Raw genomic sequence first — 40,959 nt, 5'->3', positions numbered from 1 at the left:
CACTTGTAAGTGATTTCTTCTTTGACATAAAATAACCCCCTTTAGAGTTACACCATTTTATTATTTCATGTGTCTACTCTAAGGGGATTATATCACACGAGTACCGCCAGTTATCCTATTCTTCTTCCTTTTTGATCTTGAAAATAAGCCTCATTAAACCCGATATGACCTTTGGACTTTTTACAACTACAACTTTCATAAGTATTACCTCCCGAATAGTTATAGTTTATATTATTCAAAAATCAAAAATCGGTTACCATTTTTGACTGTACTGACAGCAGATAGCCGCTTTTGAATGATATCTCAGCGTATTTTCTATCCTGCCCATCAAAGCCTTTAACCACGTTTGATATGCCAAGTGGGAAAGCATTGGTCAGCAGACAGTCCTCTACTTCATATTTCGCACCCTTTATGGTCAGACCCTCTACCTTATCGGTATATGCCACCAGCGAGAACGAAAAGCCCTCACGGTCATATATCCTGTAACTTCCTGCACGATAAAGCCGAATTATCTCCCTATCTGCGGCTATCATTCCCTCACCGCCACAAGATAAAATATATCCCAGAGATTGGATATTTCCAAGTAAGTGGTCTACTCGTCCGCCTGTTGCACCGAATATGAGAAAATCATCACAACCCGACTCAAAGCCCTCCTTTATGGCAAGCATAAGGTCGGTATCGTCCTTTTCTGAGGGGAAGATCTCGATATTATCAAAAACAGGTTTTTCAGCAGAATCAAAATCGCCCATAATAATGTCCGACTTTACGCCAACTGCCTGTGCAAGCTTATAGCCCTTGTCAGCGGATATCACAAGAGAATCGTCAATAAAATCTTTGTATTCTGCCACACATTGAGCCGACACCGCTTCACCGCCTGAAAAGATAGTGCATTTCTTAGTCATTTTTGTATTCCCACTCCTTAAGCTGCTTTGCCTGCTCGTACATTTCCACATAACTTTCATGCCTTGACTTTGCGATCTCGCCATTTTTTACCGCCTCTATGACCGCACAACCCTTTTCCTTTGTGTGGCTGCAATCAGGAAATCTGCACTTGCCCTCGTATTTCTGAAATTCAGGAAAACAACCTGCAAGCTTGTCCTTGAAAATAATATCATATCTGTTGGTATCAAATGACGAAAAGCCAGGGGTATCGGCAATATAACCACCGCCCTCCAGCTTGTAAAGCTCTACATGGCGTGTTGTGTGCTTTCCTCTGCCAAGCTTTTTGCTTATCTCGTTGGTGGCAAGCCCCAATGCAGGGAACATATTATTGAGCAGTGACGATTTGCCAACGCCCGTGTTTCCTGTAAATGCCGACAGCTTGCCCTCCAGAACTGCCTTAACAGCTTCACTGCCCTCGCCGGTGGTATTGTCTACCTGAAAGGTCTTTATCCCTGCGCCCTTGTATATGTCCACAAGCTCGTCACAGCTTTCCTTGTCTATCTTTGTAAAGACTACCACAGGCTCTATTTTTTTGAAAACAGCTATTGCAATAAACTTATCAAGTAACAGCAGATTAGGTCTTGGTTCGCAGGTAGACGAAACGAACACAAGCATATCAAGATTTGCAAGAGGCGGTCTTATAAGCAATGAGCGTCTTTCCTCTATCTTCTCGATAACTCCGCTTCCGTCGTCCTCCAATGAAAATTCAACTCTGTCGCCGCCTACAGGAGAAATGTTCTTTCTTCTGAATACTCCTCTTGCCTTACATTCATAAATGCCGTCGGAGGCTTCTACATAGTAGATGCCTCCGATAGCTTTAACGATTATTCCATTCATGAACTACTGACCCTGCTCGTCTGGCTCCTGAGGCTCCGGTGCAGGTGCTTCAGTAGTGGTAGTTGTAGTAGTTGTTGTGGTCGTAGTTGTAGTAGTTGTGGTCGTTGTCGGAGTAATGTCGATCAGACCGCTTTCATTCAGGCTTCCGCTAAGAGTAGCTGTCTGCTTATCATAATCTATGTCATATACTGCATAACGGCACTTCTGCTGATTTTCGTCATTTGTGATGAAGATAGTCAGAGTTTCTGTCTTCTTGCCCTTTACAGTTACATTTACAGAACCGCCTGCAACAGATTCTCCACTGCCGATCTTCTGTGTATAAGCAACGTTGCCGTTATTGTAGATGTCTATAGAATATGAGCCGTGGATACCACTTGGGAGTGGCAGTGAGAATGTTACCTCAACAGGTGAAGTTTCTCCGGTCGAAACGTAAATAGTAACAGTTGTGTCACGCTCAACATATGTGCCTTCATCTGTATCCTGCTCGATGACCTTGCCCTTATCGCCCTCATGCTCGATCTCCTTGACCTCAGCCTTGAGCTTGTTCTCCTTGAGCATTGCAACTGCCTTTTCTTCTGTAAGACCTACAACGCTTGGTACTTTGACTCTTGTTTCAACAGGACCCTTACTTACAAACAAAGCAACAGTCGCACCTACGGCATACTGCTCGCCTGCTGCCGGCTGTGTTTTCACAACAAGACCTGAAGCTATATCCTCAGACCATATATCTCTCTTAACGACCATAAATCCTGCAGCCTTAAGCTCGCTTTCAGCCACAGTGCCGTCTTTCTTCACCATGTCAGGGATAGTTGCCATTTTTTTGCCCTTACTTACAGTAAGTGTGACCGTGAAGCCTTCCTTAACAGACTTTCCTGCTGCCTGACCCTGGAATGTGATTATTCCCTCGTCATACTGGTCATTATACTCTTCGGTGATATCAAATTTAAGCTTATCCTTATAATCCTGCTCAACCTGAACGATATTCTTGCCCACAAAGTTTGGCAGTGTAACTGTACCTGTGTGCATACCGTTTGAACCGCTGAATGACTTGAACACAACTCCTACGATAACGAACGCTGCAATGATAACTACTGCAACTGTAACAGCAAGGAGTATCGGAACAACGTAAGAACGCTTCTTTTCTTCCTCGTCATCGTTTTCTTCGTCATCGTCCTCATATTCTTCATCGTCGTCATAGTTCTCACTATGCTCATCGTCAAAATATTTGTTATTGTTATCAGCCACAGGGATAGGAACAGGGCTGTTCTTATATCCGAAAACAACAGATGGATTAAGCTTGAATGTGTCTATATCCTTTATCATCTCTGCCGCTGACTGATAACGTCTTGCAGGATCTCTCTCCATAGCGTGCATAACTATTTCTTCAAGAGCCTCTGGGATAGAAGGCATGATCTCTCTTGGCGGAACCGGATCCTCCTGCATATGCTTGAGAGCGATAGCCACAGGATTTTCACCGTCAAAAGGCTTTCTGCCTGTGAGCATCTCATAGAGCATAACGCCTACAGAGTATATGTCAGATCTTTCATCTGTCATATCGCCCCTTGCCTGCTCAGGTGAGATATAGTGAACAGAACCGATAGTCTTGTCAGAAAGTGTCTTTCCGTCGATCCTTGAAAATCTTGCGATACCAAAATCCATGACCTTGATAGTTCCGTCAGGGAAAAGCATTATGTTCTGCGGTTTGATATCTCTGTGAACGATACCCTTATCATGAGCGTGCTGCAAAGCACGGAGTATCTGAGTTACAAAGTGCAAAGCGTCTTTCCATCTAAGCACGCCCTGCTGCTCGATAAACTCTTTAAGGGTGATGCCGTCGATATACTCCATAACGATAAACTGTATCTCGTCAGAAAATCCCACGTCATATATCTTTACGATATTAGGGTGAGAAAGTACAGCGATAGCCTTGCTCTCGTTTCTGAAGCGTCTGAGAAATTCCTCGTTCTGTGAAAACTCAGGCTTAAGTATCTTTACCGCAACAGTACGGTTTTCCATAACGTCAACTGCCTTATAAACGTCAGCCATTCCGCCTACGCCGATAAGCTCGGTTATCTCATATCTGCCGTCTAGCTTTTTGCCGATATTAGAATCCATGTAATTCAACTCCTATATTATTCATGTTTTATTGTCATTCCATTAATTTGCTATTACCGCAGCAGTAATATTATCTTTACCGCCGCATTCGTTTGCGAAAGCAATAAGCTGTTTTATAGCCTCGTCAAGATTATTGCCAAACACAGTTTCATATATCATATTGTCTGTGCAATAATTGGTCAGACCGTCAGAGCAAAGCAGCACCGCAAAATTATCATTTTCTTCAAGTTCGAAATAATCGACCTCAACATCTGATTCAACGCCCACAGCCTTTGTGATAACGTTTCTCATATGATGATTTTTCGCTTCTTCTTTGGTTATCTGACCCGACCTATAAAGCATTTCCACATAAGTATGGTCAGTGGTTATCTGAGCTATACCGTCCTTGGTAAGAAGATATCCACGGCTGTCGCCCACGCTCACCATATAGACGGTCTTATCCACCACCAATGCCGCAACGCAGGTAGTACCCATGCCGTTTTTGTCAATATCCTCCTTGCTCTTGCCATACACGATCGTATTCGCATAATGCACTGAAGTGAGCATAAGATTTCTTATGGAATTTGGTTTCATATCTTTTCGGAAATTTTCCTTGATACGTTTTACTACTGCGTCAATGGCAAGCTGACTGGCAACTCCGCCTGATGACGCTCCGCCCATACCGTCACAGACCACCGCAACGGCAACATTGTCAGCAAGAAATTCAGCATGCACTCTGTCCTGATTTTCACTGCGTTTTTTTCCGATGTCTGTATCAGACGCTATAAACAAGCGATTCACCACCTTTTATCAGATCTCATATTCTCGTCTTAGCTGACCGCAGGCAGCGTCTATATCCGCACCCAAGGTCCGCCTCACAGTAGCGTTTATCCCAAGCTTCTCCAGATATCCTCTGAATCTGTTGGCTGACTTTCTGTCAGAATGATAATTACGCTCCTTTATCTTATTAACAGGGATTATATTCACATGACAGACAAATCCGCCCAGAAGCTCCGCAAGCTCCCTTGCGTCCTCCATAGAATCGTTATGCCCGTCTATCAAAGCATATTCAAAAGAAATTCTCCTGCCCGTTACCTTAAAATAGTATCGGCAGGCGGCAAGAAGCTCGTTGATATCATACCTGTCATTAACAGGCATTATCTCGCTCCTGCTCTTATTATTGGAAGCGTGCAAAGAGATAGACAATGTTATGCCCAGCTTTTTCTCTGCAAGCTCATATATCCTCGGCACAATGCCGCAGGTAGACACCGAAACGTGCCTTAGCGACATATTAAAGCCCTTTGGACAGGACAGCACTTCAAGGAAATTCACAACATTATCAAAGTTATCCATGGGCTCGCCTATTCCCATAAGCACCACGCCTGATATCTTTCTTCCGCTGTCACGCTCAGAAGCGTATATCTGTCCCAGAATCTCCGAGGAAGTCAGATCACGCTTGAAGCCTGCAATAGTTGACGCACAAAAGCGACAGCCCATTTTGCAGCCCACCTGAGTTGACACGCAAATGGTGTTTCCGTAGTTGTATTCCATTATTACGGATTCCACATGATTTCCGTCCTCAAGCTCATATAGATATTTTACAGTATTATCGGTATGAGATTCAAGCTTTTTTGACACAAATAGTGATTTTAAACAAAATTTTTCATTGAGCAGATTCCTTAATTGTACAGATAGATTAGTCATTTCATCAAAACTTGACACTCGTTTTACATGAAGCCAATCAAATATCTGCCCTGCACGGAACTTCTTTTCTCCAAGCTTTAGTATCTCAGCTTCCAGCTCGTCAGGCAGAAGCCCCAATATATCTATTTTTCCATTATCATCAAATGCTACCAAAAGATCACCTCAGCCTGATAAACTTAGCAATAAAAAATCCGTCTGAATTATATTTTGCAGGTGTGATAGACATTCTGCAAAGACCGCTGTCGCTACCGAAAGCCTCGCCTAGCGATGCAGGCTCAAAATCAGGGTGTTCAGCCAAAAATCTGTCTGCCACCTCATCATTTTCCGCCCTTGACAGCGTGCAGGTGGAATACACCAGCGTTCCGCCGACTTTTACATACTCCGCTGACGTTTTCAGTATATCATACTGTATTTCAGGAAGTCTGTCGAAATCTGAGGGTTCTTTATACTTTATCTCAGGTTTTCTTCTTATTACGCCAAGTCCGGAACAAGGTGCGTCGCAAAGCACTTTGTCAGCCTTTGGCATTTTCTCGTCATAGACCTTTGCGTTGTTGACACCTGCCCTTATGCAGTCAAGTCCAAGCCTTTTGGCACCGCTTTCAATAAGCCCTGCACGATTTCTATGCAGATCAAAAGCAAGCACTCTGCCCTTGTTGTTCATACGCTCGGCAATTGTAAAGGTCTTTCCACCAGGTGCGGCACAAAGATCAAGAACTGTATCGTTCTCCTTAGGATCAAGAGCCGCACAGCAAAGCTGGCTCGAAAGATCCTGAACGTGTATCCTGCCCTCTTTGTAAGCCTTAGTATGCTCCACCGCTCCTGCACCGCATATCCTTATGCAATCAGGCAGGACGGACAGCCTTTCAAAGGTAATGCCCTCCTCAGCGAGCATATCCAGTGTGCTTTCAAGAGAATGAAATACCGTGTTCACTCTTGCGGTGACAGGTGCCTGTCCCACAGAGGTTTTCAGCATTTCAAGGCAGATGTCCTTACCATATTCCCTTGTCCACTTCTCCGTCAGCCATACAGGTGCGGAGTATTCTATAGAAAGCTCCTCCGTAGCATTTCTGCCCTTTGGAAGCTTTTTGTCGTTTCTTATAAACTCCCTTAGCATTGCGTTCACAAAGCCGCTTGCCGCAGGATTTCTGTTTTTCTTTGCAAGCTTCACAGACTCGTCCACAGCCGCATTGTCAGGAACGGAGTCCATATATAAAAGCTGATAAAGACCCATTCTCAGTATAACTCTGACCTCAGTACCAAGCTTATTCTTAGGGTTGCGTGAATATTCCCGAATAATGTTATCAAGAGTTATCTGTCTTTCCAAAACGCCGTAGAAAAGAGCTGCGGCGAATTTCTTGTCCTGAGGTGAAAGGTCTGACCTTTCAAGGCCCTCGTCAAGAAGTATATTTGAATATGAGCCGCTGTTTTCAAGCCTTGTAAGCAGCCTTAAAACCGTTTTTCTGGCGTTTCCCATAGTTCCTCCGAATTATCCCAGCACAGTGCCGTTCTCGATATGTCTGCCTCTGAGAAAATCAGCGGTATCCATTCTCTTTGAGCCCTCAGCCTGCACCTGAGTAAATCTTATGACTCCGTCTGAGCAGGCAACAGAAAAGTCGCTGTTATCCACCACAGTGCCCGCAGGCTTTCCGCAAGGCTTTGTGGAAGCTATCTCAGACTTATATACTTTCAGCCTTTTGCCCTCAAGCACTGTAGTAGCGCATGGCCAATCAGACAGACCGCATATCTGTTTGTGTATCGTTCTCACAGGCTTTGTGAAATCTATAGGGCAAAGCTCCTTTGAGAGCATTGGTGCATAAGTCGCAAGGCTCTCGTCCTGCTTAACAGGAGTTATCTCACCCTTATCGAGCTTTTCAAGGGTATCAACAAGCACCTCTGCACCCATTTCAGCAAGTCTGTCAAAAAGCTCAGCGGCTGTTTCGTTCTCGCCGATAGGAGTAGCCTTTTCCACAAGGATATCTCCTGTATCCATGCCCTCTCCCATAAGCATCGTTGTAATTCCAGTTTCAGCTTCGTCATTAAGCACAGCCCACTGTATCGGACCTGCTCCACGATATTTAGGAAGCAGCGAGCCATGGACGTTCACACAGCCAAGCCTTGGTATATCAAGCACCGACTTAGGGAGCATTTTGCCATAAGCCGCCACCACGATACAATCAGGGGCAAGGTCATTGATAATTTTAACATACTCCTCGCCGTCTTTTTTAAGGCTTTGCGGCTGATAAACAGTTGTGTCATGCTCCTGCGCAAGCACCTTTACAGGGGGCGGAGTAAGCTTATAGCCTCTGCCCTTTGGCTTATCAGGCTGAGTGAAAACAGCCTGCACCTCATATCCGCTGTCATAAAGCTTTTTCAGCGTTGGTACGGCAAAATCAGGCGTACCCATGAAGATTATTTTCATTAGTCCTCGACCTCTACAAATTCTTCAACTATCTCAGTAAACAGATGACCCTCAAGGTGTGCAAGCTCATGGCAAACGCACTGTGCAAACAGCTCTGATACTTCCATTTCGTACCACTTGCCGTGTCTGTCCTGCGCCTTGAACTTAACTCTCATAGGCCTTGTAACATAGCCCCACTCATTCGGGCATGAAAGACAGCCCTCCAGAACTCTCTGCTTTTCCTCGCTCTGCCATGTTATCTCAGGGTTGATAAGCTCGTAAACCTTATCGTCGATTATTATAACGACCACTCTTCTAAGCTTTGCCACCTGTGGACCTGCAAGACCAACGCCGTTGGCGTTTTTCAGGGTTTCTGTCATATCGTCAAGAAGCTGACCAAGCTTGTCGTCAAATTCTGTAACAGGCTTGCAGACCTTGTGAAGAATCTCGTCGCTCTTATTAAGTATTTTTCTGAGTGCCATTTATTTAACTATCCTTTCTTAAAGCCCGATATCTCCGTTTATGTCGGCATAGATACGAACTGTCTGATAATCTTTATTTTTATAGAACTCGCCCAGAACGTGCTTTATCATCTCACGAAAATCCGCAGTATTGCGTGTTTTCAGGATAAGTCTGTATCTGTAGCGATTATTTATCATTTCAAATGTGCATGGTGCAGGGCCTAGCGCTCTGAGGGGAAAATTCACCTTGTGCTGTGAGATATACTCTTTTATAAGCTGAGTCACCCAGCGTGAAGCGCCTATTACCTTGCTTTCAAGGGGTGCTGAAAAACCTATGACGCATATATCGCAAAAAGGCGGATATGTCAGCGACTTTCTCAGTGCTATCTCCTCTTTATAAAACTCATCATAATTTTGCTCTGCCGCAAGGTTCAACACATAATGGTCAGGCACAAAGGTCTGAATGTATGCGACCCCTGGTTTATCTCCTCTGCCGCTTCTTCCTGCCACCTGAGTGAGCAGTGAGAATGTTCTCTCATAGCTACGAAAATCCCCTGTGAACAGTGCCTTGTCAAGGGATATGACACCCACCATTGTGACGTTCGGGAAATTAAGTCCCTTTGCTATCATTTGAGTGCCGAGCATTATATCATACTCGCCTTTCTCAAACGCCTTGAAATTCTCCTCATAGGAATATCTCGAAGAAGTGGTGTCAGCGTCCATTCGCAGAAGCCTTGCCTGCGGAAAAAGCCTTTCCAACTCGTCCTCCACACGCTGAGTTCCCACGCCGCTTGATTTGAGCCGCTGTGAGCCGCACTGTGGACAGTGCTCTATATTATCCATGGTATATCCGCAGTAGTGGCACATATACCGATCGTTTTTCTTGTGATAGGTCAGGGGTATATTGCAATTAGGGCAAGCCACAGGCTGACGGCAGTCCATGCAAGTGATATACGTTGTATAGCCACGCCTGTTTAAAAGCAGGATAGCCTGCTCTTTTTTCGCAAGCACTTCTGTGAGCTTATCACACATAACACGGCTGAGCAAGCTGTCATTGCCCTCTGCCGCTTCCTCCTGCATATCGACTATCTCGACTGCCGGCAGGGGCGACTTTGAATATCTGTTTTTAAGCTCAAACAAGTGATATCTGCCTTTTTGAGCGTAATAAAAGCTCTCCAAAGACGGAGTTGCAGAAGCCATCAACAGCACGCAGTTATTATATCCGCACCGCTGTATGGCAACATCTCGTGCATGGTATCTAGGCGTTGAGTCCGACTTATATGACGGCTCGCCCTCCTCGTCCATGATGATTATTCCCACGTTGGTGACAGGAGCAAATATTGCACTTCTTGTGCCGATAACTATTCTTGCTTCTCCACGCATTACACGTTTGAACTCGTCTGTACGCTGTCCCAACGACAATGACGAGTGCATAACGGCTATCTTATCACCGAAAAGTGACTTGAATTTGCCGAGCATCTGCGGTGTAAGGGATATTTCAGGCACGAGCATGACCGCTGTTTTACCCATATCCATAACGCTTTTTATAAGCTTTATGAACACAGACGTCTTGCCGCTTCCCGTAACACCGTAAAGCAACGCACCTGCGGGCTTTTCAGCTTTTATAAGCCCCATTATGCCCTCATATGCCGCTGATTGTTCATCATTTAATATGATATCGTCAGGGTCTTGCCTTTCGCCAAGCTCACCTATGGCGTCACGCATGACCTCATATTTATACTGCACGATGACTTTTTTGTCAGCAAGCCTTTTTAGTATGCTTGAAGTGCAGTTGGTCATATAGCAGACCTCTTTCACAGAGGCACAGCCACCCTCCTCAAGAAGCTTCACCACAAGGGTCTGCTTCGGGGTAAGAGTGGTCTGTATCTCCCCTGACACATACTCGTCAGAAAGCCTTACCATGCTGACGTTCTCATCACCGACTTTTCTTTTCAAAGCATCGCTGATCTCAACATAGCCCTTATCCACAAGAGAGTCGACAGTTTTCTTCTTTCGTGCGTCATTATGCACGTCAAGAAAGCTGTCTATCTCCCTCTGACTTTTTGCACATTGGAGAAAGTCCACCACATTTTTCTCATCTTCATTTAAAGTATCCTCGTCAATGTAGGTATTGACAAGGCTGTAATGCTGTGAAAAAGTGTAGGAAAAGCCTGTAGGCACAACGGATTTATAAGCGTCATAATAGGTGCAGAAAGTGTTTTCTTTCAGCCACATTATTATCCTCATCATTTCCTCGGTGACAAGGCTTTCCACGTCCACCACGGAAATAACAGGCTTCAGCTTATCGTTATACTCGGCTTCCGTATACGTTCTCGCAACAAATCCTACGGCTTTGCGGTTTCCTCTGCCAAAAGGCACAAGCACACGCACTCCGCTTTTCACTTTCTGAGCCAGCTCCTCCGGCACACTATAGCTATACAGTGCGTCAAAGCTGTATGATGCACGGCTTATTGCAACCTTTGCCACGATAAAAACTCCACGCACAGCCGTACACCTCCCCATAAAAAGCCTCGATTATTTTCTGAGGCTTGGATCCTCGATTATCTTGTATTCGCCATTATAAAGCTCGTCAACTGCTGTCTTTACTGGCTTTTCATCAAGCACCAGCTTGTTGTCAAAAGCGTCGCTTGTGATCTCTCTTGCTCTCTTTGCAACTGCAATAACTAGAGAATAATAGCTTTCATTGTTCTTCAAAATCTGGCTTACGGCCGGTCTAAGCATCATAATTAAGCACCTCGTCAATTAATTTCTTTGTATCATCATTTTCTGATCTGAATTTATCCGCCTTGCCGTCCTCGGCTTTCACGGAGTTCATAACTGCAACAAAATCTTCCACAGCGTCCTCTAGTCCGTCGTTCATTATCACATAATCATAACCGCCGGCTTTGCCGATCTCACCGGCAGCCTGACTTACACGGTCAGCAATAACATCGTCAGACTCAGTTCCACGCTTTCTAAGCCGTCTGTCTATCTCCTTAACAGACGGAGGAAGTATAAACATCAGCACAGCTTCAGGAAAGGCTTTCTTCACCTGAAAAGCACCGTTAGTTTCTATTTCAAGTATAACATCTCTGCCCTGCTCAAGATTAGCGAGAACAGGCTTCTTTGGCGTTCCGTAATAATGACCAACATAGCCTGCGTGTTCAAGAAATTCACCGCTGTCTATCATTTTCTTAAAGCTGTCATCGCTTATAAAATGATAATGAACGCCGTCCTTTTCGCCCTCTCTGGGCTTTCTTGTAGTGCAGGATATAGAATAGAACACATCTCTGTTTTTAAAGACCTCTGCAAGTATAGTTCCCTTGCCACAGCCTGAGGGAGCTGATATAACAAACAGCTTTGCATTGTTCTTATACATTGTCATCGTCCTCCTCGTCAACAGCAGCACGTCCGCCTACAGTTTCAGGTGCAACTGCCGACAGCACCACATGGTCGCTGTCCATAATAAGCACTGCTCTTGTTCTTCTGCCGTAGGTGGCGTCTATAAGAGTACCCTTATCCTTAGCTTCCTGAATGATACGCTTTATAGGCGCAGACTCAGGGGAAACTATGGCAATGACTCTTGCGGAGGACACCATATTTCCAAAACCGATATTAATAAGCTGCATATCTCACACCGCCGTTATTCGATATTCTGTATCTGCTCTCTGATCTTTTCGATCTCAGCCTTAAGATCCACCACCATTTTTGTGATAGTGAGATCGTTAGCCTTTGAGCCGATAGTATTCACCTCACGGTTAAGCTCCTGCACAAGGAAGTCAAGCTTTCTTCCCACAGGCTCGTCCGACTTGATAAGCCCTCTGAACTGTGAGATATGGCTTCTGAGCCTTACTGTTTCCTCGTCTATTGCCACCTTATCGGCGAAAATAGCCACTTCTGTAAGTATCCTCTGCTCGTCTATGTCCTTATCGCCGAGAGTTTCCTTTATCTTTGCATAAAGTCTTTCTCTGTAGCTTTCAGTAACGCTAGGTGACTGATCTTCTATCTTGCCCACAGTTTCCTCGATGTAATCAAGTCTGCCGCTGATATCGTCATACATCTTAACGCCCTCAGTTTCACGCATCTGAACAAATCTGTCTAACGCCACCTGAGCCACGTCCTTGACCTCGTTCCAAATAACTTCCTCGTCATCTGTTTTCTTCACAACTGTGAACACATCAGGAAGTTTCATGATATGTGACAGTGTGATATCGTCATCAAGGTCAAGCTCGTCAGCCGCACCTCTCAGTGCGTCAAGATAGCCCTTTGCAACAGCCTTGTTAAGCTCTATCTCAGCGTCAGTACCCTCCTGATTATAGATAGAAACAGACGCCTCTACCTTACCACGGGAGATACCGCTTTTAAGAAAGCCTTTCAGCTTTTCATCAAGATAGCCGTAGGCTCTCGGAGTTCTCGAAGTAAATTCATAATATCTGTGGTTTACAGAGCGTATCTCAACGATTATCTCTCTGCCGTTTGCCACGATATGCTCTCTGCCGAAACCGGTCATGCTTTTTATCATAGCATACCCGTCCTTTCATATATTAATATTTATGTTATCCGCTTGGTACTTAACATAGTACATCAAATTATATTATAACATCAAGCTCCGTAAATAGCAATAGTTTTTCACATTTATTTAAAATTATATTTACTTAAAATTTATATATTCTGAAATATGTCCAACAGTGACGAGCCGATATAGATATGAGGGTATTTTTCAAAATCCTCTTTAGTGGTAGAGCCAGTTGTTACTCCTGCAAAATCCACACCTGAATTGAGTGCAGTTTCAGCGTCGATGTAGCTGTCGCCTATATAAAGCACGTCCGATTTATCCGCACCGAAACGCTCTATTATCAGGTCAAGTCCCTGCGGGTCAGGCTTTGCCCTTGTAACGTCCTCACCGCCAACTATGATATCTACAGGCAAAGAGCCTGCCTGCTCATTGAAAGTATTGACTATCCTATAGCGATATTTCGTAGAAACTATGCCGACTTTTACCCCTGCGTTCTGCAAGGTCTGCAAAATTGCGATAGTATCGTCATAAAAATATGTTTTCTTCACCATTACCTCGTCTGCCTTTTTTACATACGCCTTGCGCATATCCTCACGCTGAGGATTGTCAGGCATATCTGTCAGCAGGTCGAAAGCGTCAACAAGGGTCATGCCTATGGTGTTGTAGATAGTCCTGTCGTCCTTTGGAGGATAGCCGAACTCTTTTAGGACGTGCTTGAAACACTCCAGAATACCCTCGGAAGAATCTGCAAGAGTAAGGTCAAAATCGAAAACAAAATATCTGTATTTGCTCATAATAAACTCCTTTTCAAACAGCAAGGGCAACCCTTTGCGGATTGCCCTGTATTTTATTCAACTGTAACTGATTTTGCAAGATTTCTCGGCTTATCAACATCATTGCCTCTGAGAACTGAGGTATAGTAAGCGATAAGCTGCAAAGGAACCACTGTCAGCATAGGCATGAGCAGATCGTCTATTGTCGGCAGACCGATCTTATAATCTGCCACCTCATCGTCAACGTTGATATATCCGTGAGTAACAAGGACAACGTACGCTCCTCTTGCCTTGACCTCCTTGACGTTGCTTATGGTCTTGTCAAGAAGCTCTCTTTGTGTTGCGACTGCGATAACAGGCATATTGTTTGTTACCAGTGAGATAGTGCCATGCTTAAGCTCGCCTGCGGCATATGACTCAGAGTGGATATATGATATCTCCTTAAGCTTCAGTGAGCCTTCCATAGAAAGTGCATAGTCAAGACCTCTGCCGATATAAAGAAGATTTTCCTTGTTTACAAGCTGTGAAGCAACATACTGACAATTATCAGGTGTTTTAAGAACAACTTCAAGCATATTAGGAACGTTCTGAAGCTCTGCTGTAAGTCTCATACACTCCTCTTTTGAGATAGCTCCGTGAGCGTATGCTATAGCAAAGCTCAGCAGATAGAATACAGAAAGCTGAACGATATATGCCTTTGTGGAAGCTACAGATATCTCAGGGCCTGCATGGGTGTAAAGCACCATATCAGACTCTCTTGCGATAGACGAGCCTTTTACGTTTACGATAGAAAGTGTTTCAGCGCCCCTCTCCTTAGCCATTCTAAGGGCTGCGAGAGTATCGGCTGTTTCTCCTGACTGTGAAACAAGAATAACAAGATCTCCCTTTGCAATGATAGGATCTCTGTATCTAAACTCAGAAGCCATATCCACTGTAACAGGTATTCTTCCGATCTTTTCAAGCACATACTTGCCCACAAGACCTGCGTGCATAGCAGTACCGCAGGCAACAACGAAGATGTTGTTATAGCCCTTGAGTCTGTCATATGTAAGACCACACTCTTCAAGATTTGGCATACCGTCAACTATTCTTGGTGTGATAGTTGTTTTTATAGCTGTTGGCTGTTCGTGAATCTCTTTGAGCATAAAGTGAGCATATCCGCCCTTCTCAGCGGCTTCCATATCAAAGTCAGCAACGAGCATCTCTTTCTCAACTGGCATTCCGTGAACGTCAAAGAACTCCACCTTGCCATCGTCAAGGACAGCTATCTCGTTCTCGTCAAGAAGATAATAATTCTTCGTATATTTCAGTATTGCAGGCACATCAGAAGCTATAAAAGCTTCGTCCTCGCCAACTGCAACGATAAGAGGAGAATCCTTTCTTACTGCATATATTCTTCTTGGAAAATCCTTGAATATGATACCGAGAGCATATGAACCCTCTATCTCAGCAAGAACCTTCTGTATTGTCGCCATAGGGTCGCCCTCATAATAATAATCAAGAAGCTTTGCAACTGTTTCTGTATCTGTCTGAGATTCAAAGACATATCCCTTTTTCAGCAGAAAATCCTTGATAGTTCTGTAGTTTTCAATGATACCATTATGAACGATAGAAATATTCGCATTTCCGTGAGGGTGTGAATTTATATCAGACGGCTCGCCGTGTGTAGCCCAGCGTGTGTGGCCTATACCGCAAGTACCGTTGAGCCAGCCCTCTCTTTTAAGCTTTTCTTCAAGGTCAGCAAGTCTGCCCTTTGTCTTTTTTGTCTTGATAGCATCGTTCTCAAAAACAGCTATTCCTGCTGAGTCATAACCTCTGTATTCAAGCTTTGACAGTGAGTCAAGCAGCACCTTTGTACAATCCTTTTTTCCCACATAGCCTACTATTCCGCACATGTATAAGCAACTCCTTTCATTCTCATTTGTTAAAAATCATTAAATTTCTTATATTTTTCCAAACCATATCCACATAAATATAATATATCATAGCATATTTTGCATGAAAAAGCAATAGCAAATGCAAAAATTAGCGAAAAGTACTGTTAATCTTACAAAAAATATGTTATAATTAGTTTGGTAAAACTAAAACGCTAAAGCTTATCATAATATAATATTTTTACAGGAGGTCAACTATGTCAAAGGTAACAGAACTTAAAGACAAATTCGTTGAAATCTACACGGAAAACATAAAGCGCCCGGGTTCGGAAAAGCTGCTCAATTATCTGCTTTCAGAAAACAGCGACTTCTTTGTTGCACCTGCTTCTACAAGATACCACGGAGCATACGAGGGTGGCTTGTGCGAACACAGCATACACGTTTATGAGTGCCTGAAAAGCTATCTGGAGCGTGAGCGTGTAAAGGAAGATTACAACATGGAATACTCTGACGAGAGCATTGCTATCGTTTCACTGCTTCATGACATCTGCAAGGTAAATCTTTACAGAGTAAGCTACCGCAATGCCAAGAACGAACAGGGCGTGTGGGAGAAAGTCCCATACTATGAATTTCACGAAACACTGCCATATGGCCACGGTGAAAAGTCGGTCTACATAGTAAGCAGCTATATGCGACTGACCCGTGAGGAAGCCATGGCTATACGCTGGCACATGGGCTTTTCAGGAGAAGAAAACAAGAACAGTATCGGTCTTGCCCTTGAAATGTATCCCCTCGCACTGGCGACCCACATTGCAGATATGGAATCTACATTTTATATAGAAGGCGGCAAGGCGTGAGGATACTTATAGACGCTGACGGCTGTCCTGTTACAAATATCGCAGTTTCTATAAGCAAAAGCCATGGGCTTGAATGTATCATAGTTTGCGACAGCTCGCATATTTTCAGCTCTGACTATGCACAGGTGATAACTGTCGACAAGGGTGCAGACAGTGCAGACATGAAGCTTGTGAACATCGCTCTAAAGGGCGATATTGCCGTGACGCAGGATTATGGGCTTGCGGCAATGTGTCTTGCAAGAAACGTTCTTGCTTTGGACCAGAACGGCAGGATATATGACAGCTCCAACATTGATGCACTGCTTCTGTCAAGACATACTGCAAAGAAGATACGCAGAAGCGGTGGCAGGCTCAAAGGTCCGCCAAAGCGCACCAAACATCAGGACGAGGATTTCAGAGTGGCTCTTACCAAATTAATCGAAGATAATATTAACTTTATGTAAAATATGCACAAAATATATAGAATTTCATAGAAAATTGTGTTACAATCAAACTATAGTTTTATAGAAAAGAGGTTTTCACAATGAACATAGACAAGATTTTGAAGGAACTCACACTTGAAGAAAAAGCTTCATTGTGCTCAGGCTCTGACTTCTGGCACACTGAGGAAATAAAAAGGCTGGATATACCAAGCATAATGGTGTCTGACGGCCCTCACGGACTTAGAAAAATGCGTGATGATACAGACAATCCTAACGAAGCTATCAAGGCAGTATGCTTCCCATGTGCCTGCGCACTTGCCTGCTCTTTTGACAGAAAGCTGCTTACAACTCTCGGCAAGGCTCTTGGCGAGGAGTGTCAGGCTGAGGACGTTTCCGTTATACTTGGCCCTGGCTGTAACATAAAGCGTTCACCACTTTGCGGCAGAAACTTTGAATACTTCTCAGAAGACCCTTATCTTGCTTCACAGCTTGCCACAGCACACATAAAGGGCGTTCAGAGCAAGGGCGTAGGAACTTCCCTTAAACACTTTGCCATGAACAATCAGGAAACAAGACGTATGAGCTATTCTGCTAACGTTGATGAGAGAACGTTCCATGAGATATATTTAAGTGCCTTTGAAACACCAGTCAAGGAAGCAAAGCCTTGGACAGTGATGTGTTCATACAACCGCATAAACGGCGAATATTCCTCGCAGAACAAGCTCCTGCTCACTGATATACTCAGAAACGAATGGGGCTATGAAGGACTTGTAGTTAGCGATTGGGGCGCAGTTGATGACAGACCTCTTGGCGTTGCCGCAGGTCTTGACCTTGAGATGCCTACCAGCAACGGCAAGAATGACGAGCTTATCATAGAAGCCGTAAACAACGGCTCACTTTCAATGAAAGACCTTGACAAGGCTGTGAGAAACGTGCTTACGCTTATTCAGAAAGCCGAGGACGGCTATGCCCCTGCAACAAAGTGGGATAAAGAAAAACAGCATGAGCTTGCAGGCAAGATAGAGTCTGAATGTGCGGTACTGCTCAAAAATGATGATAAGATACTGCCGCTTGACAAGTCTGCAAAGATAGCTTTCATTGGCGAATTTGCCGACAAGCCACGTTATCAGGGCGGTGGAAGCTCTCACATAAATTCATTTAAGGTGACATCTGCTCTTGAAGCTGTCAAGGGCATGGATAATATCACATACGCACAGGGCTTCGTCACCGACCGTGACGAAACTGTTGACGAGCTTCTCGATGAAGCTGTGGAGCTTGCCAAGAACAGTGATGTTGCCGTTATCTTCGCAGGTCTGCCCGAAAGCTTTGAGTCTGAGGGCTTTGACAGAAAGCATATGAGAATGCCTGATTGTCAGCTCAAGCTTATTGATGAAGTTGCTAAGGTAAATGAAAACGTTGTTATCGTTCTCCACAACGGCTCGGCTGTTGAAATGCCGTTTGCAGATAAGGTGAAGGGCATACTTGAAATGTATCTTGGCGGACAGAACATCGGCACTGCAGAAAAGGCCCTGCTTTTTGGCGAAGCTAACCCTAGCGGAAAGCTTGCGGAAACTTTCCCTGAAAAGCTTTCACATAATCCGTCTTATCTTAATTTCCCGGGAAATATGGACGATGTTGACTATACCGAGGGAATTTTCGTGGGCTACAGATATTATGATGAAAAGGGCATAAAGCCACTGTTCCCATTTGGTCACGGACTTTCATACACAACCTTTGAATACAGCAATCTTACTGTTTCAGAAAACGAGATAAAAGACGACAAGACCCTGACGGTCATGGTGGACGTAACAAACACAGGCGACAGAGATGGTATGGAGATCGTTCAGCTTTACGTTTCCAACAAGGAAAGCTCAGTGCGCAGACCTGTCCGTGAGCTTAAGGGCTTTGAAAAGCTTTTCCTTAAAGCTGGCGAGACCAAAAAGGCTGTGTTCCACCTTGATAAGCGTTCATTTGCATACTACGAGCCTGATATACACGATTGGTTCGTTGAATATGGTGAGTTTATTATCGAGGCAGGCTCTTCTTCAAGAGATATCAGACTTTCGACTTCTGTTTATGTATCTTCCGATACAAAACTCCCAGTGCATTTCACCTTGAACACCACCTGTGGCGAGATAAATTCTATCCCAGAGGGAAGAGCTATGTTCGAGGACATTTTAAGCAAAATAGACTGCGGTTTTGGCGACACGGCTTCCGACGATCTTGGCGCTTCTGCAAAGGAAATGATGGAAGCAATGATAAGAGATATGCCACTGAGAACCCTTGTTACATTTACAAATGTTCCAGACATCACAAGAGCGAAGATGTCAGAAATGGTGGAAAATCTCAACGAAATGCTTGCAGAAAAATAATCAATTATGGACAGCAAGTTAGACAGCAACAAAGACGAAAAATCGAATGTGACAGAAAATGATGCTTCAAAAGTAGAAACAAGCAGAATAAAACTTTTCGTAGGCTTGATCGCAGTTGCGATCGCCATTACTACAGCGATCGCTTCTGCACTTGTTAACAGACCACAGCGTGATGATGTGGTGATACTCACACCGCCTGCTGACAGCTCTCAGGCTGACAAGGTGGACAATTCAGGCAGTGAAAAGGTCATTAGCAAGACTGCAAAGGCACACACCACAAAGAAAACAGTGACATCAAAAGCCGTCACAAGCAGTATTGCTGAAACAAAAGAGGAATACAGATTTCCTGCTGACATAAACAAGGCTGATAAGGAAATGCTTATGGCGGTGAGCGGCATAGGCGAGGTAACAGCCGACAGGATAATAGCATATCGTGACAGAGTTGGTGTTATCAGCAACATGGATATGCTTCTTGAAGTAAACGGCATCGGAGACTCTACACTTGAACTTCTCAAAGGCTATTTTTATGTTGACAGTGCAGACTACCATGATATGCCGCAGGAAACGAAAGTCGCAGAAACTCAGCCTGTTCAGACAGAAATCCCTGCTGATACTGTAACAGAGCCTCCGGCCACAGAGGAGCAAACTGTTACAACGGCTGAAACTACTGAGAAAGTCAGGCAGAAAGTGAACATAAACAAGGCTGACGCTCAGGAGATATCAGACAAGCTGCTAATTGATATGGACAAGGCGAATGCTGTCATAGAACTTCGTGAGCTTATATCCTATTACGAAAGCCCTAACGAGCTTCTTTTGTGCAAGGGCTTTACAGAAAAACTTGTTTCCGAGCTTTGGGATTATATTGAAATATAACTGTATTTTATATATCTGCTACATAAAAAAAGAACTCGCACAATTTCGTGCGAGTCTTTTTTGCTTAATAACGCCAATGCAAACGGCGAGCCTTATGAATATCAGATCATTTATCCTTTGTTCTTTTTGACACGCTTACGGCAACGGCACCAAGCAGCAACATTGTCAATGCTGCACCTGCTCCTAAGCCTGTGTTAGGTGACTTATCACCGTCTTTGTTTACATTTTGAACTGCTGTCTGTGAACTGTTTTGTAAGCTATCATCTTTTTTACCAGTGCTGTCTGGTGATATATCTGATGAACTTTCAGGTGTTTTTGTACCAAGGACATAGAAAGGTGCATCGTCTGTGACAAAGGATATTTCTGCATCAGACTCTTCGCATTTAAGACTGCTTACTGTACCATCAGCTTTAACGGAATTTACCTGATCTTTGTCTATGTTTATCGTTACCTTTATTCCATTTGCCGGCAGAATAGAATCTCCGTCAATGTAATAAATATGAAATGCTACGGTGTTTTCAGACTTTTTTCCCATGACGCTGTTTAACCAGTCAAGAGCTTCTTTCTCTGTGACCTGATCCACCACAAGATTTTTATCTTTATCGGCATTCTCGATCTTCACGCTTGTGCCATCTGGAAAATCAATAACAGCATTTCCATCGTCGTCAACAGGCACACTGTTCCATGGAACATCTTCTGTATAGACCGCATAAACATTTCCATTTGCAGTTGTATTATTATCATCAAGCTTTGCCTCGGCTGCATAAGCACCAGAAGGTATGCTTAATGCAAGCACAAGAGCAAGAAATGAAGTCATTTTTTTCATTGGTCTATTTGACCCCCTATCTGTGTATTCAAGGAAGCCGCACCTGCACTATAATAAGTGTGCGGCTCGTAACCCATGATCTTAAGCTTTATCTTTGTACCGACCTCCGGCGTCTTTGAGAGCGTAACATATTTCACATACTCGTTTGGCTTGATAAGACCCGTTTCTCCAAGCATATTTCCCTGTTCGTCAAACACTCTGAGCTTTATCCAGGCATTGTTGCCCTCGATATTTGTAAGATATACTATTGCCTTGTCGCCTTCCATAGTGACGTTTCCACACACCGCAAAATCATAGCTCATATCATCTCTGTTCGGAGAGCTATAGCCTAAATTTTCTGAAACCTCAGGATTGCCATGCTGTGCTGTGCTTTCAAAAGGCGGTGGAGTAAATTCTGCACTTTTTTTATCATTTGGACGGCACAATGCAAATATCATCACGCCAATGGTAACTGCAAAACAGATCATAAGCACTGATACGATCAGCTTCCCGTCATTTTTTTGCTTATCCATCATAAGCCCCCTGATATGAATACTTTTTTTAATTACACTATCGGTACAATCCCAATATCATTGTTTCTTACTACCCTCCATGCTCCATTTGATCCTGTTACATAATAAAGAGTTGTATCAACATGGGTAGAAGCAACCATTGCGTCAGTTACTTACTGAATGTCTTCAGAGATCGTTACTGTGATAGTGCCAAGATCCGTATTGTTTGTTTCTATCCCTGCTCCACTTACACTGAAATATGTTGAATCTTTAGGTGCGGCGTCAACAGCAGTGCCTTCGGCTGTTTCCAATAAAATAACATCTTCATCAAACATGCCGTTAAGTCCTTCGACCTTTGATGCAAAATTCAACTGTGCTTTAATAGCCGAATTTGAATGGTTTGTTACAGTTATCTCCTTAGGCTCATCCCACCAGCATGCAGACTCTGTGGTATAGCTATGTGTTTCAGGATCCCATACCTTATGTCCGCCAAAGTAGGTAAAATTCATTTCCTCCCACTCAACGTCCACAGACATTGTCGTTGACTTGGAATCAATATAGCTTCCTGTAACCTTGATATTTGTTGGTTCGCTGCCGTCATTTTTTTCTGAATTTACCGCATATGCTGTAACCACGCTAGTGCTTGCAAGCACTAATGCGGCAATGATCGCAAATTTGTTTTTCATGATAAATTCCTCCGTTATTTATTTTTCCACAGTGACAGTTATTTTTGCCACCGTATCGACCATTGCTTTTTCACCTGATTGCGGATCATAACTTAAAACTCTAAAATTTGCGTCTGTATAAGTGCCTTCACTAAGTTTGTCCGCCTCGCCCTCAAGCAAAGGAAGCGTTTTAAGCTGATTACCTGGTTTTATGGTACCTGAGCGTGCGATGATCTCACCATTTACCTCGATACAAAGCACGATATCCTGAGTTGAACTGCTTGGATGCTTATAACTAAAATAAGCTGTTTTATCAGAAAGCTTGATATTCACTGTATTTTCGTATTCAAGAGAAATTCCTCCGCCACCCTCAGGCACATCAAGACTTCTGCTGTTGTCCTCCAAAGGTTCAGCATTCTGCTCTGTCTGCTGAGGTGCATAATCAGGTACAAGAGATTTTGTTTCTGACTTTCTGAAAAACACAGCCCAAATCGTAATGCCTATGCAAAACATCATGCCCAAAATAAGTGAGGCTATTATGATCCTTTGTTTTTTTGCTTTGTTCTCATTATTCTCCATCATTTTCCTCCTGCTTGTGCATTAGCCAGACATTCCTGCTAAATAGCATTAATGTTCACAATAATCATACATTGTTATTAACAAAAAGTCAACAACATTTGCACAAGTGGTAAAAATAATGCACAAGCGGTAGTTTTTTTTGATACATATGGCATTCATTTTTTGACAGTCCAACATCTCCGTGACCGTTAAAGCACAACAAAAACGATAGCTCTTATAATAACACCGTTACTTTTTTATTAATAGATAATACTTGAAATCTTCGGGATAATATAGTATAATAACTTTATATGTTGTTATCCTGATAGGAAAACTCAGGCAGAAGGAATGGTGATAGTATGAAAAAAGGAGTTATCTCTGTGAACTCAAATGCAGAGAAAACTATTATCGCAATGACGATATCCGTTGTTCTTGCCATTATTTTTGACGGCAAAAAGAAAAAGCCTGCAAAGCGCAAAAGCTTTGCTCAGCGTGTTTCAAAGCACTATAAAACTATCGACAATATAATGCTTATGACAGTTGCAAAGGACGTCAAGAAAAAAGAGCAGGAACGTGCGGCTCTTAAAAAGAAAAATTCATACAAGACCAAGCTCCGTGACCTTGAGATACAGGACGCTGAGTTTATTGAACTGTAGGTGATATCATGACGGAATATTTCAAGCGTTACCGCAGTTTTGTTGCAAGCTGTCTTGAGGATAAAGACTGCGACTTTGCAAAGCTCCTTGATTATCACAAAGAACATATCGCTTTTTTTCAGCACGAACGGCTGATACATCTTATCGTGACGGTGCTTTTTGCACTTTGTACTGTCATGACGTTCATTGCCATTGCAGTTTGGCAGGTCATGATACTCATACCCCTTGCCATTGCGTTTCTCGTACTGCTTGTGCCTTATATAAAGCACTACTATTTTCTTGAAAATCAGACTCAGCTTCTTTATAAGGACTATGACAAAATATACAGACGAGTACATAATTTTGGACTCGACAACGAGAAAGGCGTGAAATAATGGAGTACACAAAATACACCAAGGAGCAGTGGAAAGGCAGCGTCATAACCTCTCCCCTGCCACCAACTCTCGTTACCTGCGGCAGTATGGATAAACCCAATGTGTTCACAGTTGCGTGGACAGGCATTCTCTGCACTCAGCCGCCTGTTACCTACATCTCCGTCAGACCTGAGAGATATTCCCATGAGCTTATCACTCAAAGCGGTGAGTTCGTCATAAATCTGCCGACCAGAGAGCTTGTGAAAGCTGTGGATTGGTGCGGTGTGAAAACCGGCAGAAAAGTGGATAAGTTCAAGGGAATGCACCTTACCGCAGAACCGTCCGCAAAGGTATCTGCACCTTTGCTGGCCCAGTCCCCTGTGAATATCGAGTGCAAAATAAGAGAGATCGTGAGCCTTGGTACACATGATATGTTCATTGCGGACATTGTGGGGCTTGACGTTGCAAAAGAATTGCTTGACGAAAAAGGAAAGCTTTGCCTTGACAAAGCGGGGCTTCTTGCCTACGCTCACGGAGAGTATTACGGTCTTGGCAAAAAGCTTGGCACGTTCGGCTACTCAGTAAGGAAAAAGAAAAACAACAAAAATATCAGAAAAGGAAAATAGAGTTATGAAAAAAATTCTCACAGCCGCAGTTGCGCTGGCTGTATGCTACAGGCTCAGACCTATCAAAGCGTACGCATGGAGCGGCACTACTCACGAGGACATTGTGAAAAAATCACTTGCACTTCTGGAAAAGGAGAAAAAGCAGAAGCAGGTGACATTCTATAAAGACTATCACAGCGAGATACTCAAGGGCTGCACACAGCCTGACGATGAAAACGATATGGACAAGGGTCATGGCAAGCATTATTACTCCTGCGTTAATCCAAAGGGCAAGGAGCTTCCTGAAACTAACGGCTATTACCGCAACCGCTTTGGTGACCTTGCAGTGAGCGCAAGAACTTGCCTCGAAGAAAACTACACCGCCGCAGTATCTCTTTACAAAAGCGGTGACATAAAAAACGCCATGCGTGTTCTCGGCAGAGCCGCACATTTTATTTCAGACATGGGATGCACTGTTCACGTTGCAAACATGAAATATCAGGACAAGGCAAACAACGTGCATTACGCTTTTGAGAAGCACGTTTCCACCACCTGCACAAGACACACAGCCGACAGCTTCGACAAGCGCCTGCTGAAATACTACGGCAAGGATAACTTTGGCGAGGCTTCAAACAAGCTTGTAAAATACGCAGGCAAGTTCGTTGACACCATTTCTCACCTTGACCCAAGAGCTTTTGATGACGTTGCAAAGAACACTCTGCCGGTCACACAGCAGAATGTCACAGCGCTTCTTCTGAAATTCTATGACGATTGCACCTCTGACGCAGGGAATTACATACTTGACGGCAAGGCTTACACATTCAAAAACGAGATATCGGGACTTATCCTCACTGTTACCCCTAAGGGATTGCAGCTTGAAAAACCTGACAAGGAGCTTGAACAGAAGCTGACGGTCTGTCTTACAGAGGACGGCACATTCGGTTTAAAGATAGGCGACGGCGGATATGTAAACGCTTCATGCAAGGGCTATGACTATCTGAAAATAGACGGCAAGCCTGTTCAGTTCAGGGTCACTGCGCTGGGAAAAAGACGTTTCAGAATATCCACTGAGTCCACAGACTATGTAAAGGTGCTTGCAAACTCAAAGGGCGGAAAGCTCTCCTTCGCTGACCTTGAGCCTGAAAACTCAACTCAGATTTGGATACTTAACTAAAGATCACAACACAAAAAAGGCAGACTCATCGTCTGCCTTTTTTTACTGCAAATTATGTTTGCGTGTTATTATAAAGTTAGTCAACAGGAAATATGCCAAGATATATGCGAACTGATACATTGTCATAAACACAAGTCTTAGGTTAAATGCCACTTCTGTATCGGGCAAGCGTGACGTTGGCATAAAGAGCATATTCCACAGAGAAAGGTCGCCTGCCAGATTGCTTATCATCGAGGATAACATATTGCAAGCGAAGATTATGGCAAAGCCTACAAGAACTTTATGCTTGAAACAGTTTGAAAGGGAGATAACAAAATATAAGAATATCTGCAAGCCTGCAAACAGCGTCAGAGTATACAGGCATATCAGAAACGAAGTGAGCGGTTCTTCAGCAAAGCCGTTGCCCAAAGCGTTTATAAAATCTCCAACAGAGTCAAGATACTCTGTTGGGTCGATAAGCAACAGCGAAAGCACAAAAACGATCATGCTTGCCGCCGACCATATAACAGAAGAGATGAACTTTGTGAAAATGTGATAATATGGCTTGACAGGTATTGTCAGCATAAGATAGCCCTCGTCAGTGAAAAGGGTCTTGTGAAAGTTCGTCAACGATATGGTAAAACCCACAGTGAACAAAGCCCCCACGGCAATACCATAGGCAATGCTCACAACAATGAATATCATCAGAAAATTAGGGTTTTTAACGCTCTCACCATAACGGAGCATAAGAGAAAATATCAGTGCAACTATCATATATCCCACCACAAGAGGGAAAAACTTTCTTGCCGAGCGTTTAAGCTCATATTTCAAAAGCTTGCCTAACATCTGTACACCTCCCTGAAAAGCTGATCCACAGACTTGCCGGTTTCGTTATGGATAGCGTCAACAGATTTATGCAGCCTTAGCATACCATTTTGTATCATCACCACGTCGTCAAGAACAGGTTCGATATCTGCAATAAGGTGGGTGGAAATTACCACAGCCGCCCGCTCATTGTAATTTGAAATTATGGTGTTGAGAATATAATCTCTCGCCGCAGGATCAACGCCTGCAATTGGCTCATCAAGAAGATAAACGTCAGCCTCACGGCTCATAACAAGACAAAGCTGCACCTTTTCTTTTGTACCCTTTGACATTGTCTTGAACTTTGCCGCAGGGTTTATCCCCAGCCTGTTCATCATATCCTGAGCCTTTGCTACATTGAAATTGCTGTAAAAATCCTGAAAAAACCTAATCATCTCATTTACTTTCATATCGTCAGGTATGAAATTTCTGTCAGGCAGATAGGAAACCACTTTTTTAGTTTCCACGCCAATAGGCATTCCGCATATGAGTATATCCCCTGCCGTAGGTTTTATAAGTCCACAGCAAAGCTTGATAAATGTTGTTTTTCCGCTTCCGTTCGGCCCTAGCAGACCGATAATTTTACCCCTCTCCAGCGCAAGGTCAAGATTGCTCAGCGCTGTAAAGCTTCCATACTGCTTTGTAAGCCCATAAGTCTGCAAAACAGTTTCCATGCTGTCCCCTCCTTTGTAGCAAAAAGCAGCAAGACTTTAACACGCCTTGCTGCCGCATTATTATCTTTCTTCACAAATAAGCTTGATCGCAGTTCTTTCCTCACCGTCGATCAAAACGCTTGCAAATGCAGGGATACAAATAAGATCAATGCCCAATGGTGCAAGATAGCCCCTTGCGATTGCTATAGCCTTGATCGCCTGATTGGCTGCGCCTGCGCCCACTGCCTGTACCTCAACTGCACCGCTGTCACGGATAACGCCCGAAACTGCTCCTGCCACCGAATTAGGGACAGACCTTGAAGAAACCTTTAGAATTTCCACTTGAATACCTCCATAAGTAAATTCAAAGAATTTACCCCACTTATTATACACACTATATTATACTACATACATAATAAAATTTCAAGCTTTATTAATACTTTTCGTTATTATCGCTTAATAACACGCTGTATATTTGTTGCTTTTCCCGATTTTTCATCAAATTTTACCACAACTCCGTTTATAAAGCAATCGTTTGTGCTTTCTGAAAACCTCACAGGGGTGAGATATTTGAACTTATTTATGACTATATCACTGTCTACCCCAAGTACGGAAAGCTCAGGGCCTGTCATTCCAACATCGGTGATATAGGCGGTATGTCCGCCTAAGATCATTTCATCAGCCGTCTGAACATGGGTATGCGTGCCAAGCACAGCAGTGCATCGTTTTTGCAGATAAAAGCCCATAGCCTTTTTCTCAGAAGTTGTCTCCGCATGAAAATCAACGATTATATTAGGCGTATCAATGCTTTCAAGAAGCTTGTCAACATAGTTGAAAGGATTTTCCACTGCTTCCATATACATCGTTCCCATAAGATTTACCACGGCTATCTTATAAGGACACATATCGATATAAGTCACACCATGACCCATAACACCCTCAGGGTAATTGGCAGGTCTTAATAGTTGCTCGTTTGTGTCATAAAGCTCCTCAGCCTCACGTCGTCTGAAAGAATGATTTCCTGTCGTTACAACGTCAGCACCTATATTGAGAAGCTGTCTGTAAGACTGCGGTGTGATACCATTGCCCTGAGCAGAATTTTCACCGTTCACTACGGTCACATCTATATCATATTCACGCTTCAGCTTATACATTCTGCTTTCAAGAAAATCGCAGCCGCTTTGTCCCACAACATCTCCGATAAAAAGTAAATTCATTTGCTATCTCCGTTCTATACTGCATTTTACAGTTACCCTTATTATACACTATCCTTACTGCAAAATCAAGCAGACATCACAAAAAAATCAGACGCTTTTACACGTCTGATCTTTCATATCAATTATCGTCAACTGAAATATCATCAACTATCTCAGGAGTATCCTGGATTTCTGGTGTTTTATCAGGTTCGCCCATGAACTCGCTCTCTGTAAGCTCGCCATTCATAAGCTTCTCAAATGTTGCACCGTCAACCTTTTCATATTTCATAAGATACTTAGCCACAACATGAAGCTTATCCATATGCTCGTTGAGTATCTTTTCAGCGTCAGTAAATGCACTTTCAATAAGAGTTCTTATCTCATTATCGATCTCAGCCGCAACGTTATCGGAATAGCTTGGCGTATTAGTGTAATCCCTGCCAAGAAATACTTCATGATCGCCCTGACCGTATACAACTGGACCAAGATTGTCACTGAAGCCGTAGCGTGTTACCATGTTTCTAGCTGTGGAAGTAGCTCTCTCAAGGTCATTTGAAGCGCCTGTTGAGATGTCGTCAAGGATCAGCTTTTCAGCAACACGTCCGCCAAGAAGAACCACGATATTTTCGTACATCTCGTTCTTGCTAACATAAGATTTATCCTTGACAGGCAGGCTCATTGTGAAACCGCCAGCCTGACCTCTAGGTATGATAGATACCTGATGAACTTTATCTTGTGATTTGCTGTAGTATGTGCAGAGTGCATGACCGCCCTCGTGATAAGCGGTAAGCTTCTTTTCGTCCTCTGTGATGACCTTAGACTTTTTCTCAGGACCTGCCACAACCTTGATAGAAGCTTCCTCAAGCTCATCTTTGGTGATAGCCTTTTTATTCTTTCTTGCCGCAAGGAGCGAAGCCTCGTTCACAAGGTTTTCAAGGTCTGCACCTGTAAAGCCCACAGTTGATTTTGCAATAGTTTCAAGGTCAACATCAGGAGCGAGCGGCTTGTTTCTTGTGTGAACTTTCAGTATAGCTTCTCTGCCCTTAACGTCAGGATAGCCCACAAGTATCTGTCGGTCAAATCTGCCCGGACGAAGAAGTGCAGGGTCAAGTATATCACGTCTGTTTGTTGCAGCCATAACAATAACAGAATCGTTATCCTCAAAGCCGTCCATTTCAACAAGAAGCTGGTTAAGGGTCTGCTCACGCTCGTCATGACCGCCGCCAAGGCCTGCGCCTCTCTGTCTGCCCACTGCGTCGATCTCGTCTATAAAGATGATAGCAGGAGCGTTTTTCTTAGCCTGCTCAAAAAGATCTCTTACTCTTGAAGCACCGACGCCCACAAACATCTCAACGAAGTCAGAACCTGAGATCGAAAAGAATGGAACTTTTGCTTCGCCTGCAACGGCTCTTGCGAGAAGCGTTTTACCTGTACCCGGAGGGCCGAGGAGCAGAACGCCCTTAGGTATTCTCGCACCTATCTCGGTATACTTCTTATTATCACGGAGAAAATCAACGATCTCCTTAAGTTCTTCCTTTTCCTCGTCTGCACCTGCAACATCATCAAAGGTAGCTTTCTTGCTGCTTGGCGCCATTTTGGCATTTGTTTTTCCGAAAGATGACATCTTTCCGCCGCCTGCATTCTTCATCATGAACACAAAGAAGAATATCATAACGCCCAGCATAAGCAGCGTCGGTATCAGATTGAGCCAGAAGCTGTTATCCGATATCGGTATAAGATTATACTGCAAAGGATCGTCTGGATTTTCAGCATTGTATTTCTTACGATAGTTCTCAGCGTCCTCACCGCCAAGGACTTCATTTGCAAACAGTGAAACATTTGGAACTGTATAACTATATACCTTATCCTCGCCCTTGAGCTTATACTTAAGCTGCCCGGAGCCAAGGTCAAGCTCAAACTGTGACACGTTTAGGCTGTCAAACTGTTCCATTATCTCCGAATATTTTTTGTCGGAAGATTTTGTGCTCATGCTTGTTAGCATATAGACCAATCCGCAGATTATGGCAACCGATACCAGCAGATAGATCAACAGGGTCTTTCCATTATTATTTTTTTTCAATCGATCACAACCTTTTGTTCTGTATTATATTTGGCTCCTTATTCGGAAACTATACCGATAAAAGGAAGATTTCTATATCTCTCATCATAATCAAGACCACAGCCAACAACGAATCTGTCCTCGATCTCATAGCATTTGAAATCAGGTGTTATGTCTGCAACACGTCTTGACGGCTTATCAAGCATAACAGCTATCTTAACACTTGGCGCACCCATTGACGCAAACTTCTTTTTTAACTCGCAAAGCGTTCTTCCTGTGTCGAGAATATCCTCAACCAATAAAACGTCCCACTCTCTCAGGTCAAGACCCATAAAATCATGATCTCCTGAAATTGAAACATTTCCTGTTGAGCTTGTGCCAACATAACTCTTTGCAGTAATAAAAGCGATCTGCATATCGTTGTCGATACTTCTTACAAGATCAGCAGTAAACACGAACGCTCCCTTAAGAACGCACACAACAAGAAGCTTTTTTCCTTTATACTCTTCAGTTATCTCTGCTCCAAGCTTTTTCACAGACAATGCAAGCTCTTCCTCAGAATAAAGAACCGATATATTGTTCATTAACTAACAACCTCTCTGATTATATATTATCAATGTGACAGAAAAGTGAAAAAATACAAGTTCACACAAAAAACTTTTCAGCTTAGGGTGATATTCATCTCACTTTATGGTAAAAGCCAATATTTTAACGGTTTCAGAGTCTATCTTCACCCTTTCAGCCGCACCGCTTCCTTCAACGAAAACAACGCCCTGACTATCTTTTAGGATAACGGCACTGCTCCTGTCCTCAAGTCTGAAGTACTTGTTCACCAGCTTTCGCACATCGCTGTCAAAATCTCTGTTCACAAGGCGTATCTTCTCGCCCTCTCTGCGATTTTCGACAACAATCTCACCCTTTATTTTATCATAATCCAGACAACAATTTGCAAACTTTTTATGAACATTTGCGATTTTTCCGTCAAAAGGATAGATTTTGAACTCTATCTCCCTGTTGCCGAACTGATAAACGCCCTCGCCGCTTACATTAACGCTCCTGATAGTGCTGTTTTCAAGCATCTCGCCCTTTACAAAGCTGAGCACACCTTTTGAGCAGACCGCAAAAACTCCGCCCTTGACGTTCGCCTTGCCAACGTCAAGTATCAGCCTGTCGATATCCTCGATACTGTCATGGCTCACAGTAAGCCCCTCTTTCTCAAGAATGTGCATTATTGCACGTCGGCGTACACTTTCGTGGAGCTGTCTTAGACACAATGCGTCATAACCCTTTGGCAAGACCGCTTTCTCAAAGGCTTCAAGCCCCTGACTTTCAAGATAGTCGCTGTCTGTTCTAAGCCTGTCAGCTGTCATGGAATATGAGCCAAAAAGCGAACTATTAAGCTCCGCAAGCCTTGGCACAACAAGGTGGCGAATCTTATTTCTGGTATAATCGTCAGTAAGATTTGTGGAGTCAGTAACAAAGTCCTGTCCTCTCTCTTTAAGAAAGCCCTCTATTTCCTGACGAGTACAATTTATAAGCGGTCTTATGATATTTCCCCTCACAGGCGGTATTCCGCAAATACCTTTCAGACCTGTACCTCTTGCGAGGTTGAATATGGCAGTTTCAAGGCAATCCGAAAGACTGTGTGCTGTGCATATCTTGTCTGCACCGATACTGTCGAAAAAGTCATATCTAAGCTTTCTTGCCCCCTCCTCAGTGGATACAGAATGTTCCTTGCAATAACCCACAACGTCGGCATGAAACACCTTCAGCTCGACCCCAAGCTTCTCGCAAAGTTTTTCACAAAAATGCTGATCTCTGTCGCTTTCCTCCCCACGGAGGTGGTGATTGACATGACAAGCGCATACATCATAGCCCAGCTCATATAAACACAAAAGGAGCGTAACGCTGTCGGCACCTCCTGAGAGGCACACAAGCAAGCGTTCGCTCTTATTTGCCATATTAAATTTCTCTATGGTAGAAGCTACCTTTACAAGAAAATTATTCATCATCTCTCCTGAAATCAAGACCTCTGAACAGGGTATATTCGCCTATCCAGCCAAGCTGCACCTTATCTGTCTGTCCGTGACGGTTTTTCGCAACGATACACTCAGCCACCGACTTGTCGCCCTCATCGCTGTAGTAAGCGTCACGATAGAGGAACATGATGATATCAGCGTCCTGCTCGATAGAACCTGATTCTCGCAGGTCTGAAAGGATAGGTCTTTTATCGTCACGCTTCTCTGAGCTACGGGAAAGCTGTGAAAGTGCGATAACAGGCACATTAAGCTCCTTAGCCATAAGCTTCAAGGAACGTGTTATCTCAGACACCGCCTCAACACGGCTGGCGTTTTTATTTGCTGATTGCATGAGCTGTATGTAGTCGATGACCACAAGTCCAAGATTTCTCATTCTTCTGAGCTTTGCTTTCATCTGCGGCACTGTACAGCCTGCACCGTCATCAAAATATATAGGAAGCTGTGACAGCGTATCTGCCGCACCTGCTATCTTCTCCCAATCGGAAGGCTCAAGATTGCCCGACCTAAGCAGGGTATTATTAACAAGTGCCTCTGAAGCGAGCATACGGGACACGAGCTGTTCCTTACCCATTTCGAGAGAGAATATAACAACGTCACGCTTTGTCGCCTTGCAGGTATTCACCGCAATATTAAGTGCAAATGCAGATTTTCCCATCGCAGGACGTGCAGCGATAATGATAAGGTCAGTTCTGTTAAGACCTGTTGTGATTGCGTCAAGCTGGCCAAAGCCTGTCTTTGCGCCAAGATGTTCGCCTGCGTCAGGACCTGATATCTCCTGCAAATGCTCGAATGTATCAACGATAACGTCGCTTATTCGTGTAAGGCCCTGAACATCTCTGCCCTGTCTTATCTCAAATATAGACTGCTCGGCAGCGTCAAGCTGCGTCTGAGAATCCTCACCGCCGTCATACGCCTTTTCAAGAATCTGATTAGCGGCATTTATAAGCGACCTTACCCTTGCTTTTTCCTCGATTATCTTGCAATAGCTCTCGATATTATCCGTTGACGGCACCATTTCCATAATACCAAGAAGATAATTCTTAGCCATTGCAGACGTTTCAAAAACACCCATTGTGACGGCTTCATTAATTACCGTGATAAGGTCCTCTTTGCTGCCTGTGGTGAACATTCTCACTATTATGGTGAAAAGCTGCTGGTGCTGTGGACGATAAAAGCTTTCAGGCTTTAGTATCTCAATGACCTTCGGAAGCACCGAAGGATCACGAAGAACTCCTCCCAGAACAGCTTCCTCAGCCTCCTGAGAAAATGGCAGCTCCCTGCCAAGGGTCGCTCCTGTGGTAAGCCCACGGAAATTATCAGCCATGATTACTCCTCAACGACCTTTACTTTAATGCTGCATGATACGCCATGAGTAAGCTTTATCTGTGCAGTATAGTCACCGAAAGCCTTTATCTCGGCTGTAAGATTGATCTTCTTCTTCTCGATAACAACGCCATACTGAGCCTTGAGGCAATCTGAAATAACGTTTGCTGTAACTGCGCCAAAGAGCTTTCCGCCCTGACCTGCCTTAGCCTTTACCAGAACTTCCTTATCCTTTATTTTCTCTGCGATAGCTTTATTGTCGGCTGTTTCAACATCTATCTTGTGCTGAGCGGAAGCCTTTTTGCCTGCAAGGTCATTAAGGTTTTTAGCTGTAGCTTCAAGTGCAAGACCCTTTCCGATAAGAAAATTTCTTGCATATCCGTCTGCAACGTTGATGATATCTCCCTGCTTGCCTGAACCCTTTACATCTTTTAACAAAATAACTTTCATATTATTCACTCTGCCTTTCTTTTTTTATTCCTGCGAATTATTTTCCCAGTATTCGTCAATGGCGTCTGCAAGGCGCTTTCTCGCCTCATTCATTGAACAGTTGAGCTGAGTTGCCGCCATAGTAAGATGACCGCCGCCACCCAAAGACTCCATGACGATCTGCACATTACAAGCACCCATGCTTCGTGCAGAGATATTTATCACACCGTTCGTTTCATAGATAACGAACGAAGCTTTTACGCCTGTTATACCAAGCAGCTCGTCTGCCGCCTGTGAAGCCGCTATCCTTATTTCAGAGAAGCTTTCCTCTGTATAAGCCACTGCACACTCTTTATAAAGGTGAGCACTGTTTATAAGCGACGATTTTTGATGATAAGTCTCGATAGAGTTTGCAAAAAGCTTTTTGACAGCTATGGTATCAGCGCCCTTTTTCTTCAAAAATGCTGCCGCTTCAAAAGTGCTTACGCCTGTTTTCATAATGAAATTCTTTGTATCCAGCATTATTCCCGCAAGCAGAGCTTCCGCCGCATGGACTGTGATGTTGGAATCCTCACCGAAATACTCGATAAGAGCGGTCACAAGCTCGCAGGCTGATGACGCATTCGGCTCTAAGAACGACATGATAGTCGGCTCGATTCCGTTCACCATTCTTCTGTGGTGGTCGATAACTACCACATTTTTCGCCCTTGCAAGTATCTCCTTTGACTCCACCAGTGCAGGGTTATGGGTATCAGTTACCACAAGAAGCGTGTTATCGTCAAGTCTTTCAAGACCCTCCTGAGGGGTTATGTAATAATGCTCCGACTCATTTTCATTTATATAATTTATAAGCGTTTTCGACAAATTCTGCTCAGGGTCTACCACAACGTAAGCTTCTTTTACCATGTTTCTGATAGCACAGCAGAAGCCTGTTGCAGAGCCTACGCTGTCAAGGTCGCCAAATCGATGACCCATTATAAGCACCTTATCGTGGTTGCAGATAAGCTCCAGCATAGCCTTTGCCACCATACGGATACGGGTCTTATTGTTCTTGTCAGGTGCAGAAGAAATGCCGCCGAAGAACTTGAACTCACCGTCCTCCTTGACAGCCGCCTGATCTCCGCCACGTCCAAGGCACATTTCGAGAGCCTGCTTTGCAAACTTCTCGCTCTCCGCAAGGTTTGCACCATCTCTGCCCACACCTATGGACAATGTAAGGTTAGAACGCTCGCCAACGGCTATTTTTCTTGCCTGCTCGAGTATCTTAAATCTCTGCTCGATTATAGGTGCAAGGTGGCGTTCCTCCATATAAACATAGAACTTGTCGCTTGCTACTTTCTTTGACACCGCAGTAGTATTCTCCAAAAATTCCTCTATGAGCTTTTCTATCTCAACAACAACGTGAGCCTTTTCACTCTCTCTGATATTTGACATAAGCTCGTCAAAGTTGTCGATAGTTATGATTATTACCGCCTTGTGGGACATTCTGAACTCATATTCAAGCTCCACATAATCGGTAACGTCATTGAAATAGACCATTGAAAGCTCACCGTTCACATCGGTGTGTATAGCCTTCGCCTTATAAAAATGGGCGTTTATGCACACAAGGTCGCCGTCAGAGGAATATATCTTGTCCATATCAATGTTCATAAGCTCAGTGAGGTCAATGCCGTAAGCCTCTTCCTCAGAGTAGACCTGTCTGCCAAAAAGTCTGTTATACCACACGATGACGTTTTCGCTGTCGATTATTATAGCAGGAGCAGGAAAATTCAGGAGAGAATCTCTCTCCGTCTTTGAGATCATCGTGGAAAGCTTTGCCACATACTTGCGAGTGTGATTGTGGAAAACCACTTCTTCAAGCACCCACAATACAGCCGCCGCCACAGACACTAGGATAAGCACACTGCCCGACTCTCTGTGAGACGGAGTAGAATGCAGCATAAAAGCGCCTATAAGTGACGAAAGCATGGTAACGCACACTGTTATTCTTATTATGATCTGTAATCCGTTGTTACTTTTCATTTTAAAGCTCCTGCATTTCTATAAACAACCGCACTGTTGACAGGCGGTCATAATTCCATTATTATCGGCAAAATCATAGGACTTCTCTTTGTCTTTGTGAAGATAAAGTCCGAAAGATTGTCCTTCATTCTGCCCTTTATGGTATTCCAATCCTTCATATTTCTGTCAAGACAATCCTGAAGTGTTTCGGTAAGAAGCTTCTGAGCTTCGGTCATAAGCTCCTCGCTCTCTCTTACATACACAAAGCCTCTTGAAACCACGTCAGGCCCTGCAAGGATATCTCCCGAAGCCCTGTCGATAGTTGCCACGGCAATGATAAGTCCGTCCTGAGCAAGATGTTTTCTGTCACGGAGAACTATTGCGCCAACGTCGCCAACGCCAAGACCGTCCACAAGTACCTTGCCCGCAGGCACTTGTCCTGTTATCTTCATGTCAACGCCGTCTGTTTCGATAACGTTGCCTATATCAGCAATGATTATATTGCTCTCAGGGATTCCCACAGAAAGTGCCGTATCTCTGTGTTTCATAAGATGCTTATACTCACCGTGTACAGGGATAAAGAACTTTGGCTTTGTGATAGAAAGCAACAATTTCTGCTCTTCCTGACAAGCGTGTCCTGAAACGTGTACCTCGTACATTGACTCATATATTACCTCTGCACCCAATCTCATAAGGTCGTTTACTACCTTTGTGACATACTTTTCATTGCCGGGGATAGGATTAGCCGAGATTATGATAAAGTCCATAGGAGTGATAGTAACGTTCCTATGCTCGTTTGCCGACATTCTTGTAAGCGCCGACATAGGCTCACCCTGACTTCCCGTTGTGACGATGACCATTTTTTCAGGTGCATATCTCGATATAGTGTCGATATCCACAAGCACACCGTCAGGCACTTTAAGATAGCCAAGCTCGATGCCCTTTGAGATAACATTCACCATACTTCTGCCCGACACAGCTACCTTTCTGCCGTGTGTGACAGCGTTATTTATTATCTGCTGAACTCTGTGAACGTTTGAAGCGAAAGTGGCAATGATTATCCTCTTGCCCTCAGCCTTGTTGAAAAGCTTCACAAAGCTTTCGCCAACCTTGCGCTCGCTCATGGTATAGCCGGGTCTTTCAGCGTTTGTAGAGTCAGCCATAAGAGCCAAAACGCCCTTGTTTCCAAGCTCTGCAAATCTAGGCAGGTCGATTATACCGCCCTCGATAGGTGTATAGTCTACCTTGAAGTCACCGGTATGGATAAGCACACCAGCAGGGGTATGGATAGCCATTCCCACGGCATCAGGAATAGAGTGATTTACTCTTATAAACTCCACCGCCATACAGCCAAGCTTAACTGTCTGTCTTGGCGTTACAACGTTGAGTTTTACAGTTTCCAGAAGCCCATGCTCTTTCAGCTTGCCCTCAACAAGACCAAGGGTAAGCCTTGTGCCGTAAACAGGTACGTTGAATTTTTTCAGAAAATACGGCAGACCGCCTATATGATCCTCATGACCATGTGTAAGCACAACGCCCCTGAGCTTTTCCTGATTTTTCTCAACGTATGAGAAATCAGGGATAACGATATCAACTCCAGGCATTTCACTGTCAGGGAATGCCAATCCGCAGTCGATAACGAACATATCGTTTGAACACTCGATAACAGTGAAATTCTTGCCTATCTCGTTAAGACCGCCAAGAGGGATTATCTTCACAGGCGTTCTTCTTACAGGCTCTTTCACTCTGTTCGCCGCAGGTCTTGGACGTCTTTGCTGAGTATTCTGCGGTTTTCTCTGTGGAGTTTCATTTCTCGGCTGAAGCGTTTTTTTCACACTGCCCGAAGCTCTCTGACTTTTTACACGGTCAAGCTCTTTTGAAGCCTGAGCCAAAGGTATCTCGCTCTTATTCTGTTTTTTTCTAAAAAAACGTTTTTGTGTAGGATTTTTTAATGTGTTGTTCTTTTCGTTCATAAAATAATGTACTTTGCCCTGCTGTACTCCGCTTTTAAGCCTTCAAAGGCACAAAATGCCGCAAAAAAGCAGCACAAACATACGGCAGGAGCAATTATCTCCTTCCTGCTGCATTTTATCATGCTCAAATAATATTCGATTTTTCCGTTTAGATTCAATATACCGCTGCGTTTGGGCTTTATTATCATGTGCTGTCAAAAACGCTTAAAGCCTCAAAGAAAGACAAAATGGTGTGATGAACGCAGTTTAAATACAGCGGCATGAGCCGCCTTTGTCCGAACAAAAATATCTGATTATATTGTACTCCATTTTCATCTCAATGTCAATAGCAATTTATTACATTTATCTGAATATGCCCTTTATCCTGCTTGTTATATCCTCGCAAAAGGCAGCCGCCTGCTCGCAGCTCACACTTTCTACAAACACTGTTATACCTTTTTTATCCCTCAGCGGTCTGATAACTGCGTGGGTCTTGCCCATTGTTATCTCACCCTCTGCCGAACAGCCAAGCTCTGAAAATATCTTTTCCTTGTTTTCACGGCTCATTGTTATGCCCACAAATCGGCTTGAAGTGTATGCGTCAGGCACATCACAGAGAGCTTTTTGTAGCGTTATCCCCTGCTCTGACAGATAAGACGTCACCGCTGACGCAAGGTAAAGTCCGTCATAGGCAAACATATTATGGGTCGAAACCGCAACGTCCTTTGCTATGTCAGCGTTGTTTTCGTATCGGTAAAGCCTGCCACAGTGGTCTTCAGCAGTAGCATCGGCATTAGAGGGGAAATTCTCAGGCAATGCCACCGCAAGCCCCTTTTCAAAGCACACCCCTGCATACATTGCCACCAGCTTTTCCCACATGACATAGCTTGTTTTCTCACTGTAAGCTGATACTTTTGTGCCGTCTGCGGAAAGATTGAATATTATACGCTCACCGTCTATATCGTTCCTGCCGTGAAAAAGTCTGTCGGCAAGGGTCGCCTTTTTAACATCATATGTGCGGATATCCACATTTACGCCTTTAAATCGATCAGGGAGTATTTTTTCAAGCTCTGCGACGTATATCTCCCTCACCGCTGAAAAATCTGTCACACAACCCGTCTGAGAAAGCCCCACACTGCGATAAGCTCTGTCGTCAGCTATGCTTCCAATGCGGTCAAGAAGCTTTTCATCAGGCAACATTCCCCCAGCCGAAATAAGCCTTGCATGACCTGAAATGTTTGCGCCTATGAGTATGCCGAACTCTCCGCCAAATCTGTTCACAGCATAAGAAAGCTCTGAAATGCCTGCTCTGCCTATACTGTACACGTTCACTCCAGCCTGACATATGCCGCAGTCAAGGGCTTGTTTGAGCAAAAGGCTTTCGTCAGAGCCATAGGCTGTCACTATACTTCCGCCTTTTTTTGCGGCGCTTGCGGCACAAAGTCCAAAAAGCATAGCCTTTTGTGCTGTGGCTTCACCGCCCCACAAACTGCACTCGCCGTTTTCGTCTATGACCAGTCGGCTGTCAGATGATCTTTTCACGTTTTCATAAAGCCTTGCGCCCTTTTCAACAGTTTTTCCAGACCATATGCCCACGCCTTTTTCAATGACGGCTTCACTTGCGATATGAGCCTTTTCGCCTATGACGGAATATTCACCGCACTTCACACCGCTGTCAAGGACAGCCCCACGGCATACCACTGCACTGTTTATATCACAGCGTTCAGATATCACCGAGCCTATGCCAACATATCCGTTCACCTTGCCGCCCTTTACAACAGCGTTATTGTCTATGACGCTTCCGCTTTCTATGACCGACCCTGACATGACAGAAACGTTCTCTCCTATATAAACAGGCTCACCTATTGCCGCACCGCTGAAATTATTTTCCGTCAGCCTTTGTGGCATATTTTCGTTGTAAAGCATATGCCTTTGACAATCGAGAAAAGCCTCAGGCGTGGTTATCCTTTTATAATAGCCTTTTCCGTCAAGCAGGACAGCTTCGCCACTTTTCACAGCCTCGGGTATAATATCCTCCGTCATATCCATAGGCTTTTCAGGATTAAGACTTTCAAAAAGCTCTCTTTTCACTATATATATGCCAGCAGGTTTGTTTTCAGTATCATAAGTCAGAGCCGTACAAAAAGTATCGTGGCTCAAATGAACTTTTATGATCTCATCAAGAGGGTGGGTGCATATACAGTTACATTCCACGGCAAGAATTTCTGTTTCATCGCACATTGCTGTTCTAACAGCCTGCACAGTGCTTTTGCCTGCGGTGTTTATCATATGGAGCTTTATCTTACCTGAGTATTTTTCATCAAGAAGCCTTTCTACCTGTTCAGAGCCATAGCCCACCGCAAGGACAGCTTCTTCAAAGCCTGCTTTCTCCAGCATTTCAAGAGTAAAAAGCAGAATTTCTTTTCCGCATAATCTCAGAAGAGCCGCAGGTCGCCTGTCTGTCATGGGCATCAATCTTTCTCCACGTCCTCCGCATAAAACAACAGCTTTCATATATGTTCCTCCGTTCATAATATTTGATTTAATGTATTATTGGAAAACATACCCACTGTTATTCATGTGAAAAAAATTTGCCACCGCCCTTTTCAAGATAGAAAAAATATGCTATAATGTAGGATGCGGCATAAAAGAAATTCTACGGAGGTGTATATAATGGAGCAGTTTACGGCTCTTAAAAGAAAAGCACTTGAAAAATATTTTTCACGAATGAACGACCAACAGCGCAAGGCTGTGTTCAAAATAAAAGGACCTCTCCTTATACTGGCAGGAGCAGGAAGCGGCAAGACCACTGTTTTGGTAAACCGCATCGCAAACATGATATACTTCGGCAACGCATACAACACAGAGCAGACATACGGCACGCCCTCTGAGCAGGACATACAGTTTCTCAAAGACTACATTGACGGCAAGACAAATGACGCTTCTACCCTCGCAGACATTGTGGCATATGACTGCATAAAGCCGTGGAGCATACTTGCTATCACGTTCACAA

The 40,959-nt window shown here is 43.9% G+C and carries 41 protein-coding genes (1 of these 41 cut by a window edge); 9 read left to right on the top strand and 32 right to left on the bottom strand.

Annotated elements, in window-relative coordinates:
• Positions 1-115: 115 nt before the first annotated feature.
• From spoVM to glmS, 16 genes are all read right to left on the bottom strand, one after another.
• Positions 116-199, bottom strand: coding sequence for a stage V sporulation protein SpoVM (gene spoVM / locus AB5627_RS10845; protein ID WP_117856231.1), 84 nt, complete (start codon positions 197-199; stop codon positions 116-118).
• Positions 200-242: 43 nt separating this feature from the next.
• On the bottom strand, positions 243-902 hold the full coding sequence (locus AB5627_RS10840) for a thiamine diphosphokinase (protein ID WP_195221720.1): 660 nt from the start codon (positions 900-902) through the stop codon (positions 243-245).
• The gene (gene rsgA / locus AB5627_RS10835) at positions 895-1,779 is read right to left on the bottom strand and encodes a ribosome small subunit-dependent GTPase A (RefSeq protein WP_046441704.1); all 885 of its coding nucleotides are present in this window, start codon (positions 1,777-1,779) and stop codon (positions 895-897) included. Before rsgA ends, AB5627_RS10840 begins: the two co-directional genes overlap by 8 nt.
• A gap of 3 nt (positions 1,780-1,782) precedes the next feature.
• Positions 1,783-3,894: a Stk1 family PASTA domain-containing Ser/Thr kinase gene (pknB, locus tag AB5627_RS10830; protein ID WP_368369837.1), complete on the bottom strand. Its 2,112-nt coding sequence runs from the start codon at positions 3,892-3,894 to the stop codon at positions 1,783-1,785.
• A 42-nt stretch (positions 3,895-3,936) separates the two neighbouring features.
• Entirely contained in the window at positions 3,937-4,674 is a 738-nt protein-coding gene (locus AB5627_RS10825) for a Stp1/IreP family PP2C-type Ser/Thr phosphatase (RefSeq protein ID WP_242843618.1), read from the bottom strand.
• Positions 4,675-4,683: 9 nt separating this feature from the next.
• Positions 4,684-5,730 (bottom strand): 23S rRNA (adenine(2503)-C(2))-methyltransferase RlmN, encoded by a 1,047-nt coding sequence (gene rlmN / locus AB5627_RS10820; RefSeq protein ID WP_022287849.1) that lies wholly within the window; start codon positions 5,728-5,730, stop codon positions 4,684-4,686.
• Between the two features lie 4 nt (positions 5,731-5,734).
• Positions 5,735-7,051, bottom strand: a complete 1,317-nt coding sequence (gene rsmB / locus AB5627_RS10815; protein WP_022287848.1) for a 16S rRNA (cytosine(967)-C(5))-methyltransferase RsmB — start codon at positions 7,049-7,051, stop codon at positions 5,735-5,737.
• A 12-nt stretch (positions 7,052-7,063) separates the two neighbouring features.
• Positions 7,064-7,996 (bottom strand): methionyl-tRNA formyltransferase, encoded by a 933-nt coding sequence (gene fmt / locus AB5627_RS10810; protein WP_022287847.1) that lies wholly within the window; start codon positions 7,994-7,996, stop codon positions 7,064-7,066.
• Complete coding sequence (def, locus tag AB5627_RS10805) at positions 7,996-8,457, bottom strand: peptide deformylase (RefSeq protein WP_022287846.1); 462 nt, start codon at positions 8,455-8,457, stop codon at positions 7,996-7,998. Before def ends, fmt begins: the two co-directional genes overlap by 1 nt.
• Positions 8,458-8,475: 18 nt before the next feature.
• On the bottom strand, positions 8,476-10,941 hold the full coding sequence (priA, locus tag AB5627_RS10800) for a primosomal protein N' (RefSeq protein WP_368369836.1): 2,466 nt from the start codon (positions 10,939-10,941) through the stop codon (positions 8,476-8,478).
• Between the two features lie 30 nt (positions 10,942-10,971).
• Positions 10,972-11,181 (bottom strand): DNA-directed RNA polymerase subunit omega, encoded by a 210-nt coding sequence (rpoZ, locus tag AB5627_RS10795; protein ID WP_022287844.1) that lies wholly within the window; start codon positions 11,179-11,181, stop codon positions 10,972-10,974.
• Positions 11,171-11,815: a guanylate kinase gene (gmk, locus tag AB5627_RS10790; protein WP_022287843.1), complete on the bottom strand. Its 645-nt coding sequence runs from the start codon at positions 11,813-11,815 to the stop codon at positions 11,171-11,173. Before gmk ends, rpoZ begins: the two co-directional genes overlap by 11 nt.
• Positions 11,808-12,065 carry an extracellular matrix/biofilm regulator RemA gene (gene remA, locus AB5627_RS10785; RefSeq protein ID WP_022287842.1) on the bottom strand — a complete coding sequence of 86 codons (258 nt, stop codon included), beginning with the start codon at positions 12,063-12,065 and terminating at the stop codon, positions 11,808-11,810. The genes gmk and remA overlap by 8 nt, the downstream gene beginning before the upstream one ends.
• Before the next feature lie 14 nt (positions 12,066-12,079).
• On the bottom strand, positions 12,080-12,958 hold the full coding sequence (locus AB5627_RS10780; RefSeq protein ID WP_022287841.1) for a YicC/YloC family endoribonuclease: 879 nt from the start codon (positions 12,956-12,958) through the stop codon (positions 12,080-12,082).
• Positions 12,959-13,098: 140 nt separating this feature from the next.
• Positions 13,099-13,746, bottom strand: a complete 648-nt coding sequence (locus tag AB5627_RS10775) for an HAD family hydrolase (protein ID WP_022287840.1) — start codon at positions 13,744-13,746, stop codon at positions 13,099-13,101.
• A 53-nt stretch (positions 13,747-13,799) separates the two neighbouring features.
• Positions 13,800-15,620, bottom strand: coding sequence for a glutamine--fructose-6-phosphate transaminase (isomerizing) (gene glmS / locus AB5627_RS10770; protein WP_022287839.1), 1,821 nt, complete (start codon positions 15,618-15,620; stop codon positions 13,800-13,802).
• Between the two features lie 236 nt (positions 15,621-15,856).
• On the opposite strand from glmS, the gene AB5627_RS10765 reads away from it, so the two are divergent.
• From AB5627_RS10765 to AB5627_RS10750, 4 genes are all read left to right on the top strand, one after another.
• Complete coding sequence (locus AB5627_RS10765) at positions 15,857-16,456, top strand: hypothetical protein (protein ID WP_022287838.1); 600 nt, start codon at positions 15,857-15,859, stop codon at positions 16,454-16,456.
• A complete protein-coding gene (locus AB5627_RS10760; RefSeq protein ID WP_022287837.1) occupies positions 16,453-16,899 on the top strand; it encodes a YaiI/YqxD family protein in 447 nt (148 codons plus the stop codon). The genes AB5627_RS10765 and AB5627_RS10760 overlap by 4 nt, the downstream gene beginning before the upstream one ends.
• Before the next feature lie 80 nt (positions 16,900-16,979).
• The gene (locus tag AB5627_RS10755; RefSeq protein ID WP_022287836.1) at positions 16,980-19,250 is read left to right on the top strand and encodes a glycoside hydrolase family 3 C-terminal domain-containing protein; all 2,271 of its coding nucleotides are present in this window, start codon (positions 16,980-16,982) and stop codon (positions 19,248-19,250) included.
• A 6-nt stretch (positions 19,251-19,256) separates the two neighbouring features.
• Positions 19,257-20,123: a helix-hairpin-helix domain-containing protein gene (locus tag AB5627_RS10750; protein WP_022287835.1), complete on the top strand. Its 867-nt coding sequence runs from the start codon at positions 19,257-19,259 to the stop codon at positions 20,121-20,123.
• A gap of 106 nt (positions 20,124-20,229) precedes the next feature.
• On the opposite strand, the gene AB5627_RS10745 is transcribed toward AB5627_RS10750, so the two are convergent.
• The 4 genes from AB5627_RS10745 to AB5627_RS10730 form a co-directional block, all read right to left on the bottom strand.
• On the bottom strand, positions 20,230-20,949 hold the full coding sequence (locus AB5627_RS10745; protein ID WP_022287834.1) for an NPXTG-anchored protein: 720 nt from the start codon (positions 20,947-20,949) through the stop codon (positions 20,230-20,232).
• On the bottom strand, positions 20,946-21,461 hold the full coding sequence (locus AB5627_RS10740; protein ID WP_022287833.1) for a hypothetical protein: 516 nt from the start codon (positions 21,459-21,461) through the stop codon (positions 20,946-20,948). The genes AB5627_RS10745 and AB5627_RS10740 overlap by 4 nt, the downstream gene beginning before the upstream one ends.
• Positions 21,462-21,613: 152 nt before the next feature.
• Complete coding sequence (locus tag AB5627_RS10735) at positions 21,614-22,126, bottom strand: hypothetical protein (RefSeq protein ID WP_022287832.1); 513 nt, start codon at positions 22,124-22,126, stop codon at positions 21,614-21,616.
• 18 nt (positions 22,127-22,144) lie between these two features.
• The gene (locus AB5627_RS10730; protein WP_022287831.1) at positions 22,145-22,684 is read right to left on the bottom strand and encodes a hypothetical protein; all 540 of its coding nucleotides are present in this window, start codon (positions 22,682-22,684) and stop codon (positions 22,145-22,147) included.
• Between the two features lie 338 nt (positions 22,685-23,022).
• Here AB5627_RS10730 and AB5627_RS10725 point away from each other — a divergent pair, with 338 nt between their 5' ends.
• Genes AB5627_RS10725 through AB5627_RS10710 form a run of 4 tightly spaced genes read left to right on the top strand, consistent with a single transcriptional unit; the run spans position 23,023 to position 25,451 of the window.
• On the top strand, positions 23,023-23,319 hold the full coding sequence (locus AB5627_RS10725) for a hypothetical protein (protein WP_022287830.1): 297 nt from the start codon (positions 23,023-23,025) through the stop codon (positions 23,317-23,319).
• A gap of 8 nt (positions 23,320-23,327) precedes the next feature.
• Positions 23,328-23,693 (top strand): hypothetical protein, encoded by a 366-nt coding sequence (locus AB5627_RS10720; RefSeq protein ID WP_022287829.1) that lies wholly within the window; start codon positions 23,328-23,330, stop codon positions 23,691-23,693.
• Positions 23,693-24,298 (top strand): flavin reductase family protein, encoded by a 606-nt coding sequence (locus tag AB5627_RS10715; RefSeq protein ID WP_022287828.1) that lies wholly within the window; start codon positions 23,693-23,695, stop codon positions 24,296-24,298. The genes AB5627_RS10720 and AB5627_RS10715 overlap by 1 nt, the downstream gene beginning before the upstream one ends.
• 4 nt (positions 24,299-24,302) lie before the next feature.
• The gene (locus AB5627_RS10710) at positions 24,303-25,451 is read left to right on the top strand and encodes a zinc dependent phospholipase C family protein (protein ID WP_022287827.1); all 1,149 of its coding nucleotides are present in this window, start codon (positions 24,303-24,305) and stop codon (positions 25,449-25,451) included.
• Between the two features lie 42 nt (positions 25,452-25,493).
• On the opposite strand, the gene AB5627_RS10705 is transcribed toward AB5627_RS10710, so the two are convergent.
• The 12 genes from AB5627_RS10705 to AB5627_RS10650 all read right to left on the bottom strand — a co-directional run bounded on the left by AB5627_RS10705 (position 25,494) and on the right by AB5627_RS10650 (position 40,460).
• The gene (locus AB5627_RS10705) at positions 25,494-26,276 is read right to left on the bottom strand and encodes a hypothetical protein (RefSeq protein WP_022287826.1); all 783 of its coding nucleotides are present in this window, start codon (positions 26,274-26,276) and stop codon (positions 25,494-25,496) included.
• Positions 26,270-26,968 (bottom strand): ABC transporter ATP-binding protein, encoded by a 699-nt coding sequence (locus AB5627_RS10700; protein WP_022287825.1) that lies wholly within the window; start codon positions 26,966-26,968, stop codon positions 26,270-26,272. The genes AB5627_RS10705 and AB5627_RS10700 overlap by 7 nt, the downstream gene beginning before the upstream one ends.
• Positions 26,969-27,028: 60 nt before the next feature.
• The gene (locus AB5627_RS10695; RefSeq protein WP_022287824.1) at positions 27,029-27,289 is read right to left on the bottom strand and encodes a stage V sporulation protein S; all 261 of its coding nucleotides are present in this window, start codon (positions 27,287-27,289) and stop codon (positions 27,029-27,031) included.
• A 107-nt stretch (positions 27,290-27,396) separates the two neighbouring features.
• Positions 27,397-28,164, bottom strand: a complete 768-nt coding sequence (locus tag AB5627_RS10690; protein WP_022287823.1) for a TIGR00282 family metallophosphoesterase — start codon at positions 28,162-28,164, stop codon at positions 27,397-27,399.
• A 118-nt stretch (positions 28,165-28,282) separates the two neighbouring features.
• Positions 28,283-30,223 (bottom strand): ATP-dependent zinc metalloprotease FtsH, encoded by a 1,941-nt coding sequence (gene ftsH / locus AB5627_RS10685; protein WP_265290670.1) that lies wholly within the window; start codon positions 30,221-30,223, stop codon positions 28,283-28,285.
• Between the two features lie 38 nt (positions 30,224-30,261).
• On the bottom strand, positions 30,262-30,786 hold the full coding sequence (gene hpt, locus AB5627_RS10680; RefSeq protein ID WP_022287821.1) for a hypoxanthine phosphoribosyltransferase: 525 nt from the start codon (positions 30,784-30,786) through the stop codon (positions 30,262-30,264).
• A 99-nt stretch (positions 30,787-30,885) separates the two neighbouring features.
• Positions 30,886-32,214: a tRNA lysidine(34) synthetase TilS gene (gene tilS / locus AB5627_RS10675; RefSeq protein ID WP_117892502.1), complete on the bottom strand. Its 1,329-nt coding sequence runs from the start codon at positions 32,212-32,214 to the stop codon at positions 30,886-30,888.
• Positions 32,204-33,565, bottom strand: a complete 1,362-nt coding sequence (dnaB, locus tag AB5627_RS10670) for a replicative DNA helicase (RefSeq protein ID WP_022287819.1) — start codon at positions 33,563-33,565, stop codon at positions 32,204-32,206. Before dnaB ends, tilS begins: the two co-directional genes overlap by 11 nt.
• A gap of 2 nt (positions 33,566-33,567) precedes the next feature.
• Entirely contained in the window at positions 33,568-34,014 is a 447-nt protein-coding gene (rplI, locus tag AB5627_RS10665; protein ID WP_022287818.1) for a 50S ribosomal protein L9, read from the bottom strand.
• A gap of 24 nt (positions 34,015-34,038) precedes the next feature.
• Complete coding sequence (locus tag AB5627_RS10660; protein WP_022287817.1) at positions 34,039-36,015, bottom strand: DHH family phosphoesterase; 1,977 nt, start codon at positions 36,013-36,015, stop codon at positions 34,039-34,041.
• 47 nt (positions 36,016-36,062) lie between these two features.
• The gene (locus AB5627_RS10655; RefSeq protein ID WP_022287816.1) at positions 36,063-37,967 is read right to left on the bottom strand and encodes a ribonuclease J; all 1,905 of its coding nucleotides are present in this window, start codon (positions 37,965-37,967) and stop codon (positions 36,063-36,065) included.
• A gap of 342 nt (positions 37,968-38,309) precedes the next feature.
• Positions 38,310-40,460 carry a sugar phosphate nucleotidyltransferase gene (locus AB5627_RS10650; RefSeq protein WP_022287815.1) on the bottom strand — a complete coding sequence of 717 codons (2,151 nt, stop codon included), beginning with the start codon at positions 40,458-40,460 and terminating at the stop codon, positions 38,310-38,312.
• A 159-nt stretch (positions 40,461-40,619) separates the two neighbouring features.
• Here AB5627_RS10650 and AB5627_RS10645 point away from each other — a divergent pair, with 159 nt between their 5' ends.
• Positions 40,620-40,959: the start of an ATP-dependent helicase gene (locus AB5627_RS10645; RefSeq protein ID WP_022287814.1), read on the top strand. The gene runs 2,021 nt beyond the window's last position; the window shows 340 of its 2,361 coding nt (coding positions 1-340); it begins with the start codon at positions 40,620-40,622; the stop codon falls past the right edge of the window.

Origin of the sequence: Ruminococcus sp. RTP21198st1_G1_RTP21198_201120 (genome assembly GCF_040924265.1) — a bacterium.
GTDB lineage: Bacteria > Bacillota > Clostridia > Oscillospirales > Ruminococcaceae > Hominimerdicola > Hominimerdicola aceti.
This window is presented reverse-complemented; position numbering and strand designations above follow the sequence as displayed.

Coding starts and splice junctions, on each gene's coding strand:
- spoVM (WP_117856231.1), bottom strand. CDS start 199: ATGAAAGTTGTAGTTGTAAAAAGTCCAAAGGTCATATCGGGTTTAATG.
- AB5627_RS10840 (WP_195221720.1), bottom strand. CDS start 902: ATGACTAAGAAATGCACTATCTTTTCAGGCGGTGAAGCGGTGTCGGCT.
- rsgA (WP_046441704.1), bottom strand. CDS start 1,779: ATGAATGGAATAATCGTTAAAGCTATCGGAGGCATCTACTATGTAGAA.
- pknB (WP_368369837.1), bottom strand. CDS start 3,894: ATGGATTCTAATATCGGCAAAAAGCTAGACGGCAGATATGAGATAACC.
- rsmB (WP_022287848.1), bottom strand. CDS start 7,051: ATGGGAAACGCCAGAAAAACGGTTTTAAGGCTGCTTACAAGGCTTGAA.
- fmt (WP_022287847.1), bottom strand. CDS start 7,996: ATGAAAATAATCTTCATGGGTACGCCTGATTTTGCCGTACCAACGCTG.
- def (WP_022287846.1), bottom strand. CDS start 8,457: ATGGCACTCAGAAAAATACTTAATAAGAGCGACGAGATTCTTCACAAG.
- rpoZ (WP_022287844.1), bottom strand. CDS start 11,181: ATGATGCTTAGACCGGCCGTAAGCCAGATTTTGAAGAACAATGAAAGC.
- gmk (WP_022287843.1), bottom strand. CDS start 11,815: ATGTATAAGAACAATGCAAAGCTGTTTGTTATATCAGCTCCCTCAGGC.
- remA (WP_022287842.1), bottom strand. CDS start 12,065: ATGCAGCTTATTAATATCGGTTTTGGAAATATGGTGTCCTCCGCAAGA.
- AB5627_RS10780 (WP_022287841.1), bottom strand. CDS start 12,958: ATGATAAAAAGCATGACCGGTTTCGGCAGAGAGCATATCGTGGCAAAC.
- AB5627_RS10775 (WP_022287840.1), bottom strand. CDS start 13,746: ATGAGCAAATACAGATATTTTGTTTTCGATTTTGACCTTACTCTTGCA.
- glmS (WP_022287839.1), bottom strand. CDS start 15,620: ATGTGCGGAATAGTAGGCTATGTGGGAAAAAAGGATTGTACAAAGGTG.
- AB5627_RS10765 (WP_022287838.1), top strand. CDS start 15,857: ATGTCAAAGGTAACAGAACTTAAAGACAAATTCGTTGAAATCTACACG.
- AB5627_RS10755 (WP_022287836.1), top strand. CDS start 16,980: ATGAACATAGACAAGATTTTGAAGGAACTCACACTTGAAGAAAAAGCT.
- AB5627_RS10750 (WP_022287835.1), top strand. CDS start 19,257: ATGGACAGCAAGTTAGACAGCAACAAAGACGAAAAATCGAATGTGACA.
- AB5627_RS10745 (WP_022287834.1), bottom strand. CDS start 20,949: ATGAAAAAAATGACTTCATTTCTTGCTCTTGTGCTTGCATTAAGCATA.
- AB5627_RS10740 (WP_022287833.1), bottom strand. CDS start 21,461: ATGGATAAGCAAAAAAATGACGGGAAGCTGATCGTATCAGTGCTTATG.
- AB5627_RS10735 (WP_022287832.1), bottom strand. CDS start 22,126: ATGAAAAACAAATTTGCGATCATTGCCGCATTAGTGCTTGCAAGCACT.
- AB5627_RS10730 (WP_022287831.1), bottom strand. CDS start 22,684: ATGGAGAATAATGAGAACAAAGCAAAAAAACAAAGGATCATAATAGCC.
- AB5627_RS10725 (WP_022287830.1), top strand. CDS start 23,023: ATGAAAAAAGGAGTTATCTCTGTGAACTCAAATGCAGAGAAAACTATT.
- AB5627_RS10720 (WP_022287829.1), top strand. CDS start 23,328: ATGACGGAATATTTCAAGCGTTACCGCAGTTTTGTTGCAAGCTGTCTT.
- AB5627_RS10715 (WP_022287828.1), top strand. CDS start 23,693: ATGGAGTACACAAAATACACCAAGGAGCAGTGGAAAGGCAGCGTCATA.
- AB5627_RS10710 (WP_022287827.1), top strand. CDS start 24,303: ATGAAAAAAATTCTCACAGCCGCAGTTGCGCTGGCTGTATGCTACAGG.
- AB5627_RS10705 (WP_022287826.1), bottom strand. CDS start 26,276: ATGTTAGGCAAGCTTTTGAAATATGAGCTTAAACGCTCGGCAAGAAAG.
- AB5627_RS10700 (WP_022287825.1), bottom strand. CDS start 26,968: ATGGAAACTGTTTTGCAGACTTATGGGCTTACAAAGCAGTATGGAAGC.
- AB5627_RS10690 (WP_022287823.1), bottom strand. CDS start 28,164: ATGAATTTACTTTTTATCGGAGATGTTGTGGGACAAAGCGGCTGCGAT.
- hpt (WP_022287821.1), bottom strand. CDS start 30,786: ATGAACAATATATCGGTTCTTTATTCTGAGGAAGAGCTTGCATTGTCT.
- tilS (WP_117892502.1), bottom strand. CDS start 32,214: ATGATGAATAATTTTCTTGTAAAGGTAGCTTCTACCATAGAGAAATTT.
- dnaB (WP_022287819.1), bottom strand. CDS start 33,565: ATGGCTGATAATTTCCGTGGGCTTACCACAGGAGCGACCCTTGGCAGG.
- rplI (WP_022287818.1), bottom strand. CDS start 34,014: ATGAAAGTTATTTTGTTAAAAGATGTAAAGGGTTCAGGCAAGCAGGGA.
- AB5627_RS10660 (WP_022287817.1), bottom strand. CDS start 36,015: ATGAAAAGTAACAACGGATTACAGATCATAATAAGAATAACAGTGTGC.
- AB5627_RS10655 (WP_022287816.1), bottom strand. CDS start 37,967: ATGAACGAAAAGAACAACACATTAAAAAATCCTACACAAAAACGTTTT.
- AB5627_RS10650 (WP_022287815.1), bottom strand. CDS start 40,460: ATGAAAGCTGTTGTTTTATGCGGAGGACGTGGAGAAAGATTGATGCCC.